The sequence below is a fragment of the Pseudomonas sp. MYb2 genome, from assembly GCF_002979955.1.
Classification (GTDB): domain Bacteria; phylum Pseudomonadota; class Gammaproteobacteria; order Pseudomonadales; family Pseudomonadaceae; genus Aquipseudomonas.
The window spans coordinates 1-57,671 of the sequence record NZ_PCQC01000006.1; the positions used below are offsets into that span (position 1 = coordinate 1).

Sequence of the window (57,671 nt, forward strand, 5' to 3'; positions counted from 1 at the left end):
TCGCCGGTGGCGCCGAAGGTCAGCACGCCGGGTTTGTGCAGGAGTTCTTCGAGCTTCAGGTCGGGGCGGGCGCTGACGAGTTCGAGGTCGAAACGGAACGGTTCATTGAGGGCTTCGCGACCGGTGAAGCTGAGGACTTGCAGATCGGCGTTGGCGCCTTCGAGCGTGAGGGTAATGTGTGTTGCGTTGGCGTCCAGCATGCCTTGAATTCCGTCCGTTGAATAAGCAGGGGGCGGATGTTGCAGGATTAAGCCGCCTCGTTCAAGGCGCAAAAGCCGTATGCGTGGGCAACAGGTGGTATAGGGAAAACCCCTAGATGGCGCGTTTCACCCAATAAAACCGGGCATTTGATAAAGTCTGAAGCCAGCCTGTGACGATCATTCCTACAAACGAAGATTGAAGAATCGCCAGTCAGATTCAGACTAAAGTCGCCTGTAGCACGTCAAAGCCATCTGCCATCATTGCCGTTCACCCCCGCGTGGTTCTCTTCCTCCCGGCTTATTAATGAGCTGGGACGGGAGCTATTTTTCGTTTGTTGCGCGCTTGCGCAAACGCTGCAGTGTTGGAGTTTTTCATGCGTCCCCCATTTTCCCTCATCACCCCGCGCCAGTCGTTTGGCTTCGGAGCCTTTGTGCTGTGCGCAGGTTTTACCGCACAGGTTCAGGCCAGCGGATTCCTTGAAGACACTACGGCGAAAATCGAATCGCGCACGGTGTATTTCAACCGCGATTTCCGTGATGGGCACACCTCAAGCGATCAGGGCGCTTCCAAGCGTGAAGAGTCGGCACAGGGCTTTATTCTCAACCTGCAATCGGGCTACACCGAAGGCACGGTCGGCTTTGGCATTGATGCACTGGGCATGCTGGGTTTTCAGCTCGATTCCAGCCCGGATCGCAGCAACAGCGGCTTGTTGCCATCGAGCGGCGAGAACCCGCGCGGCTCGAAAGGTCAGTACGCGAAAATGGGCCTGACCGCCAAGGTCAAGGTCTCGGACACAGTGCTGAAGTACGGCGCGCTGTTGCCGGATCTGCCATTGCTGAAATACAACGACGGTCGTTTGCTGCCGACCATGTTCAATGGCGCGATGCTCACTTCTAAAGAGGTAAAAGACCTGACCTTCATGGCCGCGCGCCTGGACAAGTACACCGCACGCGACTCCACCGATTCGCAAGACATTCGCGTGCACTGCAAGAACAAGCGCTACGCGTGCAATACCACCGCCGATCATTTCGACATGTATGGTTTTGACTACAAGATCAATGATCGCCTGACCGGCCAATATCACTACGCCGAACTGGAAGACATCTATCGTCAGCACTTCGTCGGTCTGGTAGCCAATCAGCCAATGGGTGGCGGTGTGTTGAAGGCCGACTTGCGCTTGCTGAAGAGCGCCGACAGTGGCGATGCGAAAGCCGGCTCCATCGATAACCGTGCCTTGAGCGGCATGTTGTCCTATGCGCACAGCGGCCACACGTTCAGCGCCGGTTGGCAGCGCATGAACGGCGACAACTCGATGCCGTACCTCGATGGCAGCAATCCGTATCTGGTCAACTATGTGCAGGTCAACGACTTCGCCGCCGCGCAGGAACGTTCCTGGCAATTGCGTTATGACTATGACTTCAAGGCCATCGGCATCAATGGTCTTAGCTTCCTGACCCGTTATGTGAACGGTGATCACATAACGGTGCTGGGCAGTGATCAGGAAGGGAAGGAGTGGGAACGCGACAGCGAGTTGAAGTATGTGATTCAGACGGGCACGTTCAAGGATGTGAGTGTGCGCTTGAGGAATGCTACGTATCGCACCAATTACGAGAAGTTTGCCCGGGATGTGGATGAGACTCGGGTGATTGTGAGTTACAACTTTTCGGTGTTGTAGGTCCTGGATGTGTAGTGCTTGATCGGGCGCTATCGCGAGCAGGCTCACTCCTACAATGGATCAATGTTGAACGCGATATCCGCGTCCGCTGAAGATCCCCTGTAGGAGTGAGCCTGCTCGCGATGAGGCCCTTGAAATTGCTGCTATAACCAATGCCAGAACCGGCTCCAGAATCCGCGATTCAAATCCTCTTTGCACCCGGCATATTGCCGCGCATACACATCCGAGCGGTTCTGCACTTTGCGCGCCGTCGGCATCAGCCACGCTTTGCTGGCGTAAGTCTTGTTGCGGAAGCCGCCCCAGCCTTCGTGGTAGTTGAGGTACTGGTTATAGGCATCGTACTTGTAGACGCCGTTGATCGAATAGGTCTTGTCCATGTACCAGCCGACAAAGTCGATGGCGTCGTCGAAGTCTTCGCGATCGGCGCCGCTGCGACCGGTGCTTTTCTGATAGTCGGCCCAGACTTCATCCTTGGCTTGCGCATAGCCCGATGCGGTGGACACACGGCCCCACGGGATCACCCAGAGCAAGTATTTGCGCGGAGTCTTGGCGTCGTAGCGGTAGCCGGATTCCTGATACATGATCGCGAAGGGCACCTGAATCGGCACGCCCCAGCGTTTTTGCGTGACTTGCGCCGCGTCGTACCAGTCGCTTTTCTCGCGGAAAATCTCGCAGATATCTTCTGGCGAGCGGGGCGGCGAGGTGCCGCACCCGGTCAGTAGCGTTGCCAGTGTCAGTAGTCGCAGCGTCTGCCCGTATTTCAAAAGCCGTTATCCCGTCGTGCGCAAAAAGGCCGACAGTCTACGGCCTAGCTCAATTGGTGACGATAGGGCAGATCCGGACCAGTCTTGCTGCAGGTCAGCGCAGCGGCTTGCACGGCGAACTTGAGCATGGCGTCGATCTGCTCGCGGGCGAGTTGTTGCACGCCTTCGACCGAATCCAGGCCATGCTCGGTCAGCCAGGTAATCAGCGCGGCCTGGAAGGTATCGCCAGCGCCAACGGTGTCGGCGATTTTCACCGACACCGCCGGCACAGACCAGCTGCCATGGTGGCGGCTGAACACGCTGGCGCCGTCGCCGCCACGGGTGAGGAAGACGATCTGGCAGCGCTGTTCGAGCCAGCCTTCGATCACGCGCTGCGGGTCCTGTTCGGGGTAGAGCAGGCTCAGGTCTTCGTCGCTGACCTTGATCAGATCGGCCAGTGGTACCAGCGTCGCGATGCGTTCGCGCCACAGGTCGATATTCGGCTCGGGATTGAGGCGTACGTTCGGGTCGAGAGTGATCAGGCGTTTGCCGCTTTCGCGCTGTACCAATGTCAGCAAGGTGTCGCCGATCGGCTGCACCACCAGCGAGAACGAGCCGATGTGCAAGCCACGCACCTCCGGACCAAGCGGCGGCAGATGCGCGCGACTCAGTTGCCGATCGGCACAGCCTTCGCCACGAAAGCTGTAGTGCGGCGAGCCATTGGCACCGACGGCGACCATTGCCAGCGTAGTCGGCGCGGCGAAGTCCACCAGATAGTCCGGGCACACACCTTCGTCCTGCAGCACTTGCTGCAAGCGGCGGCCGAGGTAGTCGGTGGACAGTCCGCCAAACAAGGCCGAGTCCACGCCCAGACGGCGCAAACCCACGGCGACGTTGAACGGCGAGCCGCCGGCAATCGCCTTGAAATTCACTTTCGACGCCAGACCGCTGGCGTCGTCTTCACTGAAAAAATCAAACAGGGCTTCGCCACACACCAAATACATAATTGTTTGCTCTTTATAGGGTCGCGACATGCTGTTGATAGCGTTCATAGGCCTGCTGAAACGCCGCAACGTTGGCGGCAATCGGCAGGGTTTCGCTGCTTGGATCGAGTTTCACGCAGCGTTGGCACAGCTCGGCGAGGCTGTCTTCGTGGCCATTGGACCAGGATTTGCACCACGCCGCTTGAATCGCCGCGCCGAGGGCGGCGGCTTCGCTTTGTTCGGTGCAGATCACCGGAGTATTCATGATGTCGGCGACGATCTGTCGCCATACCGCGCTTTTCGAACCGCCACCGATCAGGCAAATGCTGCGGCTTTGTAAACCATTGTGGCGGAGCAAATCCAGTCCGTAACGTAGACCAAAGGTTGTGCCCTCGACGGCGGCGCGGCACAGATTGGCCTGGGTCAGGTTGTCCAGCGTCAAGCCGTGCAGACTGCCGGTGGCGTGGGGCAGCGCGGGTACGCGTTCGCCGTTGAGAAACGGCAGCATGCTCACGCCGTCGGCGCCGATGGGTGCCTGGGCGACGAGTTCGTTGAACTGCTGCAGATCAAGGTCGAACAACTCGCGAATCGCGCCGGTGGCGTTGGTCAGGTTCATCGTGCAGATCAGCGGCAACCAGCCGCCGCTGGACGAGCAGAAGGTCGCAACCGAAGCGTCCGGGCTGACTTTCGGTGCGTCGGAATAGGCGTACACCGTGCCGGAAGAGCCCAGGCTCATGGTGATCGCGCCGGGCTGAATATTGCCGGTGCCGATGGCGCCCATCATGTTGTCGCCGCCACCACTCGATACCTGTGCGTTGGGGTTGATGCCAAGGTGTGCGGCAATCGCCGGGAGGGTCGCGCCGACGGCTTGATGCGCGTCAATCAGCTCCGGCAATGCCGCTTGCAGGCGTCCGCTGGCGTCGATGTCGCGCAGCAGTTGCAAGTCCCATTGGCGGGTGCGCACATTAAAATAGCCAGTGCCGGAGGCGTCGCCGTATTCGCTGCAGGCGCGGCCGGTGAGCCAGAAGTTGAGGTAGTCGTGGGGCAGCAGAATGCGCGCGATGCGTGAGAACACCACGGGATGCTGTTCTTTGGTCCAGAGCAGTTTCGACACCGTGTAGCCCGGGGCGATGACCACGCCGAGGCGTTCCAATGAGCCTTTTTCGCCGCCCAGATGAGTGAGCAGACGGTCATTTTCGGCGCTGGTTTCGGTGTCGCACCAGAGCTTGGCCGGGCGCAGGACTTCACCTTGATCATCGAGCAGGACCAGACCGTGTTGCTGGCCGGAGACGCCGATGCCGAGGATCGACTGGCCGTCGACATTTGCCGCCAGCAACGCCTGGCGGGTGGCGAGGGCGAAGGCTTCGAGCCATTGCTGGGTGTCTTGCTCGCGGCGGCCATTCGCGCCGCTGATCATCGTGTGTGCGGCGGCGCCTTGACCTAGCACCTGGCCGCTGGCGGCGTCGAGGATGATGGCTTTGGTGCCTTGGGTGCCGCAGTCGATGCCTAGGAACAGTTGTTGTGTTGTCATGTGTGGACCACTCGGGTGTGGTGAAGATCAAGAGCTTACCCCCTCACCCCAGCCCTCTCCCCCAAGGGGCGAGGGGGAAAGGGAGCCGATCGGGGGCTGTTCAAAAGCTGAGTTCGACTCCGGTTCTCTCAACCGGGGCTGTTCAAAATTTGAGTTCGACTGCGGATCTCTCAATCAGGGGTTGTTCAAATCCTGAGTTCGACTCCGGACATTCAGGTCGATGTAACTTGTACAAACCCCTCGGTCAGTTCCCTCTCCCTCTGGGCGGTCCGACGTTTCGGGAGGGCTAGGGTGAGGGGCTTTTCAATCCAGAATCCGCTGCAAAGTCCGCGTCACACCGTCCTCGCGCAAACTGTTGCAGCACCACTCAAACGCCGCCACAAACTCCGCCGAACGCGGTATCGCCGTGCCAAAAATCTCTTCGACCGCCAACAACCGCTGAGTCATTAAAGCATCGTCCGCCACCAACGCCTGACAAAACGCCGCGCGCGGATCAGGAATCGAATAGGTGTCGCCATTCTCATCCACCCCCTTCAAATACAACGCCCACGCCGCCACCACCAACGCCGCACGTTTAGTCTCCTGCCCATCAGCAATCAAGCGATTGATCGTCGGGATGGTGAACTTGGGAAACTTCGAGGAGCCGTCCGAACACACCCGTTCCAGTTGATCGGCAATCGCCTGATTGGAGAAACGCGCCACCAGCGTGTTTTTGTAATCCGTCAGATCAATGCCGGGCACCGGCGCCAGTTGCGGGGTCACGTCCAGATCCATATAGGCGCGCATGTAACGCACGAACAGCGGGTCGTTCATGGTCTCGTGAACAAACCGATAGCCTTTCAAAAAGCCCAGATAGGTCAGCGCCAGATGGCTGCCGTTGAGCAGTTTGATTTTCATCTCTTCGTACGGCGAAACATCGTCGGTGAACTGCACGCCGACCTTTTCCCAGGCCGGCCGACCGTTGACGAATTTGTCCTCCAGCACCCACTGCACAAATGGTTCGCAGACCACCGGCCAGGCATCGTCGACCCCGTGTTTGTCGGCCAGTTGCAGGCGATGGGCAGTGCTGGTCATCGGCGTGATGCGATCGACCATGGCGTTGGGGAAACTGACGTTGGCGTCGATCCAGCTGCACAGATCGCTATTGCGCAGAGAGGCAAACGCCAGCAGCGCCTTGCGCGTCACGGCGCCGTTGTGCGGCAGGTTATCGCAAGACATCACGGTAAATGCCGGGATGCCCGCTGCCCGGCGTTTTTCCAGGGCTGCACACAAAAAGCCGAACACGGTTTTCGGTGCCTGCGGATTGGCCAGATCATGTTGAATTTGCGGCAGGTGCGCCATGAACTCGCCGTTGCTGTCGTCGATGCAATAACCGCCTTCGGTGATGGTCAGCGAGACGATGCGGATCTGTGGGGCGGCGAGTTTGTCGATCAACGCCTGAGCGCTGTCTTCGGCGAGCAACATGTCACGAATCGCGCCGATCACGCGGACTTCGGTGTCGTCGCTGTCGCCGAGTTCGAACAGGGTGAACAGGTAATCCTGTTCCTTGAGATCATCGCGGGCGCGGCGGTCTTCGGCACGCAGACCGACCCCGCAGATCGCCCAGTCCAGCGCTTCGCCGGTGTTCATCAGCGCGTCGGTGTAATACGCCTGATGCGCGCGGTGGAAACCGCCGACGCCAATGTGGGCGATGCCCTGGCGCGTGTCGCTGAGGCTGTAGGCCGGCAGTTGCACTTCGGCGGCCAGACGATGGAGGTTCTGTTGGTTGAGTTTCATCGGGAGCTCTCGAAATCAGGCCGCAGCGCGCAGCGGACGGGTCAGCGCGACACCTTCGGCATCGAATAAATGGCAGTGCGTCGGATCGAGGTGCAGGCTCAGTTGCTCGCCGTAACGGCTGGCCAGATCCCCGCGCACGCGCATGGTCAGGGCTTCGCCGGCATTCGTGGCGACGTGGCAGAAAGTGTCGCTGCCGAGGCGCTCGCTGACGTCGGAGGTGACTTGCAACGTGCAGTCGCCCGCTTGCGCCAGTTCCAGGTGTTCCGGGCGGATGCCCAGGGTCACGGCGCTGCCGACGCTCAGGTTGGTGGTATTGAAGGGCAGGGTGATGCGCGTGCCGGCGTCCAGCGAAACCTCACAGCTCTGGGCGTCGAGGAGGGCGATCTTGCCCTTGAGGAAACCCATTTTCGGTGTGCCGAGAAAACCGGCGACGAACAGGTTCGCGGGGCTGTGATACAGGTCCAGTGGCGAGCCGACTTGCTCGATCTTGCCGCCATTGAGCACCACGACCTTGTCGGCCATGGTCATCGCTTCAACCTGATCGTGGGTCACGTAGATCATCGTCGCTTGCAGGTCTTTATGCAGGCGCAGCAGTTCCAGACGCATCTGCACGCGAAGCGCAGCGTCGAGGTTGGACAGCGGTTCGTCGAACAGGAATATTTTCGGATTGCGCACAATGGCGCGGCCAATCGCGACGCGCTGACGCTGGCCACCGGAGAGCTGTTTCGGCTTGCGCTCAAGCATCGGGCCGAGTTCAAGAATGCGCGCGGCCTCGCCGACTTTCTTCTCGACTTCGGCTTTCGGTACGCCGGCCAGATCGAGGGCGAACGACATGTTCTTTTTCACGGTCATGTGCGGATACAGCGCGTAGGTCTGGAACACCATCGCCAGATCGCGCTTGGCCGGGCTGACTTCGGTGATGTCGCGGCCATCGAGTTCGATGGTGCCGCCGCTGACTTCTTCGAGGCCGGCGATCAGCCGCAGCAGGGTGGATTTGCCACAACCGGACGGGCCGACGAAGACCACGAACTCCTTGTCGTTCACCTCAAGGTCAATGCCTTTGATGATGGAGAAACCTTCGAAGCCTTTTTGCAGATTCTTGATTTTCAGGTTGGCCATGAGGATGGGCCTCCGAATTGTTGTTTTTTTAAGATCAAAAGATCGCAGCCTGCGGCAGCTCCTACAGGAGATTTATGCCGATACGACATTCCGTGTAGGAGCTGCCGAAGGCTGCGATCTTTTGCTTTTCAATCTTCATTTCACGGCGCCGAACGACAGGCCGCGCACCAGTTGTTTCTGGCTGATCCAGCCGAAGATCAGAATCGGCGCACACGCCAGGGTCGAGACTGCCGACAACTTGGCCCAAAACAAACCTTCCGGGCTCGAATACGAGGCGATCAGAGCGGTCAGTGGCGCCGCTTTCGACGAGGTCAGGTTCAGCGACCAGAACGCCTCGTTCCAGCACAGAATCAGCGACAGCAGCACAGTCGAGGCGAGGCCACCCTTGGCGATCGGCAACAGCACGCGGACCATTTCCTGCCACAACGTCGCGCCGTCGAGGCGGGCGGCTTCGAGGATGTCTTTGGGGATGTCCTTGAAGTAGGTGTAAACCATCCAGACCACGATCGGCAGGTTGATCAGCGTGTAGATCACGATCAGCGCGATGCGCGTGTCGAGCAGGCCGAAACTTTTGGCCAGCAGGTAGATCGGCATCAGCACGCCCACCGGTGGCAGCATTTTTGTGGAGAGCATCCACAGCAGCGTGCCTTTGGTGCGCTGGGTTTCGTAGAACGCCATCGAGTACGCCGCCGGCACTGCGATCAATAGGCACAGCGCCGTGGCGCTGAAGGAAATCACTACCGAGTTCCAGGCGAAGCTGAAGTAATCGCTGCGCTCATTGATGTGCAGGTAGTTCTCCAGCGTCGGCGTGAAGATGAACTGCGGCGGCGTGGCGAACGCGTCGATCTCGGTTTTGAAACTGGTCATCACCATCCAGAAGATCGGGAAGAAAATCACGATCGCGATGGCCCAGGCCAGGGTGCCGAGCAGCAGGCTTTGCAGCCGGCGGGATTGTTGGAGAGTCATGGCAGGCCTCAGGCTTTGTCAGTCAGGTTTTTGCCGATCATCCGCACCAGAATGATCGCGGCGATGTTGGCGATGACCACGGCAATCAGACCGCCCGCCGAGGCCATGCCGACGTCGAACTGCACCAGCGCCTGGTTGTAGATCAGGTAGGCGAGGTTGGTCGAGGCGTAGCCGGGGCCACCGTTGGTGGTGGTGAAAATCTCGGCGAACACCGACAGCAGGAAGATCGTTTCGATCATCACCACCACGGCAATCGGCCGTGCCAGATGCGGCAGGGTCAGGTGCCAGAAGATCGCGATCGGCCCGGCACCGTCGAGGCGCGCCGCTTCTTTCTGTTCCTGGTCGAGGGACTGCATCGCTGTCATCAGAATCAGGATCGCGAAGGGCAGCCACTGCCACGAGACAATGATGATGATCGACAGCAGCGGGTAGTGGGCGAGCCAGTCCACCGGTTGCGCGCCGAACAACTTCCAGATGTAGGCGAGGATCCCGGAGACCGGATGGAAAATCAGGTTCTTCCAGATCAGCGCACCGACCGTGGGCATGATGAAGAACGGCGAGATCAACATGACCCGCACGATGCCGCGCCCGAGAAATTCGCTGGCTTCAAGCAATGCACTGATCAACACGCCGAGGACCACGCTGATCAGCAGTACGCTACCGACCAGCAGCAGTGTATTGGTGGCACCCGGCATGAAGCCCGAGTCGGTCAGAAAGTAGCTGAAGTTTTCCAGCCCGACGAATTCGTTTTCCCCGGGATACAGCAGGTTGTAGCGGATCAGCGAAAAGTAGATGGTCATGCCCAGCGGCACGATCATCCACAGCAGCAACAGGGCCACCGAAGGGCTGACCAGAAACCAGCCGGGGTTGCGTACGCGGACCTTGCGCGCAGGTTGCGACAGGTCGAGGTGGGCTTTGGCAGTTGAAGTATTCATGGTGATCACAACCGAGTCATACAGACCTATGGAGATCTAATGTAGGAGTGAGCCAGCTCGCGATGGCGGTGTGTCAGTCACCGTCTGTTTCAGATTGAAAACCGCCATCGCGAGCAGGCTCACTCCTACAAAAGGCAGGAGCGAGCTTTGCGGGTTACTTGGGATACCCGGCGCGCTTCATCTCGCGTTCAGTGGATTGCTGAGCGGCGGCGAGGGCTTGATCCACCGTGGTCTGGCCAATCAGCGCTGCCGAAAACAGCTTGCCGACCTGGGTGCCCACGGCCTGGAATTCAGGAATGGTCACCAGTTGAATGCCAATGTACGGCACCGGTTTGAGCGTCGGTTTGCCCGGATCGGCAGCCTTCAGCGATTCCAGCGTGACCTTGGCGAACGGTGCTGCGCTCATGTAGGCGTCGCTGTAGGTTGAGGCGCGGGTGCCCGGTGGTACGTTGGCGATACCGTCAGTCTTCGCCACCAGCTCGCCGTACTCTTTGGAGGTCGCCCAGGCGCTGAACTCTTTGGCGGCATCCTTGGCTTTGGAGCTGGTCGGAATCGCCAGCGCCCACGAGTACAGCCATGCCGAACCTTTGTCGGTGACCTGATGCGGGGCGAAGGTGAAGCCGACGTGATCAGCAACCTTGCTCTGGGTCTTGTCGGTGACGAACGAACCGGCGACGCTGGCATCGACCCACATCGCGCATTTGCCGCTGTTGAACAAGGCGAGGTTTTCGTTGAAACCGTTGCTCGAAGCACCCGGCGGGCCAGATTTCTTCATGGTGTCGACGTAGAAGTTCAGTGCGTTCTTCCACTCGGGGCCATTGAATTCCGGCTGCCATTTTTCATCGAACCAGCGCGCGCCGTAGGCGTTGGCGACCGTGGTGATCAGCGCCATGTTTTCGCCCCAGCCGGCCTTGCCGCGCAGGCAGATGCCGTACTGTTCTTTATCCTTTTTCGTAAGCTTTTCGGCGAACCCGGCAATCTGTTCCCAGGTCGGACGCTCGGGCATGGTCAGGCCCGCATCCTTGAACAGGTCGGTGCGGTAATAGGTGATCGAGCTTTCCGCGTAGAACGGCAGGGCATACAGCGAGCCCTTGACCGAAAGGCCTTCGCGCACCGATGGGAACACATCGTCGAGGGCATAACTGGCCGGCAGATCCTTCATTGGTTCGAGCCAGCCTTTGGCGCCCCACAGTGCCGCTTCGTACATGCCGATGGTCAACACGTCGAACTGCCCGCCCTGGGTGGCGATGTCGGTGGTCAGGCGTTGGCGCAGAACGTTTTCTTCCAGTACCACCCAATTGAGCTTGATGTCCGGATGCTCGGTCTCGAAAGTTTTCGAGAGCTTTTGCATGCGGATCATGTCGCTGTTGTTGACGGTGGCAATGGTCAGGGTCTGGGCGCCAAGGCTGACGCTGCTGAGGGTCATGCAGGTGAGGGCAAGCAGAGCTTTTGCAGTGGGTTGCATCGTGCACTCCTTTTCTGCGCCCGGTGGGTAGCAGAAGGACAGTTATTGTTTTTGTGTCTTCCGACGACAGGAAGAATGTGCACTGATTACAGCCTTCAATCGCAGGGCTGACAAATCATCCCTAGCACTTTTATCGATACTTTTTTGCACTGGTGTTTGGCAGTGTAAACGCAGGGAAGGGGTTTTCAGCGGTCAGACGCTATCGAATGCGTACAGGTTTCTGATGCCGACGCAGCCCTCTGTAGGAGTGAGCCTGCTCGCGATAGCGGTGTGAGAGTTTGCAGATATGTTGGCTGACACTCCGCTATCGCGAGCAGGCTCACTCCTACAGGGGACCGGGTTGTCAGGTGTGGTTTTGTTCGGTCAGGCGCTGCACTGCGAGCCGACGGTAATGCGATGGCGTCATGCCTTTGAGCTGCAGGAAGCGCCGGTTGAAATTGGAAATGTTGTTGAAGCCCGATTCGAAACACACCTCGGTCACCGGTTTGTCGCCATCGGCCAGCAGCTCGCAGGATTTACTGATACGCAGGCGATTGACGAACTCGATGAAGTTGCGCCCCGTCGCCTGCTTGAATACGCGGCTGAAATAAGTCGGCGTCATTGCGAGATGCTCAGCGACTTCCTCCAGTGCTATATCGCGGGCGTAATGGCTGAATATGTAATCGACCGCGCGGTTGGTCCGGTCGATGTTGTGCTCGTCGGCGAGTTGCGCAGTGGTTGCGCCGGACAAAAGCTGAAAGTCATCGCTGGCTGCGAGCAGCTCCATCAGGATGAAAAAATGCCCCAGCCGGGTGATGCCTGTGGAGTCGGCAATACGCTGCATCAGCGTCATCGCCTGGCGAATGGTGCGTTTGCAGCGAAACTCGATACCGTATTGCGCGCGCTCGAGCAATGGCGCCAGGGATTTCAGCTCGGCAAACACCTGATGGCCACTCTCGAACAGCTCGTCGGTGAAATTGACCAGCATGTCGCGTTTCTCGACGACTTCATCTTCGGCGACCTGGCTGATCCAGTTGTGCGGCAGATTGGGGCCGGTAAGAAACAGCGTTTCCGGGTAGAAGTTGCCTATGTAGTCGCCGATGAACACTTTGCCCGAGCTCGCCACGATCAGATGCAACTCGTATTCCTTATGGAAATGCCAGCGCACCAGCGGGCATGGGAAGCCGTGCTGGCGGTAGATGATGGACAACCCGTTATGGTCATCCATCAACTCGTAAGAGGGGTCGGTTACGCGGGCTGTTCGGCTCATGTCAGGACGCTTTTATTATTATCGCCTGGCGATCATGCCCCTTTCAGCCCGATTGATACAACGTGCGTCCGTAAACTGCTTTCATGCTGTTGGCGACCCAGCAGTTGCGGACAATCTCGGATTCATCGAAAAAGTCGGTGCTGATGATGCTGCAACGGGTGACCCAGCCGCGGCTTGAGTGAAACCAGTCATTGAGTTGTTTCTTGATGTCGCTCGGCCCGCCTAGTAACGAGTAGCAGGTGGCTGGCAGTGACCAGATGAATGTTTCATGGGGCGTACCCTCCAGAGACTTTTCGATATGAAGGCCGAGTGCCGTCGTGTCGGTAAAAACTCTCTTGTTCCACTTGTGCGGGATCTGCGGCCAGAAATAGTTTCTGTCCTGCTCGGGTGAGTAGGGCGCTGCCATGACGATGCGGCGCTTGCTACTGCTGCGTTTGAGTTCACCTATCGTAGTAATTGAGTCCATATGGGGAATCAGTCGTGAACCGAGGCGATTGAGCATAAAGTCACTCAGGCGCTGCCGATCAAAAGACTTGTTACCATCACCCAGTTGATGAAAGTCCAGGACAATGAATTCGTCGGGATTCCGATCGAGGAAAGCCGCAACCGCCTCGACCAACTCATCGAGCACGCGGTGTGACTGAAAACCGTTGTGGTGAAAGTAATACAGCGGGCGCTGCGGCCCGGCAGTGCACCCGAGGCGAATATCGAATGCGCGGGCGCCGTTGTCCAGTTGCCAGGCGAATGAATCGTTCTGGCACGTCGTCCAGTGACCGAGCACGACCTCGTAGTTGGGCGCTTTTTTATCCATGCCGCTGTTGTGGGTGCCGGGCCAGACGATATCGGTCAGCTTGAGCTGATCGATATCCAGTACTTGGCTCATCCAGGTCTGCTTGTCGAGTGTTGCGGTGGCGCTGCTCATCGTGACAACTCCTTGTCGTCATACATCGCCCCATCCTTGGGCGATTGTTGAAATATCCGATGCCGAGGGTGACATCGTCCAGTTTCACCGATTGTCGGGAAAGCTCGAATACAGCATACAAACACCGAAGAACATTACCAGTCGCGGAAATATCCGCTAAAAAATAGCCAATGAATGGCACTCGACAGTATCAGTTACCCGCGTCGCGCTTTACTCAGATTCGTGCTGATGCAGAACGCAACCAGTCGGGTTTCTTCGAAGAAATCGACGTTGACGACATTGCAGTTCTGGAGCCAGTCACTATTGGCGGGGTCAAACCAGCGATCCAGTTCGGTATGAATGTCGACCGGGCCACCCAGCGCCGCATAACTGGTCGCTGACAGCGACCATGGTGCGTATCGAAAAGGCGGAGAGGACATTGTTGTGGCGATGAATTTTTGCAGGTCGCTGGCACTCGGAGTTTGCGTTCCGATCCATTGATGGTGGAGCTTCGGGTTAAAGTATTTATGGTCAAGTTCATGATGCTGTGGCGCATGAATCAGGATTCGCTGCGTGCGGCTTATGCTTTTCAGTTGTTGCAGATTCAGGCCGCTATTGCTGGCAGGGATGATCCTGTTACCCAGCAGTTTAATGAGCATGTGGTTGAACCATGCAAAGTCAAAGGGCCGGTCGCCATCTTTCATTTCATGAAAGTCGAGGACAATGAATTCGTCGGGATACTCTGAGAGAAAGCGCTCTATGTCGGTTATCAGGTGAACAAGCGAGCGTGAAGACAGAAAGCCGTTATGCTGGAAACGAAATTTGTTAAGTTTCATGCCGCTGTTCTGGTAAGTGAGCCGTAAATCCAGGGCTCTGGCGCCATTGAGCAGTTGGTCATAAAAGGACTTGTGCTGGCAAGCCACCCAGTGTGCGCCCGGGATCAGGGCGTATGAGGCCTTCCAGTCGCAACCGGCGTTGTGAGTACCAGGCAGGCTCAACTTATAGAGCGGTAAAACATCAATGGCGGTATTGGCACTCATCCAGTTAGTGAGTGCGTAGTTGCTGGTTGTTGCGCTGTTCATGATGGCGTCCCTGTAGTAATAATTAATCAAGTGACTTGCTCGCTGTCTGGGCAAGTCACTTGTTTTTAATTTAATTCGAGGGCTTTGATCAATGAATTAGTTGATGCTGGATATATGTATTGTTAAGTGTCTTGCTGTCAGTTGTTATCTGTTTGATTGCGGTTTTTGGCTTCAATCCATTGCGCCATGTATTGAGTACTTTTGTGATGGTGGTGGCGCAACATGCTGCCAGTGAAGTTTGACTTTCTTGACTGCGCCATGTTTCGCAAACAGTCCTTCAACTTGTCGATGAGTAACGGGCCATGTACCGACTTCCGATAACGCTCGTCCAACATCGACTGACCTGCCTGGCGGGCTGCTTCCCAGCGCTGTTCGTCGCGGTAAAGTTGCACGGCATGGTTGGCGAAATCCTCTGCGGTGCAGGTGATTGCGCCGGGCCACGGCATGCCGCCGTGCATGGCTTCCGCACCGATCGGTGTGGTCACGGACGGTGTTGCGCACAGCATGGCATCGACAATCTTGCCCTTGATGCCGGCACCAAACCGCAGTGGCGCCAGGCACACCCGCGCAGCTGACATGACTTGCAAGGCATCTTCGGCCCAGTTCATTACGTGGAAACCTTGCGCCGCATTGTGCAGCGCCGTGGCCTTGGGCGGGGTGTAGGCGCCATAGATGTGCAACTGCGCTTGCGGCAGTTGCGCGCGGATCAACGGCCAGATCGTGGTTTTCATCCAGAGCACCGCATCCCAATTGGGCGCGTGACGGAAATTGCCGATGCTGAGGAAGTGCGCGCGCTCGGCGAAAGTGCGCGGTTCGGCTGTCGGCAAGTCGATCATCAGTGGACACCAGTGCAGCAGCGCGACCGGCAGGCCAAATTCCTCGACCAGCAATTGGATCTCGACTTGCGAAATCATCAGGTTGAGGTCGCAACGATACAGCGCGGCGATTTCCCGCTTGGCCAGGTCGCTGTCGGCCATCAACTCGAACTCTTCGCGCAACGCCGGTACGAACAACGAGGTGAAATCCTGATTGTCGGGATCTTCCCTCAAGCGCTCCTTGAGGCGCTGCTGCCTTGCGTGTCGCAGGCTTTGCAGGTCGGAGGTTTCCAGCACGCGCAGGGCTTGCGGGCAGTGTTTCTCGACCCGCCAGCCGAACTGTTCTTCCATCATGAATTGATCGAACAGCACGATGTCTGGCGCTAATTGGCTGAGGAAAGCATCGAAGCTGCTGTTGTTGAGTTCGATCGGTACTTCACGAATGCCCAAAGCACTCAGGTCAGCCTTGTGTTCACCGGGGCCTGCCGGGCTGCTGAAGGTGATTTCCCAGCCTTGCTCAAGGAACGTTTCGAGAATTTGCATGACATGCCCACTGGCTGCCGAAGAGCGTGGTTCGGGCCAGACGTAGCCGATGACCAGGACTTTGGTGGCGGGGGATGTGTTCATGAGCAGATGTTCCTTGAAAACGGGCAGGGCAAAACGGGCGCGCAATTAGACCACAAGCCGAAGATCGATCAGTCGATCCGGACTCGCTCAATGGGTAATGACCTGGAGCAGTTGCTGCCGCGAAGCGGATGTTTTGGCAAAGATCAGTGAGGCAAAATGCCGTTCACCTTGTCGCGCAGTTGATCGATGGAAAACGGTTTGCCAATGACGTGCATGTCCGCAGGTACATCAATGGTTTCGGCATAGCCGCTGGCGAACAGGATGGGCAGGGCTGGGTGCAGCGTTCGCGCCTTGGTGGCCAGTTCACGGCCATCCATGCCGGGCAGGCCGACATCGGTCATCATCAGGTGGATTTTTTCTCCCTGATTGCGCAACCATTCCAATGCCTGCTCGCTACCATCAGCCTCCAGCACCTTGAACTCCAGCTCCTCAAGCACATCGACGATGAGCATGCGCACGATGTCGTCGTCTTCTACGACAAGGATGGTGAACGGCGGGGTGGACATATTGAAGGCTCTCAAGAAATTAACGCTGGGTTTCGGCCGGTCGAATGTGCCGGGCTCTTGCATGAGTAAGTAGCGCATGGCCACAAGTTCCCGAACTGACACAAAAAAGCTTAGCTGCAGTTGAGGCGGGCAAGGATAACTGTTGGCACATACCGCCGTGCAGGGGAAAGTGGGAAAATCCTGCTAAATCTGTAGGAAAAATGGATCCATGCTGCCATTTTGGGGCAAACTCCCTGCTTTTCACCCGATCGACAAGGCTGCCCCATGTCCTCTTCGTCCTCAGTTGATGAACAGCGGTTTCGTAAACTCCTGAGTCGCAACATCAGTCTGCCCCTCGGCGTAGGCATACTCAGTGCTGTGTTCTTTGTGTCGCTGATTACCTATTTGCTGTCGGTGATCCAGTGGGTCGAGCACACCGACCGGGTGATCAATAACGCCAATGAAGCAGTGAAACTCACGGTCGACCTGGAAACCGGCATGCGCGGCTTTCTGCTCAGCGGTGACGAGCACTTTCTCGATCCGTACGAGACCGCCAAGCCGCGCATAACCGTCGCGCTCAATACCTTGCTTGAGCTGACCGCCGACAACCCCGTGCAAACCGATCGTCTGCGCCGTCTCAAGGCCTTGCAGACCGAGTGGGCGAACTATGCGCAGTCGATGATCGACCTGCAGCGCTCCAGCGGGGATTACAAGGCCGCCGTGAAGGCCGGGCGGGGCAAGCGCCTGACGGATGAAATCCGTAAACAGTTCGAAGATGTCATCGAAACCGAGCAAGTCCTGCGTACTACGCGTAACGAGGAAGTGCGCCGCACGACGATCTGGAGCATCAGCCTGTACCTGCTGTTCATTGCCGGTATCAGTGGCTTGCTCGCCTATATCGGGCGGCGTGATCTGGTCAACCTGTCGCAAAGCTACGGCGCGACGCTCGCCGCACAGGATGCCAGCGCCTATCGCCTGGAGCAGCAGGCGTGGCTGCGCAACGGTCAGACGCAACTGGCCGAACAAGTGCTGGGGCAACTGACGCTGAATTTGTTGGGGCGCAACATTCTGCAATTCTGCGCGCAGTACCTCGGTACCGCTGTGGCGGCGTTATACGTCCGCGAAGAACACGGTGGCCTGAAACGAGTGGCCACTTACGGGTTCTCCCGCGAGCAGGAAGAACAGGATCAGTCGATTTACAGCGGCGAAGGTATCGTTGGCCAGGTCGCGCAGCAGGCGCGTCTGATTCGCCTCGATTCGGTCCCGGCCGATTACTTCAAAGTCAGCTCCGGCCTCGGCGAAGGTCTGCCGCACAGTGTGCTGGTCGTTCCAACCAGCGATGACGACCGGGTCAACGGTGTGATCGAACTGGGTTTCCTGCGCCCGCTCACCGATCGCGATATCGAGTTGCTGGAACTGATTGCCGGTAATATCGGTACGTCGATCGAAGCCGCCCGTTACCGCCAGCGTTTGCAAGAGGTGCTTGCCGAAACCCAGCAGCTCAACGAAGAGTTGCAGGTGCAGCAGGAAGAACTGAAAACCGCCAACGAAGAACTGGAAGAACAGTCGCGGATTCTCAAGGAGTCCCAGGCGCATCTGGAAACCCAGCAAGTCGAGCTGGAACAGACCAACGAACAACTCGCGGAGCAGGCGCAAACCCTGGCCGAACAGCGCGATGCCATGGACCTGAAGAACACCGAACTCAATCAGGTTCAGGTGCAACTTGAAGAGCGCGCCGAAGAGTTGCAGCGTTCGAGCAAGTACAAATCCGAATTCCTCGCCAATATGTCCCACGAACTGCGCACGCCGCTGAACAGTTCGTTGATTCTGGCCAAGCTGCTGGCGGAAAACCCGCAAGACAATCTCAGCGCCGAACAGGTCAAGTTTGCCGAGTCGATCTACTCCGCCGGTAACGATCTGCTCAATCTGATCAACGATATTCTGGATATCTCCAAGGTCGAGGCAGGCAAGCTTGAAGTGATCGCGGAGAACACCAGCGTCGCGCGTCTGGCCGAAGGTTTGCGTGGTGTGTTCGAACCGATGGCGGCAGACAAGCGCCTGACCTTCAGTGTCGATTTGCTGCCGGGAACACCGGCAACACTGTTCACTGACCGCCAACGCCTTGAGCAGGTGATCAAAAACCTGTTGTCCAACGCTGTGAAGTTCACTGAGCAAGGTACTGTCAGCCTGACCATCAGTGGCCAGCCGAATGACTGCGTGGCTTTCGTCGTGCGCGACTCCGGGATTGGTATCGCCGCCGATCAACAGGAAAGCATCTTCGAAGCGTTCCGTCAGGCCGATGGCACGACCAATCGCAAATACGGCGGTACCGGCCTGGGCCTGTCGATTTCGCGTGATCTGGCGACGCTGCTGGGTGGCACGATCAGCGTCACCAGCACACCGGGGCAGGGCAGTGTGTTCACGTTGCTGATGCCTCAGCAGTACAACGAGTCCGGCGAGGTCTCGACTGCGCCGTTGACGTTTACTCCGCCGCCACAGGCTGCGGCCGTTGTACCTGCGGCGATGGTTTCTCCACTGGCGCCGGTGCACATCCCGCGTTTCGCCGATGATCGCGACAAGGCACCGTTCGCCACGCGTTGCATCCTCGTGGTGGAAGATGAGCCGAACTTTGCGCACATCCTCTACGATCTGGCGCACGAACTCGGCTATCAATGCCTGGTCGCCCATGGCGCAGACGAAGGGTACGATCTCGCCCGTGAATTCGTTCCGGACGCGATCCTGCTCGACATGCGCCTGCCGGACCATTCCGGCCTCACCGTGTTGCAACGGCTCAAAGAGCATGCCGAAACCCGCCACATTCCGGTGCACGTCATTTCGGTTGAAGATCGGGTCGAAGCGGCCATGCACATGGGTGCAATCGGTTACGCGGTCAAACCTACGACTCGCGAGGAGCTCAAAGACGTGTTCGCTCGTCTTGAAGCCAAACTGACCCAAAAGGTCAAACGCGTGTTGCTGGTGGAAGACGACGACTTGCAGCGCGAAAGCATCGCGCGCCTGATCGGCGACGAAGACATCGAAATTACCGCCGTCGGCCTCGCCCAGGAAGCTCTGGAAAAACTGCGCACGACGATCTACGACTGCATGATCATCGACCTGAAGCTGCCTGACATGCTTGGTAATGATCTGCTCAAGCGCATGTCCACCGAGGACATCTGCTCGTTCCCGCCGGTCATCGTTTACACCGGACGCAACCTGACCCGCGACGAAGAGGCCGATCTACGCAAGTATTCGCGCTCGATCATCATCAAGGGCGCGCGCTCGCCAGAGCGTTTGCTGGATGAGGTCACACTCTTTTTGCACAAAGTCGAATCGCAGTTGTCCCATGAACGGCAGAAGATGCTCAAGACCGCGCGCAGCCGCGACAAGGTCTTCGAGGGTCGCAAAGTGCTGTTGGTGGACGACGATGTGCGCAACATTTTCGCCCTCACCAGCGCGCTGGAGACCAAAGGCGCAGTCGTGGTGATCGGCCGGAACGGTCGTGAGGCGATTGAGAGACTTAACGAAGTCGAGGACATCGATCTGGTGTTGATGGACGTGATGATGCCGGAAATGGATGGCTTCGAAGCCACCGTTGAAATCCGCAAGGATCCGCGCTGGCGCAAGCTGCCAATCATCGCGGTGACGGCCAAGGCCATGAAGGATGATCAGGAGCGCTGCCTGCAAGCGGGCGCCAACGATTACCTGGCCAAGCCCATCGATCTGGATCGCCTGTTCTCGCTGATTCGCGTGTGGTTACCGAAGATGGAACGCATTTAGTGGAACGCAGTACGCCAGCTGAACGAAACAGTGAAATCGAGCTGCGCTTGTTGATCGAGGCGATTTACCTCAAGTACAGCTACGATTTTCGCGATTATTCCGGTGCTTCGATCAAGCGCCGGGTGCAGCACGCACTCGGCCAGTTCGAATGTGCGACCATTTCGGCCCTGCAGGAAAAGGTTCTGCACGATCCGACAGCGTTCATGCAGTTGCTGCAATTGCTGACGATTCCGGTCAGCGAGATGTTTCGCGACCCGTCGCACTTCCTCGCGATCCGCAGGGAAGTGGTGCCGTTGCTGCGCACTTATCCGTCGATCAAGATCTGGATCGCCGGGTGCAGCACGGGCGAGGAGGTCTATTCGATGGCGATTCTGCTGCGCGAAGAAGGCCTGCTTGATCGCACGATCATCTATGCCACGGACATCAATCCGCGCTCGCTGGACAAGGCCAAGCAAGGGATCTTCTCGATGGAGAATGTTCGCGCGTATACGGCCAACTATCAGCAGGCCGGTGGTCAGCGCTCGTTTGCCGACTACTACACGGCAGCGTACGGTTACGCGATTTTCGACAAGAGCCTGTGCGAAAACGTGACCTTCGCCGATCACAGTCTGGCGACGGACAGCGTGTTCTCCGAAACCCAATTGATTTCCTGCCGCAACGTGCTGATTTACTTCAACAAGAAGCTACAGGATCGCGCGTTCGGGCTGTTCCATGAATCGCTTTGCCATCGCGGCTTTCTGGTGCTGGGCAGCAAAGAGACGCTGGATTTTTCCAGCTACGCAAACCAGTTCGAAGCGCTGGTGAAACAAGAACGGATCTACCGCAAAACATGAACGAGGCCGTGGATTTACCTCGCGTCGAGGCGATTGTGGTCGGTGCTTCCGCCGGTGGCGTTGAGGCGCTGTTGAGTCTGCTCGTGCCGCTGCGCCGAGGCTATGCATTGCCGATCATCGTTGTTCTGCATCTGCCTGAAGAGCGCCGCAGCCAATTGGCCGAGGTCTTCGCCCGGCGCGTGGAGCTGCCGGTGCACGAAGCTGCCGACAAGCAGGACATCGTTGCCGGCAATGTGTATTTCGCCACGCCGGGTTATCACCTCTCGGTGGAGCAGGATCGCAGCCTTTCGCTGAGTCTTGAGGACCGCGTGCATTATTCCCGGCCTTCGATTGACTACCTGTTTGAATCGGCCGCCGACGCTTACGGTGCATCACTGGCCGCTGTCCTGCTGACCGGCGCCAATCACGATGGCGCGCGCGGGCTGGCCGAGGTCAAGCGCTGCGGTGGCTTGACCATCGTCCAGGATCCCGAAGAGGCGCAAGTCGCCACCATGCCCCTGGCTGCATTGAAGGTTCAGCAGCCGGATCATGTCCTACCCATTCACGGCATCGGCCGTCTGCTTGTCGAGCTGGAACGAATCGCATGCTGAGTAATATCCAAGCCAAACTGCTGATCGTCGACGATCTGCCGGAGAACCTGCTGGCACTCGAAGCGCTGATCAAGCGTGAAGACCGTACCGTCTACAAAGCCTTGTCGGCGGATGAAGCGCTGTCGTTGCTGCTGCAGCACGAGTTCGCCATGGCCATCCTCGACGTGCAGATGCCGGGCATGAACGGCTTCGAACTCGCCGAGTTGATGCGCGGCACCGAGAAAACCAAGAACATCCCGATCATTTTCGTCAGCGCCGCCGGTCGTGAACTGAACTACGCGTTCAAGGGCTACGAAAGTGGGGCGGTGGACTTTCTGCACAAACCGCTGGATATCCATGCGGTGAAGAGCAAGGTCAACGTTTTCGTCGACCTGTACCGCCAGAGCAAGGCGATGAAGCAGCAGGTCGAAGCGCTGGAGCAGGCCCGCCGCGAGCAGGAAGCGCTTTTGCAGCAACTGCAAAGCACCCAGCTGGAACTGGAGCAGGCGGTGCGTATGCGCGATGACTTCATGTCGATCGTTGCCCATGAAGTGCGTACGCCGCTCAACGGTCTGATTCTCGAAACCCAGTTGCGCAAGATGCACCTGGCTCGGGACAACGCAGCGGCATTCACCCTCGACAAGATGCACGCCATGGTCGACCGTGATGAACGGCAGATCAAAAGCCTGATTCGCCTGATCGAAGACATGCTCGATGTGTCGCGCATTCGCACTGGCAAACTGTCGATCCGGCCGAGTCGTTTCGATCTGGTGCAATTGGTCAGCAACCTGCTGCAAAACTTCGCGGCACAGATCGAAGCTGCGGAAACCGACGTGTCGTTCACCGCGCCAGCACCGGTGGAAGGCCATTGGGACGAGTTCCGCATCGAGCAGGTGGTGACCAACCTGCTGACCAACGCTCTGCGCTACGGCGGTCGGAGCCCGATCCAGGTTCGGGTTTACCGCGAAGGCGATGAGGCGCGGGTCGAGGTGCAGGACCGTGGCATCGGCATCAGCCAAGAGAATCAGAAGCGTATTTTTCAACAGTTCGAACGGGTTTCCGCCAAGACGGTAGTGGCCGGGCTCGGGCTGGGTCTGTTCATTTCCGAGCAGATCGTCGCCGCCCATGGCGGCTCCATCGTCGTCGAGAGTGAAATCAACGAAGGCGCCCTGTTTCGCGTTTGTCTGCCGATCCAGGAAAACGGCAAATCCGACGCAACCTCTGAGTGACCGCACGGTCGTATCAGCAGCTATTGACCGAACAAAGGCTTCCCATGAGCGTAGATGCGCAAGATGTAGTACTCGTCGTCGAGGACGAACCGGTTATCTTGATGGTCCTGACCGATTATTTGTCAGGGCAGGGCTATCGTGTGTTGCAGGCGGACAGCGGCGAGCAGGCTTTCGAAATCCTTGCAAGCAAGCCGCATCTGGATGTGTTGATCACCGACTTCCGTTTGCCCGGCGGCATCTCTGGCGTGCAGATCGCCGAACCGGCGGTCAAGTTGCGACCTGACCTCAAGGTGATTTTCATCAGCGGTTATCCGCAGGAAATCCGCGAGACCGGCAGCCCGATCACGCGCAAGGCGCCGATCCTCGAAAAGCCCTTCGATCTGGATGTATTGCAGGAAAAAATCCAGGAACTGCTGGCCTGATATCTGTGTAGGAGCTGCCGCAGGCTGCGATCTTTTGATGTTGATCGTTAAAAACAAGATCAAAAGATCGCAGCCTGCGGCAGCTCCTACAGTCTCAGCATTATCAGCTTTTGATCATTTCGCGGACCTTCGCGGTCAGCAGATCGAAGGTGAAGGGCTTGGTGATCATCTGCATTCCCGGGTCGAGAAAACCGCCGCGTACTGCCGCATGCTCGGCGTAGCCGGTGATGAATAACACCTTCAGGCCAGGCCGGTACTGCCGACCTACTTCGGCCAGTTGCCGGCCGTTCATGCCCGGCAGGCCAACGTCGCTGATCAGCAGGTCGATCCGTTGCGCCGAGTTGAGGATCGGCACAGCGCCGTCGGCATCACTGGCTTCGACAAACGCATAGCCCAACTCACTGAGCACGCCGCTGACCAGTACGCGCACGGCCGGATCGTCTTCGACAATCAATACGGTTTCGCCATCCATTGCATGAGGAGTCTGCCCGCTGTCGGTAACCGGTTGCTCGTCTTCTTCGCCGCGAAAGCGCGGCAAGTAGAGTTTGACTGTGGTGCCTTGATCGATTTCGCTGTCGATGGACACATGCCCGCGCGACTGCTTGCTGAAACCGTAGATCATCGACAGGCCCAGCCCGGTGCCCTGACCGATCGGTTTGGTGGTGAAAAAGGGATCGAATGCGCGGTTTATCACACTTTGCGGCATACCGCTGCCGTTGTCGGTGACGCTGAGCATCACGTAATCGCCCGGTTCAAGGTTGCTGCAGGCCTCGGTGAATTCGCTATCCAGCACCTGATTGCTGGTTTCCACCACCAGTTTTCCACCCTCGGGCATCGCGTCGCGGGCGTTGATCACCAAGTTGAGCAGGGCGCTTTCCAGTTGATTGGGATCCGCTTCGGCGACCCACAATTTGTCGTGCAGGCGCATGTCCAGATGAATGCTTTCGTTGAGACTGCGCTGCAGCAGTTCCCCCATCGACAGCACCAGGGTATTCATTTGCACCGCTTTGGAGTCGAGTGACTGCCGACGGGAAAACGCCAGTAGTCGATGGGTCAGGCTGGCGGCGCGGTTGGCTGAGGTCACGCCGAGGTCGATCAGGCTGTCGAGATCGTCCGTACGCCCGCGCGCCAAGCGCCGGCGCAACAACTCCAGGCTGCCGATAATCCCGGTGAGCATGTTGTTGAAGTCGTGTGCGATGCCCCCCGTGAGCTGGCCGACCGCTTCCATTTTCTGCGACTGACGCAATGCTTCTTCGTTATGCCGCAATTGCGCGGTGCGTTCTTCGACTTGGTGTTCAAGGGTTTCCAGCGTCGATTGCAGACGTCGCTCGCTTTCACTCAAATCGATCAGTCGGTCGCGGGCTTCGTATTGTCGTCGTCGGCCACGCAGGGCGGCGGACACCAGACTGATCAGTGTCGCTGGATGAAACGGGCGTTCAAGAAAGGTGACGTTGCCGAGCAGATTGCTCAGTTTCGAGGAGGGGCCTTGCTCTTGTCCGCCGTGATGAGTGAGCAGCACGATCGGCAGATCCGACCACGCCGGCTGCAGCTCCAGATGCAGGAACAGCGCTTCGAGTTCCGGGCCGCGCAAGGCTTCGGCAGCGATCAACAGCAAGCCTGCGCCGAGTTCCAGTTCGGTACAGAGCGTGCCCAGCCCGGGCGTGACCAGGCCGCCATAACCTGCCTCGTTGAGGATCATCAGGGCAATCTGACTGTCGCGACCCACGGGGGCCAGAATCAGCGCCCGTTCGGCCAGCGGCACCGACACCGTCACAAGGTTTCTTCCTGAAGCAGCGGGTTGCTTGCGCCGAGGTAGGTCGGTACACCGCGCAACACACCCTGAAAGGCCTCAAGTGGTTCGCCGATGGTCATGCCTTGCGCCGAAATGCGGTATTCACGAATCGTCGATTCATGGCTGCCGGTGCGTTTCTTGATGATGGAAATGGCCCGGCGCACCTTGCCCAGTGCTTCGAAATAACGCAACAGAATCACCGTGTCGGCCAGATATGTGATGTCGACCGGTGCCTGCATGTCGCCGACCAGGCCATGCTGGGCGACGGTCATGAATGTCGCAGCACCTTTGCGGTTAAGGTACAGCAGCAACTCGTGCATGTGCAGCACCAAGGCGTTTTCTTCCGGCATCGCTGCCTGATAACCATTGATACTGTCGATGACCACGGTTTTGATCTGGCCCTCATCGACGCAACGTCGCACCCGATGGGAAAACTCGCCTGGCGACAACTCGGCCGCATCGACCTGATCGATCAGCAGATTACCGGTGTCTTGCAGGGCCTTGAGATCAATGCCGATGTTCTTCATGCGCTCGAACAGCAAGCCCAGTTCTTCATCGAAAATAAACAGTGCAGCTTTTTCGCCGCGTTGTACGGCGGCAGCGGCAAACACCATCGAGATAAGTGATTTACCGGTACCGGCGGGACCGAGAATCAGTGTGCTTGAGCCGGTTTCGATGCCGCCACCGAGCAGAGCATCCAATTCCTTGATGCCGCTGGTCAATTGCAGGCGTGGGTAGTCGCCGCGATGTTCTGCCGCCACCAATCGCGGGAACACATGCAAGCCGTCGCCCATGATGGTGAAATCATGGAAGCCGCCGCGATACTTCTGGCCTCGGTACTTCACCACTCGCACGCGCCGTCGCTCGGCGCCGTAGTTGGGCGTCAGCTCTTCGAGGCGGATGACCCCGTGAGCGACGCTGTGCACGGTCTTGTCGAGTGATTCGGTGGTGAGGTCGTCAAGCAGCAGAACCGTGGCGTTGTAGCGCACGAAATAATGCTTGATCGCCAGAATCTGTCGGCGATAGCGCAAAGAACTTTGTGCCAGCAAGCGAATCTCCGAGAGGCTGTCGAGCACTACGCGGGTTGGCTTGACACGCTCGACGGCCTCGAAAATCTGCTTGGTCGCCTCGCCCAACTCCAGATCGGAAGAGTAGAGCAAGCTTTGCTGGTGCTCGGCATTGAGCAGGCTTTCCGGCGGCGTCAGCTCGAAGATCACGATATTTTCGTCCAGCTCCCAGCCATGCGATGCGGCGCCTTGGCGCAATTCACGCTCGGTTTCCGACAGCGTGATGTACAGAGTGCGTTCGCCCGCAACGGAGCCCGCCCTCAGGAAGTGCAAAGCGGCAGTGGTTTTGCCTGTACCGGGTTCACCCTCAAGCAAAAAAACATGCCCGCGAGACAATCCACCGGCCAGGATATCGTCCAGACCATTGATGCCGGTGGCAGCTTTTGCACTGATAAACTCGTTGGATGTAGACAAAAAATGCCCTCTCATGACTACGGGAATCGAGGTCGCTGACAAAAAATCGTGCGGCCTGAATTACTTGACCCGCTGCCATGATGGCAGTTCCGCACTTTCTTTCGGAATGTGCCAAGAGAACAGTTGCTTGTCGGTCAGAGTCCTTGCTGTAACGCCGGGTCATCCGGGTTCAGTTGTTCGAGTTGCGCCAGCAGAACCTGAACATTTTGCAGCTGTCCGCTTTCCTTCCAGTAATTGATCAGTAATACCCGCGCCTTGCGGTCGGCCGGGTGGCGCTGGACGATTTCCTGCAGTTGCTTCTGCGCCGCTTCCAGCTCCTGCGCGCTGTGCAGGGTGGTGGCGAGGTCGTAACGATAGTCCTTGTTGTCGGGCTCGAGTTCGACTGCTTTGGACAAACCGAGCAAGGCGTATTCACGCTGGTTGTGGTGCAGCAGCCAAAGCCCCAGGGCATGTTGCAGATACGCCGAGTCAGGCTGGGCCTTGAGTTGTTGCGCAAGTAACTGTCGGGCGGCATCGCTCTGGCCCTGACGGTCGAGTACATCAATCTGCATGACCAGCGCCGGCAAATTGCCAGGCTCGACACGCAAGGTATTGTCCAGTGCTTCCTGCGCCTGCTTGAGTTCGGCGTTATGTATATGGAGGCGCGCCAGTTGCAGATAAATGGCAGCGCTCGGCGACTGTTCCTTCAATGCTTGCTCCCAACCGTCGATGGCCTGTTGCAACGGCGCAAAGTACAAGCCGAGCTCATCCGGTGACAAGCCGAGCAGGGCGTTGATCGCGGCAAAACGCACGCTTTGGTCCTCATCATCGAGCAATGGCCCGAGCAACAGGCTGCGTTGCCCGCCCGGCACCAGTCCAATCAGACTTCTGATCGCTGCCAAACGCACTTCGGGTGCTTCATTCTGCAGGTCTGCGTCTGCCAGTTTCAACGCTTGCGGGCTCGGGTAATTGGGCAGTTCGGCATGCAGCCAGAGGCGGCGTTTGACCGACAGGTCCGGGCGCCCCAATTGCTGATACAGCTGACGTGCCGCGCCCGGCTGGCCGGCACGGGCGGCCGCCAATGCTTCGCTATAGCCATGTTTGATCGCGTCGGGCACCACCGGTGCAGTGCTGCGCAGGGACAACCAGCCGACGAAGATGACCAGTGCGAGGCCAAGGCCGATGAGCAGATAGCGGCGGGACTGAGGCATGCGGGGTTCCGGAAGCGTGGATACTTGAGCAGAGCGGCAAGCTTCGGTCAGCTCGGGCTGCGAGTCAAACCCCGTGCATGCGAATCGCCCTACAAGTCGCGTCGACTCAGTTAACCGTCAGGCTCTCGATGCAGTGTCTACGCTTGCAGGAGTCGCTTCGATGAGTGTGCCCATGCAAGCCCTGCTCAATTATTTCAATGCTGTGATCCATCCCGGTCGAGCCGTGTTGCTGTTTGCTCTGCGCACCATTGCGGCAGGGCTGCTGACGTTGTATCTGGCGTTTCTGTTCGACCTCGACCAGCCCAAGTGGTCGATCATGGCCGTGGTCATCGTCAGCCAGCCTTTGGCGGGAATGGCCCTGGCACGCAGTTTTGGCCAGGTGATCGGTACCACGCTCGGGGCCGCCGTAGCGGTATTGCTCATGGCGATCTTTCCGCAGGCACCATTACCCTTCATTACTACGTTGGCGTTATGGCTGGCAGTGTGTACGGCGGGTGGCACGTTGCTGCGCTACACCAGTTCCCAGGCGTTCGTTCTCAGCGGTTACACCGCAGTGGTGGTAGCGTTGCTGGCGATCCCGGATCAGGACGGCACGTTTCTGCTGGCTGTTACCCGGGTTACCGAAACCTTGCTCGCCGTGGCGTGTGTCTGCTTGGTGAGCCTGCTCACGGCCCGGCCGGAAGCGGTCGCCAGCGGCTACTTCGCCAAGGTCGATCAGGTGATCAAACTGGTCGCCAGCCACGCGGCTGCGGTCATCCGCACCGAAGAAAGCGAAGCCGATTTCCAGCGCCGGCAAATGCAATTGCTCGGTGAAATCAGCGCATTGGAGGGATTACGCCGGCATCTGTATTTCGACGCGCCGCGTTTGCGCAGTGCCAACAATCTGGTGCTGCTATTAGGTAATCAATTGATGCTGCTGACCTCAAGATTGACGGCGCTGCGTCATCAACGGCAATTGTTGACCGAGCGTTGGGAAGGGGATTTGCCACTCGACGTCCAGCGCCTGCGTGCAGAGGAGCTGGCACTTCTCGACCAGTTGGCGCAGCAGGGCCGCGCGTTACCGGCCGAAGCACGACACCAGTTCGTCACGTTGCAGCAGCAATTCGAACAGCTTGCCTACAAGTCCGAACAATTGACTGAAGAGATGAGCGCGACCCTGCGCTCCCTGGCGTGGGCTCTGCGCTGGGAACAGGCGCGTCTTTTGCGGCAACTGGAGCAGATCCTCGAATTGAGCGAGGCCATCCAGGAGGGACGCGAGGCCAGTTGCATGTATCGCGGCCAGGCCAGCCCGCTGCATCTGGATTTCACCCTGGCCTCGATGAACGCCGTCCGTGCCTTTACAGCGCTGCTGGTGGCCGGGCTGATCTGGATCGAAACCGCATGGGACGGCGCTCGGGGCGGGATGATTCTGGTGGGGATCCTGTGCTCGCTGATGGCAACGTTTCCGCGACCGCTGATGGCCGCACAGAGTTATGCACGCGGGCTGGGGCTGGCGCTTTTGGTGTCGCCGCTCTACCAGTTCGCGCTGGTCCCGGCAGTCAGTGATTTCGAACCCCTGGCCTTGTTACTGGCGCCATTGTTGTATGTCATCGCAGTGGGACTCGCGAGCCCTGCAACAGCGGGGATCGGCATGGGGCTGGGGCTCTCGAGTTTCCTGATGATCGGCCCGCAGAATATCGGTACCGGGCAGAACACTGCGATTCAATGGTTTGAATTTGCCGGTGCCTATGTCAGTGCGGCAATGCTTGCCTTGATCGTTTACGCGTGGATTTTCCCGTTTCGCCCGGTGCTGCGCATTCGCCGCTTGTACAACGAGGCGCGGGAGCAGGTGTATCAGTTGAGCAAGGCGCCGGCCACCGACGAACAACAGTTTGCCTTCGAGAGCCGGATGACCGATCGACTGACGAGCATGCTTGGGCTGCTGCCTGCTGCAAATGACCGGGCGATGCAGCAGTTGTATGAAATCAGTCTGGCCTGTGTCGCACTGGGGGTGGCCACGCACCAACTGCGGCAACAGGCACAGAACAATACTTTGCTCACGCAAACCTTCAGTCAGCAGTTGTCTTCGGCATTGCGCCAGACCGCGCGGTTTGTCGCCGGACGTGCGGACGCGCAACTGACGCCGTTGCTGGGCACGCTGCACACCCTTGGCGAGCAACTGGACGCGTTGCACGTCGCCAGTCACGCGCATTTATGGTCGGTATTTCGCATGCGCGTGGCATTGCTGATCGTCGAGGCTTTTCTGCAGCGTCATGGTGAACATTTGCAACGAAACATCGAGGAAGGAGCGCCAGCCATTGCCCATTGATTTCGAAATTGGCGGCGTTTACTTGCCGCCCATTGCTCAGGCGCTGTTGCTGGCCATGCCGATTTTCATGCTGCTCGACTGGCTCTTGCGGCGCATGGGCGTACTGCGGCGGGTCTGGCATGAAGCCCTGTTCGAAGGCGCCTTGTATGCCTGCGTTTGTGCCACGCTGATTCTGTTGATGGGAGCCTGACATCTTGAAATTGTTACTCGCGCGGTTGACGACAGTGGCAGTGGTGATTCTGGCCATCGTGCTCGGCTGGTTTGCCTGGGAGCATTACACCCGCGCACCATGGACCCGGGATGCACGGGTGAGAGCGGACGTGGTGACGTTGTCGGCAGACGTCTCGGGGCGCATTGTCAGATTGGCGGTGCAGGACAACCAGCACGTCGACAAAGGCCAGTTGTTGATGGAGATCGATCCTGCGCGCTACACCCTGGCAGTGGAGCATGCGCGGCGTTCGGTGGAAGTGGCAAAGGCTACATTGGGGCAGTCGCAAGCAGCGATCATCTCCAGTGAAGCCTTGCTCAAACAGCGCCAGAGTGAAGAGCGCCGGCGGCGTACGCTGAAGCAGGGTTTCGCCATCTCGGGCGAGGAATGGGAGAAATCCAGCACTGACGTGGCCGTGGCCCAGGCCGATCTGTTGCGCAACCAGGCCAATCTCGGCCTGGCTGAGGCCAATGTGCAGTTGGCTATTGCTGCGCAGACTCAGGCCGAACTCGATTTGCAGCGCACCCGCGTCGAGTCTCCGGTCAGCGGCTACATCACCAATCTGCTGACCCGAGAGGGCGATTACGCGGTAGCGGGCGGCGCGCTGTTGGCGCTGGTCGACAGCGAATCGTTCTATGTCAGTGGGTATTTCGAAGAAACCAAGTTGCCGCGGATCGAAGAGGGGGATCGGGTACGAATCCAGTTGATGAGCGGTGAAGCGTTTGGTGGCACGGTGCAAAGCATTGCCTTCGCCATTGCCGACCGGGAAAACGCCCCGGGCAGCCGATTGTTGGCCAACATCAACCCTAGCTATACCTGGGTGAAACTGGCGCAACGGGTGCCGGTGCGGATCGCCATCGACGCCGACTATGCCGGCAAGAATCGCCTGCGCGCCGGCACCACCGCCACGGTCACCGTCGAACACCCCTGACAATGCTGCGCCCTGACACCCCCCCCTGCGGCAGCTCCTACAGGGAGAAGGTTCGAGTATTAGGCAGGCACAAAAAAGCCCCGCGACCGAATGATACGCGGGGCAAAGAATCTGGTTGGTTGCGGCCAACCAAAGGAGCTCTTTAACAATCGATTACTTGCTGGCGACGGTCTCCGGCTGCCAGCCGCCACCTAGAGCCTTGTAGATCGCGACGATGCCGCGATACAGATCGACTTCAGCCTGGGCTTGAGTGTCTTCAGCGTTCAGACGCTCACGCTGCGCATCGAGCAGCACAAGGAAGTCCGTGGTGCCTTCGCGATAGCGGATTTCAGCCAGATCAGCGGCCTTGCGGCTCGATTCACTCTGACGAATCAGCGAGATCAGGCGTTGCTGACGTTTGCCGTAATCACTGAAAGCGTTTTCCGACTCCTCGAGGGCCAGCAGCACTTGCTGCTCGTAGGTCGCCAGCGCGCCTTCGGCTTCAGCATCGGCGCCGCGCAAACGGGCGCGCACGCTGCCAAGGTCGAACGCCGCCCACGTGATGCTCGGACCGAGTGCCCAGGCGTTGGCCGCCGAGGAACCGATCTGTGAACCACGCCCGGCCGTCCAGCCGAGGAAGCCACTAAGGCTGACCCGAGGAAACAGGTCGGCTTTCGCCACGCCGATGCGCGCCGTGGCCGAAGCCAGGTTGCGTTCCGCACTGAGAATGTCCGGGCGACGTTGCAGCAGTTCACCCGGGTCACCGATCGGCAAGGCCTTGGCTATCGCTGGCAAGTCTTTTGGACTCAGGTCGACGGTCAGCTTGTCCGGGCGCTCGCCCAGCAGGGTAGCGATGCGGTTCTTCTGCCGAACCTGCTCCGCCTGCAATTGCGGCACGCTGGCTTCGACCGAAGCCAGGCGTGCATCGGCACGCTCGACATCGAGTTGATCGCCAACACCGGCGTCACGCAGGCTGATGGTGATCTTACGCGACTCCTGCTGGTTGTTCAGGTTGGCCACGGCGATCTTTTCCCGCAATTGCGCACCACGCAGTTGGCCGTAAGCGTCCACCAGTTCGGCAATCATGGTGACTTGCAATTGATACAGATCGGCTTCAGCGGCTTGCTGGTCGGCGTCGCTGGCTTCCAGATTACGCTGGATGCGCCCGAACAGGTCGAGTTCCCAGGCCATGTCCAGACCGAGGTCATAGCGTTCACTATTGACCCGGTTGGTGGTCTGGCCAGGGATTTGGCCCTTGGCCAAGTCACTGCTGGCGCGGCTGGTGATGGTTGGCATTGCGTCATTGCTGGCGTCGTCGCGGATCGCCCGGGCGGCTTTCCAGCGGGCGAATGCCACGCGCAGTTCACGGTTGCCTTGCAGCGATTGCGTCACCAACTGGTTGAGGGTCGGATCGTCGAATTGCTGCCACCAGATGCCTTCGAATTTCGTACGGTCGAAGTTCTTTTGCCCGGCGGCGCCATCGGTAGCGGCCGTGATATTGGCCGCCTCCGTGGTTGGGGTCTTGTAGTCGGGGCCGACGGCGCAGGCACTGAGGGCCAGCACCAGCAGGCTCGGCAGGAAGACTTTCAGACTCATTGTTGCGCCTCCAGTGGCTTTTGAAGATTGAGCGCCTTGGCTGCTTTGCGCTGCTCACCGCGTTCGACGAAATTACGGATCAGTACGTAGAACACGGGCGTCAACAACAGGCCGAAGAAGGTCACCCCGAGCATCCCGGAGAACACCGCCACACCCATGGCGTGACGCATCTCGGCACCGGCACCGCTGGAGAACACCAGTGGCACCACACCCATGATGAACGCGAAGGAGGTCATCAGGATCGGCCGCAGACGCAGACGGCATGCTTCCAGTACTGCAGCGAGCGGGCCGAGACCTTCTTCCTGTTTGTCCTTGGCAAACTCGACGATCAGAATCGCGTTCTTACAGGCAAGTCCCACCAGTACGATCAAACCGATCTGGGTGAAGATATTGTTGTCACCGCCCGAGATGATCACGCCGGTAATGGCCGAGAGCAGGGTCATCGGTACGATCAGGATCACCGCCAGTGGCAGGCTCCAGCTTTCGTATTGAGCCGCGAGTACCAGGAACGCCAGCAGTACGCAGAGCGGGAACACGAACAGCGCAGTGTTGCCGGACAGAATCTGCTGGTAGGTCAGGTCGGTCCATTCATAGGTCATGCCGTTCGGAAGTTCTTCCTTGAGCAGTTTTTCGATGGCTTTTTCGGCCTGGCCAGAGCTGTAACCCGGGGCTGCGGCACCGTTGATTTCAGCGGTGATGAAGCCGTTGTAGTGCATCACGCGATCCGGGCCCGAGGTGTCGCTGACCTTGATAAAGGTCGCCAACGGGATCATTTCGCCTTTGTTGTTACGGACTTTCAGCTGACCGATCTGATCGGATTCGAGGCGGAACTGCTGTTCGGCCTGAACGTTGACCTGATAGGTGCGGCCAAAACGGTTGAAGTCGTTGGCATACAGCGAACCCAGGTAGATCTGCAGGGTGTCGAAGATGTCGCTGACGGCCACGCCGTGTGTCTTGGCTTTTTCACGGTCGATCGCGGCATCGACCTGCGGCACGTTCACGGTATAACTGGTGAACAGGCCAGCCAGTTCCGGCACGCTGTGGCTCTTGTTGATGATGTTCATGGTTTCTTTGTACAGCTCGTCGTAGCCCAGGTTGCCCCGGTCTTCGATTTGCAGGCGGAAACCACCGATGGTGCCCAGACCTTGTACCGGCGGTGGCGGGAAAATCGCCATGTACGCTTCTTGAATGTTGGCGAACTGGCCGTTCAAGGCCCCGGCGATTGCACCGGCGGACATGCTCGGGTCTTTACGCTCGTCGAACGGTTTCAGGGTCACGAACACGATGCCGGCGTTCGGGCTGTTGGTGAAACCGTTGATCGACAGCCCCGGGAACGCTACGGCGCTTTCCACGCCTGGCTGTTTCAGCGCCAGATCAGACATGCGCTTGATCACATCTTCGGTGCGATCCAGGCTCGAAGCGTCCGGCAATTGCGCGAAGGCCACCAGGTATTGCTTGTCCTGGCCCGGCACGAAACCGGTCGGGGTGCTGGAGAAACCGAAGAAGGTCAGCACCATCAGGCCTGCGTACAGGAGGAGGGCGATGCCGCTGCTGCGGATAACCCGCCCCACAGTGCCGACGTAGCCATGGCTGGCACGGTCAAAGAAGCGGTTGAACGGACGGAACAACCAGCCACCGAAGATCTTGTCGAGTGCTTTGGAAAAGCGGTCTTTCGGCGCGTCGTGGCTTTTCAGCAAGACTGCGGCCAACGCTGGCGACAAGGTCAGCGAGTTGAATGCCGAGATCACCGTCGAGATCGCGATGGTCAGTGCGAACTGCTTGTAGAACTGCCCGGTGAGACCGGAGATGAATGCCGCCGGAATGAACACCGCACACAGCACCAGTGCCGTGGCAACGATCGGACCGGTCACTTCACGCATGGCGCGCTTGGTGGCTTCCACCGGGTTCAATCCGAGTTCGATGTTCCGTTCAACGTTCTCCACCACCACGATGGCGTCGTCGACCACGATACCGATGGCCAGTACCAGGCCGAACAAGGACAGCGCGTTAAGCGAGAAGCCAAACAAATGCATCACCGCAAACGTACCGATCAACGATACCGGCACCGCCACCAACGGAATGATCGAGGCGCGCCAGGTTTGCAGGAACAGGATCACTACCAGTACCACGAGGATCAGTGCTTCAAAGAGGGTGTGAACCACCGCCTCAATCGAACCGCGCACGAAGATCGTCGGGTCATAGACGATGCTGTAATCCATGCCTTGCGGGAAGCCTTTCTTCAACTCGTCCATTTTCGCCCGAACGTCGTTCGAGATGTCGATGGCATTGGAGCCTGGACGCTGAAAGATCGGGATGGCTACGGCCGGCTGATTATCCAGCAACGAACGCAGCGCATATTGGCTGGAACCCAGCTCAACGCGAGCGATGTCTTTGAGGCGCGTGATTTCACCGTCGTCGCCTGCACGAATGATGATGTTCTCGAACTCTTCCTCTGAGACCAGACGGCCTTGAGTGTTCACCGATAGCTGAAAGCTCTGGGCATTCGGGGCAGGGGGCGCGCCCAATTGACCGGCTGCAACCTGACGGTTCTGCTCACGAATCGCGGTGACCACATCGGTCGCGGTCAGGTTACGCGAAGCAGTCTTGTTCGGGTCGAGCCAGACACGCAGCGAATAGTCGCCCATACCGAACAGTTGCACGTCACCGACGCCGTTCAGACGCGCCAGCTCATCCTTGATGTTGAGGATCGCGTAGTTCGACAGGTAGAGCATGTCGTAGCGTTTGTCCGGCGAGGTCAAGTGCACAACCATGGTCAGGTCGGGCGACGCCTTGTCGACGGTGATACCGATGCGCGTCACTTCTTCGGGAAGTTTCGGCTCGGTACGGGTCACCCGGTTTTGCACCTGCACCTGCGCGTTGTCCAGGTCTGTGCCCAGGGCGAAGGTGATGGTCAGGGTGATCTTGCCGTCGGCGGTCGACTGCGAGGACATGTACAGCATGTTCTCGACGCCGGTAATCGCTTGCTCCAGCGGAGCGGCCACGGTTTCACCGATGACTTTAGGGTTGGCACCCGGGAAGTTCGCACGTACCACCACGGTCGGTGGCACGACTTCGGGATATTCACTGATCGGCAACTGGAACAGCGAGATCGCACCGGCGATCAGGATCAGCAGCGACAGCACCGCTGCGAAGATCGGCCGTGAAATGAAGAATTGGGAAAAATTCATCGGAGTTGTCGTCCCTTAACCGCGTGGGGTCGTGGCGGCCAGCTTCACAACCGCACCGGACGCACCCTTGGCAGGGGCGACTTTGGGCAGGTTGCTGGCTTCCAGCGCTTGACGTTGTTGAGCGAGTGCCGCGATGGTCTGTTCGCTGGCCATCGGTACCACTTCAGGGGTGACCGGCGAGCCAGGGCGAACCCGTTGCAGACCCTTGACGATGATCGTGTCGTCCTTGTTCAGGCCGGTACGGACGATGCGCAGGTCTTCGATTTTCGGACCCAGTTCGACGGCGCGGTACGCGGTTTTGTTGTCCGCATCCATCACCAGCACGAACTTTTTGCCGAGGTCGGTACCGACCGCTTCGTCGTTGATCAGCATCGCGTTGTAAGTGCCGCTGCCGACCAGTTTCAGTCGTGCGTACAGGCCCGGGGTGTAGGTGCCGTCGCTGTTGTCGAACACCGCGCGACCACGGATGGTGCCGGTTTTCGGGTTGACCTGGTTGTCGACGAAGTTCATCTGACCCAGGTGCGGATTGCCGTCCTCGTTGGACAGGCCCATGTACACCGGAGTCGTGGCGCCACGCTGACCGTTACGGGCCAGTTGGGTGTATTTGAGGAAGACGCGCTCGTCAGCGTCGAAGTAGGCGTAAACGCGATCGGTTGAAACCACGCTGGTCAGCGGCGTAGTGTCTGCGGTCACCAGGTTACCGGCGGTGATTTCGGCACGGCTGACACGGCCACTGATCGGTGCGGTCACGCGGGTGAAGCTGAGGTTCAGTTTGGCCAGATCCAGCTGCGCCTGCAGGGCACCGACAGCAGCTCGGGCTTCTTGAGCCGCACTGGTACGCGAGTCGGCGAGCTCTGCAGAAATCGCGTTGCTGGCACGCAGGCGTTCGCCACGACCAGCTTCGTTTTCACTGCGGGTGGCGTTGGCGCGGGATTGGGCTACGAGGGCTTCGAGGCGGCGCACCTCAGCCTGGAACGGACGCGGGTCGATCTGGAACAGCAGGTCGCCTTTCTTGACCAGCGCGCCTTCAGTGAAAGCGACTTGATCGATTTGGCCGGAGACCCGTGGACGGATTTCAACGGTTTCCGGCGCCTCAAGGCGCCCGGTGAATTCGTCCCACTCGTTGACCGGTTGCTCGATTACCTTGGCCACGCTGACTTTGGCAGCAGGCGCGGTGGCGGCAGTCTCCGGAGTCTTGCCGCAGGCGCTCATCACCAGTACGGCCAACAAGGCCAACGGGAAGCGCAAATGTTTGAGTGACTGTTCCATGGATGCATCCGCCAATGTATTGAAGATGGGCGGATGATGATCGGCGGGGTGTGATGGCACGAATCGAATGAAGCAAAGGTAACTATCATTCGGAATGATATAAGACCCGAACGAGCCCTCTAGTATGCGTCTTTCGTTAGGGGGCTATCAATATCCGTGATGAAAGTTTCATGATGCGTTGCGTAGCAAATCACGGTGCAAATCCGCAGGCCAGAAACAAAGAGACGGCCATGAAGGCCGTCTCGATCAGCTAGATGCCGATGTGTATCAGTTGATGCCTTTGCGGTTCGGACCGAAACGGTTCGGGCCCGGCTGGCTGTCTTGCGCCAGGAACACCAGGTTGACGATTGGCAGCAGCAACCACCAGCCGCTACGATCGGTGTCGTGCATACGACGTACACCAACGGCAATGCTCGGCACTAGCAGCGCCAGATTATAAAGACCTTGCAGAACCCCGCCGGTTTTGAAAAAACCGTCAATGAATCCCATAACGAACGCAACACCCATGCTGATCAGGAAGAACAACCAGTATTCACGGCGCGTAGCACGACCGTTGAATACCGCGTAATTCTTCAATGCTTCAAGGTAAGGATTGCCCGTCGAAATGGCGGGGCCTTGTGCATAGGACTGTTGGGTTGCCTGAGGCGCCCCGCACTGTGGGCAAGCCACGGCCAAAGTGCTTATTTCCTTGGCGCAACCGCGGCAGAAAACCATGCTCATATTTTTTCCCTAAAATTATTCAATCGATAGACACAGCAAAACCAACGCGGTAAGGCCAGACAAAATGATGCCGGCGATCGCAAGGTTTCTTCCTGAGTGTTTTTGGTTGATGCAAATGATGCCGCAGGCGAGGCCGGCGATGCTGATAAAACCAACACCGAGGATCGTTTCAGCGTCCCATTCGGAATCATCAAAGAGCGTGAGTGCGCAGATAATTCCGAGGATCATCGAAACGATGGCTAGCCAAGGTACTTCGGCTTGCGTTTGCGGCACGAAGGCCTGTTGGCTGGCCCCGCACTGGGGGCAAGAGAGCGCCGTTTCGTGAAGCTCCTTGGCGCAAGCACGACAATAGACCATTGCCATCGTTTTCCTTAACTGAGTGCGAAATCCCGACCTTCCGTAGGCCGAGGCGGCGCTAAGTTAATCTTTATTACCAAATTTGTCATCAGGCACTGTGCCACTAATGGCATTTTTGCCCTTGTAGAAGCTGTGGTGGGTGGTTCAACACTCCTTTGAGAGCCTCAAGACCTATAAGTCCCGAGCAAGCGCCTGACATGCACATTTCGCTAGGGGGCTATAAATCTGTTTGGTGACAAATCTGCGTAGCGGTGCGTGCAAAGGTCATGACCGCAGATGAAATGATTGCATTTGAATAGTGGCTCTATGATGTTATTTTTCGCGACCCATTTCCTGTTTCATTCGCTCAAGGAGAAAGAGCACTCATGGTTGAGCATCAGTTGATCCTGTTCGGACCGCCCGGCACCAGTAAAAGCCATCGGGCCCGGACGACAAAGGCCGAGGCTCTGGGCGTGGACGATGCGCAGATCGTTCCAGTCGCCTTTCATCCGGATTACAGCTACGGCGAATTCGTTGCGCGATTGATGCCCAGAACTCGGGAAAATCAGATCGAGTATCGCGTCCACGCCGGGCCTTTCCTGCGTGCGTTGGCGCTTGCCTATAGTCATCTGCCTCAGGCAAGTAACGGTCAGGCATCGCAGAACGTATTGCTGCTTGTCGATGAGATCAACCGCGGTAATTGCGCAGAAATTTTTGGCGATGTGTTCCAGTTGCTTGATCGTGATGATGAGGGCTGGTCGAGCTATGCGATCAGTGTTTCCGATCTGGTGATCGATGCGCTTGAGGCCGAGCTTGCACTGCTCGGCCACAACAGTCCTTTTCCCGATTTGAACAAGCGACTGGCGGATACGCTGAAGCAGCGTCAGTTATGCTTGCCGCCGAACCTGATCATGATCGGCACGATGAACACCAGCGACGAATCCGTGTATTTCATGGACTCGGCGTTCAAGCGTCGCTGGCATTTTGAATTCTGTGCTGAAGAGTTCAGCAATGACGTGCCGGCCAGCCAGAAAAAGGCTCTCATGCCGTCAGCACATCATTTGACTTGGGAGACATTCGTCACCGCGCTGAACCAGTTCATTCGAGACCGCTGCACAGCCCCAAGGCTCGATGACAAGCTGGTGGGGCCTTGGTTTATCAAAGGCAGGCGCGAGCCGGATAGAACTCTGGCCGATGTCTACCCAAAAGAACTGAACAAGCTCATTGCCGCGACCGGCATGATTGGCGACCCCGCCAGCGGTGTTCGGCAAAGCAGAGCGTTCGACGATGACTTGAAGACGCTGGCTGACAAAATGTCCGAAGCCAATCGCAAGCGCTTGCTGAAGGAGGGTGGCCATGATCCAAAAGCTGAACTCAAGTTCACAAGAATCCGTTCCAGTTCCGGCCATGCAAATCAGTACTACTGTTCAAAGACCTCTCCAAAGAAGTTCAAGTCGGACACCAAAGGTCTGATTATCGAAGACTATTTAGAGCAGCTTGCCAGGTTCAAACTGCACTCTGAAGTTCACCGCATTGAGCGCGCCGATATCGTGGGCAAGTTGTTCCTCTATTTGTGGGACAACGTCTTTGATCGTGACCGGTCCCCGTTGTGTACGCTGCTCGCAATCGAACAGCGTGAGCTGCGCACCTTCGGGCAGTTTGCCACGCGGGTCGACGAGTTCATTAAATGCTTGTGCCCACCCCCTGATATCCACGAACTACTAAGCGCCGCGTTCGTTGAGGCTGCCCTGGATCTGGAAGATGATGCATTGCCTGCATCCGACGAGGCCTGACGATGCTGCTCGACGACATTGAACGAGTCGAAAGCGACGGCGAGGTGGGACTGTTTCGCGAAAAGGATGGGCGCTATCTGTTGAAGGTGCCCCATGGCATGAGCGAAGTGAACAGCGCTGAGGCGTTGTCGCTGCTTTACCGTTGTTTCGTAGTGTTTCGCCGAACCCAGCGCGAGCATGAGGTGCTGACAGCCCATGATGGTGTCGAAGCCGATGACAAGGGCAATGAGCGGGCTGACGACGGAATGGCGTTCCACGACGCGCTGGCGCTGGACGAGTTGTTCGATCGTGCCGATCCACGCAGCCTGCTTTCAATGTGTGAGCGGCGCGGTCGCAGTGTCGATAACCCATATCGCCGTTTTGATCGACATCTGCATCGTGCGCTGTTTGATCAACGAGGCGCGGCTTACTTTGAGTCGATCCAGCAAGACCGGCGGTTCGGTCAGTTTGGCAAGGCGGATATCGTCGGCCTTTACTGCTTTCTGGCGCTGGATTTTTATCGGGGTTTTCTCAAAGTCGATCCCCGATGTGCCTGGGGCAGTTTCGTTGTTGAAGGCGAAGCGCTGGCGCAAGATTTCCGCCACCGTTACCTCAGCGCCGAAGACTCGCTCTATTGCGGTGATGCGCTGTCACGCCAGCGCAGCCTGAGCCATCTGCGCCACTTGCTGCAAAGTATCGACCGCTGCGCGGCACCTCGTGACGCTCACTATTATCAGTTGCACGATGCGCTGGAGCGATACCTGCATGCAGGTACACAAAGCAACCAGGACACCGGGCTGATATGGGGCGTTGGAAAATTCTGGGCAGTCTGGGAATCAGTCTGTTTGTGTCATGGGTTGAGCGAAGGTGAAGGCAGGCTCGAAGCTTTCCAGACTTGCGATGATCAGCATCTGCCACTTGGAATAGCCGATGCCACGACGCTAGCCCGCTGGCAAAAGCAGCGCTACAGGATTTTCGCTCGCAACCACATCAAACGGCGCCCCGATCTGGTCAAGCAGGAGGGTGAAGTCTGGACGGTGGTGGATTTCAAATACTACGAGCAGGCTACTTTAAAACGGCCCAAGTGGAGCAAGAATGCTGAGCTCGCCAAGGAAGAGCGGGACTTTCTGAATCTGGAGGCCTACGGGCTGCTACTGCATAACCATCTGGCCAGAGAGGGGTTGAGCGAGCACGAAGTCTGGCTGGAGATGTGGTTGCCGGGCGAGCTAGAGTCATGGTTCGAGTTTCGCGGCGAACCGGCCTGGGACCCGCCGCTGCGTGTGCGTACGCTGGCGACCACCGAGCTGATCAAGGCATACGCTGATCAATACCAGCGCTCGACACGGTCCTGATCCCATCACCGCCGGGCGCCAGCTACTTCTTCGGCATGGTGGAGCGCTTTACCGGGCCCTTGCTGCTCAAGGTACGCCGCGCGGCATGGACCGCACGCTCGGAAAGTGCTTCCATGCGTGGCGATTGCAGTTCCCAGGCATGCCAATAAAGCTCGATATCGGTGAAATGCCCCGGGGCCACATCCACCAGATCCCGACTTTTCAGCGAATCGCTGACCTGCATATACGGCACCATTCCATAACCCAGCCCTCGGCGGATAGCTTTCAGGCGTGCCTCTGGAAGTGACAATTAGTGAGTGGGATAAGCGTCTGCGTGCAGGCCGAAGCGTGACTGCACGAAATCAGACTGCAATGTGTCCTTGCGAGAATAGGCAAATACTGGTGCCTTGCGCGCAGCAGAGCGATTCAGGCCCTTGGCAAACCAGCGTTGTTGAAAGTCTGGTGATGCCACCAGTTGATAACGCATCGAGCCCAGCAATTCTGCAAAGCGTCCACGCATCGGTTCTGAACGCGTGCCGATACAGCCGATCACTTGGCCACTTTCCAGCAGTGCGTAGGTGTGATCCTGATCTGTCGTACTGGATTCGAAGAGACAGATGGGTGACAAACTGCACAACTTTAGAGAAGGCGGGTTATATCGACAGGTTTGTCCAAGGGTTTTTCAGTGAAACGCCTTGGCGGCTGTTGATACTGCAAGAAAGTGCCAGTAAGCAGGCCGTCGGAGGTGATCTTGTATACGGTGTGGCGAGAGTTGTCGGGATGAAGCCCTACGTGGATAGTTACATTGACCTACTGAGTGGCAGTGACAAAAGGGCAGCACTAGATGCGGATCATGTCATACGCCGTCGTATGCAAGAGAAGTACCTGGTATCGAGAAGTCAGGATATTTGCTCCTTGTATCAATTTCTGCTGGAAGGTGAGACACCAAAGTGACTCTGTAGGCCTATACCTTCTGACGGACGCTAAAACGTTGAAGGGGAGCCTGCGATGATCAAACAGGATAGCTACGCGCATCAAGCGACAGCTACCCGGGACCGAACCACAGGATCTCGACCCTTGTTTCAAAGACTATCCGGATCCCCAAAAAACATCTGAATCCGCGACCGCAACCATCTCTCCCCCGGATCATTATCCTGCGACCCACGCCACGCCATGTGCAGCTCAAACGTACGCGTCGGCAACGGCGGATCCTCCGCTCGCACACCGCCAGCCGCTGTCAGCGCATCCGCCGTGTAATCCGGCACGGTCGCAACGATATCGGTGCCTGCCAAAAGCGTACTTAACCCGTTGAACTGCGGCACGGCCAGCACCACATGCCGTTTGCGACCCAGTTTCTCCAGCTCTTCATCAATAAACCCACTGAGGTCGCCGGCAAACGAGACCAGCGCATGTGGCCGCGCGCAATAGTCATCCAGGCTCAGGGGCCCCGGCACGGTATCGGCGCGCAGCAGTTTAGGCGCGCTGCGACGCAAGACCTTGCGCTTGGCGTTGGCCGGCAGGTCGGTGGTGTAGCTGACACCAATGGATATCTCGCCGGAGGCCAGCAGGCCCGGCATCAATATGTAATTGACGCGACGGATCACCAATACGATCCCCGGCGATTCAGCACGCAGACGTTTGAGCAGCATCGGCAGCAGGGCGAATTCGACGTCATCGGACAAACCGATCCGAAATACCGAAGTGCTGGTGGCCGGGTCGAATTCGGCCGCGCGGCTGACGGCGGTCGAAATCGAATCGAGGGCCGGCGAGAGCAGGGCGAAGATTTCCACCGCGCGGGCAGACGGTTCCATGCTGCGCCCGGTGCGTACAAATAGCGGGTCATCGAACAGGCTACGCAGGCGCGAGAGCGCCGCACTGATCGCAGGTTGACCGAGAAACAGCTTTTCCGCCGCCCGGGTCACGCTGCGTTCGTGCATCAATGTTTCGAATACGATCAACAGGTTCAGGTCGACACGACGCAGGTCATTACGATTCATCTGGAGTCCTGGCAGAGTCATCAAGCTTGACGAGAGCGGCCATATGAGAACAATGGCCGGCATGAATATTACGGTGAAAGGCTGGTACTCTGCACCGGAAAATTCAGCTTTACTGAGACGGTGGCAGCAGTTTTTCATGGGTTTTGCCAATGCCGCCCATACTGCGGAATCAATGACAGGCATGTCGACTATTAATAGCCACTGATAGTCTTGGGTCGAAAGCCCAGATAGAGTTCATGGCATTAGAGGTTACTTTGACGAGGTTTGCGATGTCCCGCACGATCCGTTTTCACAAGTTTGGTCCCGCCGAGGTGCTCAAATGCGAAGAGCATGCGGCCGCTCAGCCAGGTCCTGGCGAAGTGCAGGTGCGTGTCGAAGCGATCGGCATCAGCTGGTATGACACGCTCTGGCGTCAGAACCTGGCCTCGTCTCAGGCTCGCCTGCCTTCGGGCCTTGGCCATGAGATGGCCGGTGTCGTCACCGCAGTCGGTGCCAATGTCGAGGACCTGTCCGTAGGTGACAAGGTCGCCAGTTTTCCGGCTGAAAGCCCGAACGACTACCCTGTCTACGGCGAGCAGATCGTATTGCCACGCACTGCGCTGACCCGCTATCCGGACGTGCTCAGCCCGATCGAAGCCAGCGTGCATTACACGCCGCTGCTGATTGCCTACTTTGCCTACGCCGATCTCGCACGGGTCAAGCCGGGGCAGTTTGCTCTGGTCACTGACGCCAGCCATTGCGCCGGTCCGTCCTTTGTCCAGTTGGGCAAGGCCATGGGTGTACGGGTGATTGCCGCGACGAAGTCAGCGCAAGAACGTGAATATTTGCTGTCCCTGGGCGCCGAGAAAGTCATCGTCACCGAGGAAGAAGATCTGCTGATGCGCGTCAACAAGATCACTGACAACCGCGGTGTTGACGTGGTTTTCGACGGTCTGGGTGGCCCGCAGATGTCGCTGCTCGGCGACGTCCTGGCACCGCGCGGCAGTCTTGTCCTGTATGGCCTGCAAGGTGGTAACCAGACGCCATTCCCGGCGTGTGCAGCGTTCCAGAAGAACATTCAGTTCTTCGTCCACTGCATCGGCAACTTCACCGGCAAGCCGGAACTGGGCATCACTCAGGATCATGTCGCGCTGCAACGTGCCCTGCGTGACATCAACCAGCTGACAGCCGATCGAGTGCTGGAGCCGTTGAAGACCCGGGTGTTCCCGTTCAACGAGTTCGTCGAAGCTCATCGCTACATGGACGAATGCCCATGCCGCGAGCGGGTCGCACTGCAAATCGAACCTGCCTGACCCTGCTGAACAGAGTCCGTGACCCCACGGACTCTTCTGTGTTTATCCCTCCCCAAATGAAAGCCTGCCTGGTTTCGCCTGTGCGGCCGTTCAGCAACTGAACTGGTTTTTGCTTTCGATCTGTATCTTCTAATCGTCATATAAGCCCTGATAATTGAATGATTACTTTCATCTCAAGGAATGAGCCATGTCTGTGCATTCTATTTGTCCTGTGCAATATCAAACGGCTACTTCTGTGCGCTCCGATAATTTCTGTTTAATTGTTGTAGGGCGTTTCCGAAGCAGCGTCTTTTTTTCTTGTACTCAATTGTCGTGGGACGTTGTCGGAAGTTTCCTAGGGTATTTTTTATGCAAAAAATATCCTTCTATAACAATGTGTTAATGGCGCTGGTTGTGCGCTGATCAGTCTTTGATTGCTCATGTGTTTCAAATAACTACGATCGCGTAAGTGTTAGCATTCAAGCGTCTATTACTTATTGATGAATTGTTGTGCGACTGACCTTTCAGTGCGCGCGGCATGAAACTATTGATACCGGGTAAATACCGATGACTACGATCCATGATCAGGCAATGAATTACGTCTACCAGCAAGTTCTGCAACGGTTATTGAGTTTCTTCTCCCGTGCAGAGCGGACGGCTTTGCAGCTGTTGATCCAGCGCCTGCTGGTGGCGGCCGGCGGCATGGAACACATCGGATCCTTCAAGGTGCTGGTGATCCAGTCAGGCTCACGGGACAGTTGCTACACGTTGGCATTGCTGCGAGCCGCGCAACTGAGCCTTGCAGGTCGGGCGCCGGCGACCTTTCAATTGCGCGTTGCCTCTTTGCGCTTGAATGGCAACAGCCATGGCGCACTGCAGAACATGCACCGCAGCTACGGCGCGCTGTTTCTCTACGACGATCCTCGGGTCGAGTTATTGATGGTGGATCATCGACAGGTTGCTCCCTTCGATTTCCAGTCGGTGGTCAGTGAAGCCAGTCGCGAGGCTAATCGCGTCAATCTGCTGATGTCGGGGCATCGCCGAACGTCGAACGAAATCCTCGAATTATGGGATGACGCCTACCTGGCTACAGCGGAGTTCTACAGCCAGATCGCTCGCTGGAACAACGGTGTCGACGCGATGATCGGCGCTGAGCCTCCTCGTCGGCAGACACTGTTTCTGGAAGGACTCAATCGGGCGGCACTCAAAGCCGGGATTGGCGGATTACCGGCGAATCATCGCGGTTTTGAGGCGTTATTTCCGATGCTTGACGGGCTGGGTAGCGACTACTACCGGCATTTTTACACGGAGGGCGAGCAATTGCCGTGGCGTCCGGAAGGGCAGTTCGAGGCGTGTCGTCGCTCCAGCTTCATCGACATCAACGACATGATTGTCGGCAAACTCGAAGAGCGCTGGCCTTTGCTCAGTGACTTCCTCGGATTTCAGGCCGACGACCTGACGCTGCATCAAGGTGATCACGAGTTCGTTGAGCCATTGGTGGCCGCGCACCTGCATGGATTGCACGCGAGTGTCATCGAAGACCAGACCTATGAGAGCGGTGTTGCCGTCTATCTGCAAGACACTCTCGCAACATTGCGCCGCAATCAGGTGCCCGAGCCGGTTTGTGAACATTTGCTGGCAACCTACGGCAACCTGCTCGATCTTGAACAGCGGCGAATACACGCTGCCAGTCACTTGCAGGAAACCTTCAATCTCAGTGAAAACCAGCTGACGTGTCTGCTGTTTGCGCCCTTTATCGACAGTGGCGCGGGGCTCGAAATATTTCTGCGCAAATGTCATCCGGGCATGCTCGTGGCATTGCCGGATTTACACCGTGCCATGCAAGGCTTGCATGCCCCGGAACAAGTGATGAAGTGGATGACCGAGGTCAGCGGGCTACCGGTGAAATTGATTGCCCGTTTGTACGCCATGAGCGCAATCCAGATTCCTGAGTCGCCAGAGCAGCAGAGCTCGCAGAAACCGGCGACAGCCGTCACGCAAACGGCCGCAAATGAGCGGTCGGCGGAAGGTTGAACGTGATTTCTGCGAGAGTGGCAGTGCAATGGCTCGCGGATCCGCAGCCATGAAATCCCGGCGGGAAAATGATTTCGCGTATCAGGCGGTTTATCGATATCTGACCGTGTTGATCAACGCCTCCGTCAGTGGCTGTGCGCTGCGTTTACCTTCATTAAGGCAGTTGGCGGAGCGTTTGAATGTCTCGATCTCGACCATTCAGTACGCCTATTCGTTGCTGGAGAAAGAAGGGCGGGTCTATTCGGTTGCCAAGTCCGGCTATTACGCCCAGGCGTCCGCGCTGATGGCACCAGCTGCCAACGGTAGCGACGTGCTTGAAGCGGTGTATGGCAATGCGCGCCTCCCAGGAATGTGCGTACTGAGTGCAGATGAGCCGGCTTCATTGCAGTCTCTGGACAGTCCGTTGTTGATGCTCGAACGCGAGTTGCTGCGCCAGTACCCTCGCCAGCCACAATCATTGGCGCAGCCCTGTGGTGAACTGGAGCTGCGCACGGTTCTGGCCGCGCGATATACCGTTTCCCCGGTTAACTGCTGGCACGCGGATGACGTGTACATAGGCGCCGACCTGCGTTCGGTACTGGAAATTCTGATCTGCGTACTGCAGTTGCGAGACGTGACGGTGCTAGTGGAGTCACCCTGCGACTGGGTGATCCTGCGACTGTTGGAAGCCGCGCAGGTGAGGGTGATCGAATTGCCGTTGCAGGCTGACGGTCAGCTTGATCCGCAGCAACTGGTGATGCTGCTTCAGTCCGAACGAGTCGGGTTGATCCTGTTGTCTTCGTCATTGAGTTTGCCGCACGGCAGTCTCGGGCCGGACGCCAATCGGCAGTTGATTGCCCAACTGCTCGCCAACCATGGCACCTGGGTGCTGGAGAACGACTGCAGCAGCGAATTGGCCGACGAGCCATATGCCCAGCGCCTGCGCGACTGGCTGGATCCTGATCGGTTGCTGGTGTTTAGCGCTTTCGACAAACTTATCGGGGTCGAAGCGCCCTACGGTTTTGTCTTGTCACGGCAGTGGCGCACCGAGTTGCAACGGCATTTCCTGCTGCGCTCGTTTCGATTGTCGGCGACTCGCCAGAAAGCCCTCGCACGATTGTTTGCGAGTGGCCGCATCGACCAGCATTTGCAGGTGCTGCGACGTTTGCTCAAGGAGCGTCGAACGCAATTGATCCACTTGCTGCGTGAGCGTCTGGGCGATGCGCTGCAGATTGTCGAACCGCAAGGTGGCGCAACCCTATGGCTACGTTCGATACGTCGGGTCGACATGAACGAAGTGTTCCAGCGCTTGCTCAGACAGCAGATCGTTATCGCCCCCGGTGAACTGTTCAGTCTCAACGGCCATTACCCACATCACCTGCGCTTGAGCCCGATCAGTCACAGTGATCACGATCTGCCTGATGTGGTAGGACGGGTCGCCGATGCACTGCGACTGGCCTCGGCGACTGACGTTAAAAAACATCTGAGTTGATCCGGATACATCCCATCGCACTGCGGTCAAACTGCCAGTAAACTGCGCTGTATTTCCTGAACCACTCGATCTCAGAGGTTTTGCATGACACTCAGTCCTTTTGCGGGCAAACCGGCACCGGCAGAATTGTTGGTCGATATCCCGCGACTGGTAACGGCCTACTACACGGGCCAACCTGATGCATCGGTTTCCACTCAGCGAGTGGCGTTCGGTACTTCCGGACACCGCGGCAGTTCCTTCGATTTGAGTTTTAATGAATGGCACGTTCTGGCGATCAGCCAGGCCATCTGCCTGTACCGCGAAGCCCAGGGCATTACCGGCCCGTTGTTCGTCGGCATCGATACCCACGCCTTGTCGACCCCGGCCGGCGCCAGTGCGCTGGAAGTTCTGGCAGCCAACGGTGTGACCGTGATGATCGCCGAGGGTGACGAATACACCCCGACGCCCGCTATCTCGCACGCAATTCTTTGCTACAACCGTGGCCGTACCTCGGGCCTGGCTGACGGCATCGTCATTACGCCGTCGCACAACCCGCCGCAAAGCGGTGGCTACAAATACAACCCAACCAACGGTGGTCCGGCCGATACTCACATCACCAAGTGGATCGAAGCCAAGGCCAACGAACTGCTGGCCAACAAGCTGGCCGGGGTCAAGCGCATCAGCTACGAGCAGGCGCTCAAGGCTGGCACGACCCATCGCCACGATTACCTGAATACCTACGTTGCCGACCTGATCAACGTCATCGATTTCGATGCCATCCGTGACGCCAAATTGCGTCTGGGCGTTGATCCGCTGGGCGGAGCAGGGGTGCGCTACTGGTCGGCCATTGCCGAGCACTATCGTCTAGACCTGGACGTGGTCAACAAGGAAGTCGATTCGACTTTCCGTTTCATGACCGTCGACTGGGACGGCCAGATTCGCATGGACCCATCGTCCAGCCACGCCATGCAGGGCTTGATCGGCTTGAAAGAACGTTTCGACGTGGCGTTCGCCTGCGACCCGGATCACGACCGCCACGGTATCGTCACGCCGTCCGGTGGTTTGCTGGCGCCGAACAACTATCTGGCCGTGTCGATTGATTACCTGTTCCAGAATCGCCCGCAATGGCGTGCCGACGCTGCCGTCGGTAAAACCGTGGTCAGCAGCGGTCTGATCGATCGCGTTGCCAAACGTCTGGGACGTCGCTTGTATGAAGTGCCGGTCGGTTTCAAATGGTTTGCCGAGGGTTTGTTCGACGGCTCGCTGGGTTTTGGCGGGGAAGAGAGCGCCGGCGCTTCGTTCCTGCGCAAGGACGGTGGTGTCTGGAGCACTGACAAGGACGGTCTGATTCCGGCCTTGCTCGCGGCTGAAATGACTGCCCGCACTGGCCGTGACCCAAGCCAGGCTTATCGCGCGCTGACCGATGAGCTGGGCGAGCCGTTCTCGGTGCGTGTCGATGCCAAGGCTAATCCTGAACAAAAAGCCTTGCTGAGCAAACTGTCGCCGGCACAGGTCACTTCCACTGAACTGGCAGGCGAGAAGATCCAGAGCATCCTCAGCCACGCACCGGGTAACGATCAGGCGATTGGTGGCTTGAAAGTGATGACCGAAAACGGCTGGTTCGCAGCGCGTCCATCCGGCACCGAAGACATCTACAAGATCTACGCCGAAAGCTTCGTCAGCGACGACCACCTCAAGCAACTGGTGGCCGAAGCGCAGACGTTGGTGGATGGCGCTATTTCGACCAAATGATCCGAGCCTGCAGATAACCCAGTAGAGAGGGGATAAATCTCCCCAAAATACGGAGTTTGCAAAGCGAAGATAAAAAAGGGGCAACCGTTATGGTTGCCCCTTTTTTGTGGCTCGCGTTCAAACGATCAAGCCAGATCCACCAAAACGATTTCACTGTCTTCAATCGCCGTGACGGTCAGCACCTGCTCATGCGCAACCGCGACACCGTCTCGAGCTTGCGCACGCAAGCCGTTGACTTCAATCACGCCGGTTGCTGGCACCAGATAGGCGCGGCGTCCTTCATCCAGTCGATACTCTGCGGTTTCCCCAGCCTTGATATTCGCAGCCACCAAACGTGCATCGGCCCGAATGCGCAGGCTCTGGTCATCGCCGTCCTTGCCGCTGGCCAATGTCACGAAGCCTTCACGCTCGCCCTTTGGAAACGGTTTTGCACCCCACGAAGGCGGCGCGCCGGTTTCGGTGGGCAGAATCCAGATCTGGAAGATCTTGGTGTCATGCGCTTCCAGGTTGTACTCGCTGTGCGCAATGCCGGTACCGGCACTCATTACCTGCACGTCGCCCGCTTCAGTACGGCCTTTGTTGCCAAGATTGTCCTGGTGAGTAATCGCACCTTCACGGACGTAAGTGATGATTTCCATGTCGCGGTGCGGATGCTGCGGAAAACCGGTACCTGCGGCGATGATGTCGTCGTTCCACACGCGCAGATTGCCCCAGCTCATGCGCTGCGGGTCGTAATACTCGGCGAACGAAAAATGGTGATGAGCATCCAGCCAGCCGTGATGGGCGCCGCCCAGCGAGCTGAAAGGTCTGAGTTCAAGCATGATCGTCTCCTCAAAAGGTTCGTCATGGGGCGCGATGGATGCACCCGACGCGAGACCGTTGGTTTATGACGGCGATCATCTATCAGTTAATCATCGATAAAAAGCGTAAAAAGTGCGGCATTATTATCTAAGTTATTGATGAGAACATCACTCGAAATCGTCTGGTCTCACCTTCAATTGATCGCCTAAACCAATGACCTGTAAGCATTTCGCTAGAACTCAACGGCAAATACAGACACCATAGACGCAACAGCCTCACACACTGGAGCCCGTCAGCGTGGCGCAACACACTCCCGATCTTCCCTCCGAGCTTCGCCCTTTGGCCGAGATGCCATGGTTCAAACGCTTGGCCGCGCGCTTTTTTGGCCACGGATTGACGCGATTGCGCGCCCAGCATCGTGCTTCATGGTTGCATGGCCAGGCAGATGGCTTTCGCAGCGGGCACACCGCTGGCGTCGAATATGGCTTTAGAGAAGGCAAGCTCGAAGGTCTGGAGGAGGGTCGGCAAGTCCTGCTGATCCGCGACAGCCGCAGCACCGAGCATCGTCCGCCGAGTGTCGACAATCACCTGTTCGACGATTGGCGGCTGCCGCTGACGGCCGAGCTGAAAAAGCGCATGAAGGCCGATGTCGCGCGTTTGTTGCCTGAGCATGCGCAACCGAGCGTTGCGCAATGGAAAATGATATTCAGCGATACGCCGTCGACCTCGGTGGTGGCTGGCGCCGGTGCCGGCAAATCCACCACGCTGGTGTTGCGCATCCTGCTGCTGACCCATTACCTCGGCTTCGAGCTGGACTCGATGACGGTGGTGACCTTCACTCGCGAGTCGCGCAAGGATTTCGTCAATAAGTTGATCGAGCTGTTCGCACTCTGGGGTCAGGCACTCACACTGAAACAGGCGCGCGAGCTGGTGCGAACCTTTCACTCGCGGATCTTGCCGATGATTCGCAGCCTGCCCGGATTCGAGCGCTTGCAGGCATTCGAGAACCTTAGCCTGCGGCCACAGGGCGGCGACGAGGAGGTTGATAGCAATCCGTTCGACCTGCGCATCAACGATGCACAACGCCAACAATTGAACGCCTGCTATCACCGGTTATTCAACGAGGACGAGCGTTTCCGCCAGTTGATTCAACCGCTGTCGCGCGCAGGATTGCAGCTCAAGGAACTGGAGCGCGATCATCCTGACGTACAGAAACGCATGGCGGTGACCGAATTGGCAGCCAAGCGCGACGAGGAACTGTGCGATGCCATCGAGGACCTGTGGTTGCGCGCCGGCGCCTGGCCGATCAAAGGCATTGAGCCGAACCGGCAGACCTTTGATATCAATGGGTCGACGTTCCATTGCCACGGGTATATTCCGACACTCGATGCTTGGGTAGTGCTTGGCTTTGATCCCCGGGAGAATCCTCAGGCTTGCCGCCCCAACGCCAAGCTGTCAGTTCGGGCGGAGTGGGCAGTAAAGCGCACCCTGTTTCAAGCTTTCTGTCGTAAGCCATTGATCTGGATAGATAGTTACGAATCATCAAAGCGTGTTTTAGCGACCCTGGCAGGCGATGCCAGCGCGGGGCCCGGGTTCGACTACAAGGTCAAAGGCGAGTTGGCATCGGCGCCTTTGCTCGATTGTTTTGTCGCCGCCGCAGGCTTTATCGAGAATCTAGGGCTGGATGTTCCGGACGCTGTCGGGCGCATGAGTTTTGCCAAGGACGACCCGGACCGGTTTTTCTTTGAAGCCCTGAGCCTGTTCTGGCGGGCGTTTGAAGATCATTTGCTGGACCAGAAACCGCCGGTGATGACGTACAACCGCATGTTTGCGCTGTTCAGCGAGCATTCGCCAGAGAATCTCAAGCTGTTGAGTGATGAGCTGCTGCGGCCGATGTCGCACCTGATGGTCGATGAATTTCAGGATGTGTCGCCACAGATCGTCTCGTGGATCCGCGCCAGCCTGACTGAAATCCGCAGTCGTGGACCGGCGATGCACGTTGGTCGGGGAGCGCAGCGCTCGTCGTTGTTATGCGTGGGGGACGACTGGCAGTCCATCTACGGATGGCGGGGCAGTTCGCCGAGTTACTTCATGGAGTTCAACAAGGAATTCCCGTCGCCGAGTACCACGCGGGTGATGCTCAGTGAGAATTATCGCAGTCATCAACACATCATCGACGCGGCCGAGCACATTGTCCGGGCAGCGCCGGCGATTCCCGGCAAGAAGGCCAAGGCCAGCGGCGAGCCGAAGCATTTGCAGCCGGTCAACGTTCTGCAACGTGATGATCAGGACTTGGGGCGGCGCCTGGCCGAACACTACCGCCAAGGTCATTCAATCTTGATGTTGTATCGAAAAAGCAGCGATAAGTCATTGATTGAAGAGCATATTCAAGCAGTAGTTAATGTTGATTCGAGTTTGCCGTACGACGCTCGCAGGCTGAAGCAATTGACTTATCACAGTGCCAAGGGCCTGCAAGCCGATGCAGTGTTTCTGCTAGGTGATTGCCAGCATCTGACCAGTTCGCCTTACAAGAATCAGGTATACCGCATGGCCGGGCTGGGCAAAAATGGCGACAGCGAACCGTATGACACGGCGCAAAAGGACGAAATCCTGCGCCTGGCTTATGTCGGTATTACCCGCGCTGTCAGTCATTGTTATTGGTATGTCGAGCCGCAGGATACTCAGGCCGTTAACATGCCACGGGCGTCCGACCGGGTAAGCAAAGGCAAAGCGTTCTTCGCCGATCACCGACTGGAAAAGTCTATCGCCTGACCATAAAAAAGCCCGCAAGAATGCGGGCTTTTCGTTTTTAATCAGATGCTTATGCGTAGCTCCTGAGGGACTCTGGAGGTACAAAGGCTTCCAACTCATCCTCCACCGCTTCAATAATTCGCTCGACATCAGCGGCATTCATCACCGTAGCGCACGGTATGCCGGCGATGGCGATCATCGTTTCACCACTGACTCGATCGAACAAACGGGCAATCATGCTGCCCGGCGCATCCATTGTTGCCTCGAAACCCATGGGATGAAAATGCCAGCGCATCAGCTGGCAAGCGTTGGGGAACGTGACTTTGCTTGACCCTTTATTCATGTGTTGCCCGCCTTCTTCATCGAGCGCTTCCGTTTGCTCATGTTAGGTGGGAAGAGCCTTCATTGGCTCAACCGGTGACTGACATTAAAAGTAGCATCTCGATGTGAAATTCCTGTGAGAGTTTTCAGTTCATTTGGCGATTGCTTTGATTTTTTTGATGTATGTCACGCTCGTTGAGCGTCATGGTCAAATGGCCACTATCTATGGGCCATTGCTGCCAGTGTCGAATTTGGGCAAGCTCGACTCTTTTGCGATGAGCATTTTATGCACGCCGAAGACGACGGCCCCGACCAGAGCGAAGCCACGTCCGCCACGGTCATGCGCTACCACTTGAGCTGGAAGCATCGGGATCTGGACAGCGTGATGGCGCTGTATCACGCGGATATTCAATACAACGATTTTTTTCAGAACCGTGTTCTCGGCCTTGAAGAGTTGCGCGAGTACGTGCGCGTCAGCATGCCGCGAGAATCCGACGAACTGCTCGAACATTGCGATCGAATTCGCGTGGATGGCAACACCGCGTTCATTCAATACGAAGTGACTCTGCGTGGCGGTGAGGGGCTGGTGTCATTTCGTTCCAGCGAAGCGATCACGGTCAAGGACGGGCTGATCTGGCGCGTCAACGAATATGCTTCTCTGGTGCGCACACAAAGCAATGGCAGCACCGCGGCGAGCCAGCGGCCGGCAGTCAGTCGCCTGGGTTTGTCGCCACGCCAACTGAGTTTCATGGCTGAAGACCTGCAGCAATACTTCGAAAAACAACAAGCCTATCTCGATCCCGAACTCGACCTGCAGCGGGTAGCGAAGGAGTGCGGGTACAGTCGCAATCAGATTTCCTACCTGCTCAATCAGGTGTTGGGGCAAAGTTTCTACCGTTACGTCAATCAGGCGCGCCTGCAGCATTTGCTGCGTTCGCTGGACAATGCCGCGCCACCCGTGCGCATCGATGAGCTGGCGTTCGCCGCTGGGTTCAATTCGTTATCGGCGTTCTACAGCTGTTTCCGCCAGCACACCGGGCAGTCACCGAAGGCTTACGCCAAACAAATTTCTTTGCGGACACGCGCGCAAGACATCGGCTGAACTCACGCACTAGGATCGACGCCATCGAAGGTTTTCAGTGGCGGAGTCTTGCATGCCGGCGTGGCGCACTATCAGTTTGTGGATGGATCAACTCGATGAGCCGCTGATTGCGCGGCCTGAGCTTGAGCGGGACCTGGACGTCGACGTGGCGATCATCGGCGCTGGCTACACCGGATTGTGGACTGCGTATTACCTGAAGAAACTGGCCCCCGGTCTGAACATTGCCATCGTCGAGGCGCAAACCGCCGGCTTCGGTGCTTCCGGCCGCAATGGCGGCTGGCTGATGGGGAATCTGCTCGGCGAGGATCGGCTGCTGGCCGGTTTGTCGCCAGAGCAGCGCCGAGCCTCGTTCGACCTGCTGCACAGCATTCCCGATGAAGTCGAGGTTGTCCTTGAGCGTGAAGGCATCGCCTGCGACTACCGCAAGGGCGGCGTTCTTTACTGTGCTGCGCGCTATCCGGAACAGGAAGCTACCCTGCGCGACTACTTGAGCAAACTGCACGCCCAAGGCTTGACCGACAACGATTACCGCTGGCTCAGCCCCGAGCAACTGGCGCAGCAGATCCGTGTGGCCAAGCCTTATGGCGGCATCTATGCGCCGCACGTGGCGACCATCCACCCGGCCAAACTGGTGCGCGGTCTGGCGCGGGCCGTGCAGAACATGGGTGTGAAAATCTACGAAAACAGCCCGGTCACGCATTGGCAGTCGGGCAGCCTGCGTACTGCGAAGGCCAGCGTGCGCAGTCACTGGATCGTGCCGGCAGTCGAAGGTTATTCGGTGACCTTGCCGCCGTTGGGTCGCTATCAGTTACCGGTGCAGAGCCTGATCGTCGCCACCGAGCCGTTGTCTGCCGCCACTTGGGATGAAATCGGGCTCAATCGCGGGCAAGCGTTCAGCGAGTTCAGCCGCCAGGTCACGTATGGCCAGCGCAGTGCCGACAATCGCCTGATCTTCGGCGCCCGTGGCGGCTACCAGTTTGCCGGCAAGCTGCGGCACAACTTTGACCTGACCCGCGATGAAGTCGAACTGCGCCGTTATCTGTTCGGCGAGCTGTTCCCGCAACTGAAAAACGTGCAGATCAGCCACGCCTGGGGCGGCAACCTCGGCATGTCCCGACACTTCAAACCGCACATGCTCTGCGACCGCGCCAACGGCATTGCATTGTCCGGCGGATATGGCGGCGAGGGCGTTGGCGCCAGCAATCTCGGCGGCCGTACCTTGGCGGATCTGATTCTTGAGCGTGACAGCGAACTGACTCAACAGCCATGGGTGCTGCCCGACGGCGCGATTCATGCGTTGCGCGCGTGGGAGCCGGAGCCATGCCGCTGGCTCGGTTACAACGCAATCATCAAAAGTTTTGTCCACGAAGACCAGACCCTGGCCAACCCGGCGACCGCGCCATGGCGGCGCAAACTGGCCAGTCAGGTGGCGGGCTTTATGGAAGGTTTCATGCACTAAACGTCGTTTATCGAACAGACAGGTCAGACCATGAGTATTACGCAATTCAAGAACACCGCGACATTGCCACTCGACGAATCCAATCCGGTGGCGGTGCCGCTGGGCGAGCCGGTCGCGATTGCCTCGACCACCAGTGTCGAGCGCGACGACGGCGTCGAAACCGGCGTCTGGGAATGCACCCCCGGACGCTGGCGCCGGCAGATCACCGCACAGGAATTCTGCCATTTCATTTCCGGGCGCTGCACGTTCACCCCGGACGGCGGGGGTGAAACCCTGCACATACAAGGTGGCGACGCACTGATGTTGCCGGCCAACTCGCTCGGCATCTGGGATATCCAGGAGACCGTGCGCAAAACCTACGTGCTGATTTTCTGATCGCTTGATCCCTTTGATTGCCTGCCAACAAAAAAACCTACACAGGAATCGCCCCATGATCCGAAAGACCCTTGCTCTGGCACCGCTGATGCTTGCCGTTTCCCTCGCTCAGGCGGCGGAAACGGTCAAGGTGTACAACTGGTCCGACTACATCGCGCCAGACACCACGAAGAATTTTCAGAAAGAAACCGGCGTCGGCGTCACGTATGACGTCTACGACAGCAACGAAACCCTCGACGGCAAGTTGATGACCGGCAAATCCGGCTACGACGTGGTCTTTCCGTCCAACCATTTCATGGCGCGGCAAATTCAAGGGGGAGCGCTGAAGAAACTCGACAAAAGCCAGTTGCCGAACTGGAAGAATCTCAATCCAGTGCTGCTCAAGGCCTTGCAGGTCAACGATCCGAACAACGAGCATGGCTTCCCGTATCTATGGGGCAGCACCGGCATTGGCTACAACATCGCGAAAGTCAAAGCGGTGCTGGGCGACAACGCTCCGGTGGATTCCTGGGACTTGATCTTCAAGCCCGAATACATGGAGAAGTTGCAGAAGTGCGGCGTGGCGATTCTCGACAACGGCCCGGAATTGCTCCCGGCAGCGCTCAACTATCTGGGCTTGCCGCCCCACAGCAAAAATCCCGAGGACTATAAGAAGGCCGAAGCCTTATTGATGAAAGTGCGGCCTTACGTCAGCTATTTCCATTCCTCGAAGTACACCAGCGACCTGGCCAACGGCGATATCTGCGTGGCGGTCGGCTTCTCCGGCGACATCCTGCAAGCGGAAAACCGCGCCAAGGAAGCCAAGAACGGTGTCGACATCGGCTACAACATTCCCAAGGAAGGCGCGGCAATCTGGTTCGACATGGTCGCCATG

General features: G+C 57.9%; 46 protein-coding genes and 1 pseudogene (1 of these 47 running past the window's edge). 20 read left to right on the forward strand and 27 right to left on the reverse strand.

Going from position 1 to position 57,671, the window contains the following annotated elements:
• A pseudogene (locus CQ009_RS11410) lies at positions 1–200 on the reverse strand (type VI secretion system tip protein VgrG); the annotation flags it as partial.
• A 374-nt stretch (positions 201–574) separates the two neighbouring features.
• Here CQ009_RS11410 and CQ009_RS11415 point away from each other — a divergent pair.
• Positions 575–1,876, forward strand: coding sequence for an OprD family porin (locus tag CQ009_RS11415; RefSeq protein WP_105706190.1), 1,302 nt, complete (start codon positions 575–577; stop codon positions 1,874–1,876).
• A gap of 143 nt (positions 1,877–2,019) precedes the next feature.
• On the opposite strand, the gene CQ009_RS11420 is transcribed toward CQ009_RS11415, so the two are convergent.
• From CQ009_RS11420 to CQ009_RS11480, 13 genes are all read right to left on the reverse strand, one after another.
• A complete protein-coding gene (locus CQ009_RS11420; RefSeq protein WP_105706192.1) occupies positions 2,020–2,640 on the reverse strand; it encodes a hypothetical protein in 621 nt (206 codons plus the stop codon).
• Positions 2,641–2,684: 44 nt separating this feature from the next.
• Complete coding sequence (locus CQ009_RS11425) at positions 2,685–3,623, reverse strand: carbohydrate kinase (RefSeq protein WP_105706195.1); 939 nt, start codon at positions 3,621–3,623, stop codon at positions 2,685–2,687.
• A gap of 13 nt (positions 3,624–3,636) precedes the next feature.
• Positions 3,637–5,133 carry a xylulokinase gene (gene xylB, locus CQ009_RS11430; protein ID WP_105706197.1) on the reverse strand — a complete coding sequence of 499 codons (1,497 nt, stop codon included), beginning with the start codon at positions 5,131–5,133 and terminating at the stop codon, positions 3,637–3,639.
• 303 nt (positions 5,134–5,436) lie between these two features.
• Positions 5,437–6,909, reverse strand: a complete 1,473-nt coding sequence (locus tag CQ009_RS11435) for a mannitol dehydrogenase family protein (RefSeq protein ID WP_105706199.1) — start codon at positions 6,907–6,909, stop codon at positions 5,437–5,439.
• Positions 6,910–6,924: 15 nt separating this feature from the next.
• The gene (locus CQ009_RS11440; protein ID WP_105706201.1) at positions 6,925–8,028 is read right to left on the reverse strand and encodes an ABC transporter ATP-binding protein; all 1,104 of its coding nucleotides are present in this window, start codon (positions 8,026–8,028) and stop codon (positions 6,925–6,927) included.
• A gap of 135 nt (positions 8,029–8,163) precedes the next feature.
• A complete protein-coding gene (locus tag CQ009_RS11445) occupies positions 8,164–8,994 on the reverse strand; it encodes a carbohydrate ABC transporter permease (protein WP_034154211.1) in 831 nt (276 codons plus the stop codon).
• Positions 8,995–9,002: 8 nt separating this feature from the next.
• Positions 9,003–9,929, reverse strand: a complete 927-nt coding sequence (locus CQ009_RS11450; RefSeq protein WP_105706829.1) for a carbohydrate ABC transporter permease — start codon at positions 9,927–9,929, stop codon at positions 9,003–9,005.
• Positions 9,930–10,083: 154 nt separating this feature from the next.
• On the reverse strand, positions 10,084–11,394 hold the full coding sequence (locus CQ009_RS11455) for a sugar ABC transporter substrate-binding protein (RefSeq protein ID WP_064389858.1): 1,311 nt from the start codon (positions 11,392–11,394) through the stop codon (positions 10,084–10,086).
• A 343-nt stretch (positions 11,395–11,737) separates the two neighbouring features.
• Entirely contained in the window at positions 11,738–12,643 is a 906-nt protein-coding gene (locus tag CQ009_RS11460) for an AraC family transcriptional regulator (RefSeq protein ID WP_064389859.1), read from the reverse strand.
• A gap of 43 nt (positions 12,644–12,686) precedes the next feature.
• The gene (locus CQ009_RS11465; RefSeq protein WP_105706204.1) at positions 12,687–13,565 is read right to left on the reverse strand and encodes a phospholipase; all 879 of its coding nucleotides are present in this window, start codon (positions 13,563–13,565) and stop codon (positions 12,687–12,689) included.
• Positions 13,566–13,759: 194 nt separating this feature from the next.
• On the reverse strand, positions 13,760–14,626 hold the full coding sequence (locus CQ009_RS11470) for a phospholipase (protein ID WP_105706206.1): 867 nt from the start codon (positions 14,624–14,626) through the stop codon (positions 13,760–13,762).
• A gap of 137 nt (positions 14,627–14,763) precedes the next feature.
• Positions 14,764–16,068, reverse strand: coding sequence for a glycosyltransferase (locus CQ009_RS11475; protein ID WP_105706208.1), 1,305 nt, complete (start codon positions 16,066–16,068; stop codon positions 14,764–14,766).
• 143 nt (positions 16,069–16,211) lie between these two features.
• Positions 16,212–16,574: a response regulator gene (locus CQ009_RS11480; RefSeq protein ID WP_064389863.1), complete on the reverse strand. Its 363-nt coding sequence runs from the start codon at positions 16,572–16,574 to the stop codon at positions 16,212–16,214.
• Between the two features lie 264 nt (positions 16,575–16,838).
• On the opposite strand from CQ009_RS11480, the gene CQ009_RS11485 reads away from it, so the two are divergent.
• Genes CQ009_RS11485 through CQ009_RS11505 form a run of 5 tightly spaced genes read left to right on the forward strand, consistent with a single transcriptional unit; the run spans position 16,839 to position 23,383 of the window.
• Positions 16,839–20,330 carry a response regulator gene (locus CQ009_RS11485; RefSeq protein WP_105706210.1) on the forward strand — a complete coding sequence of 1,164 codons (3,492 nt, stop codon included), beginning with the start codon at positions 16,839–16,841 and terminating at the stop codon, positions 20,328–20,330.
• The gene (locus CQ009_RS11490; RefSeq protein WP_064389865.1) at positions 20,330–21,163 is read left to right on the forward strand and encodes a protein-glutamate O-methyltransferase CheR; all 834 of its coding nucleotides are present in this window, start codon (positions 20,330–20,332) and stop codon (positions 21,161–21,163) included. The genes CQ009_RS11485 and CQ009_RS11490 overlap by 1 nt, the downstream gene beginning before the upstream one ends.
• Positions 21,160–21,753 (forward strand): chemotaxis protein CheB, encoded by a 594-nt coding sequence (locus CQ009_RS11495; protein WP_064389866.1) that lies wholly within the window; start codon positions 21,160–21,162, stop codon positions 21,751–21,753. The genes CQ009_RS11490 and CQ009_RS11495 overlap by 4 nt, the downstream gene beginning before the upstream one ends.
• Entirely contained in the window at positions 21,747–22,961 is a 1,215-nt protein-coding gene (locus CQ009_RS11500) for a hybrid sensor histidine kinase/response regulator (protein WP_105706213.1), read from the forward strand. Before CQ009_RS11495 ends, CQ009_RS11500 begins: the two co-directional genes overlap by 7 nt.
• A 44-nt stretch (positions 22,962–23,005) precedes the next feature.
• A complete protein-coding gene (locus CQ009_RS11505) occupies positions 23,006–23,383 on the forward strand; it encodes a response regulator (protein WP_064389868.1) in 378 nt (125 codons plus the stop codon).
• 103 nt (positions 23,384–23,486) lie between these two features.
• Here the strand turns inward: CQ009_RS11505 and CQ009_RS11515 are convergent, their stop codons facing one another.
• From CQ009_RS11515 to CQ009_RS11525, 3 genes are all read right to left on the reverse strand, one after another.
• Positions 23,487–25,157 (reverse strand): ATP-binding protein, encoded by a 1,671-nt coding sequence (locus tag CQ009_RS11515; protein ID WP_105706217.1) that lies wholly within the window; start codon positions 25,155–25,157, stop codon positions 23,487–23,489.
• Positions 25,154–26,656 carry an ATPase domain-containing protein gene (locus tag CQ009_RS11520; RefSeq protein ID WP_064389870.1) on the reverse strand — a complete coding sequence of 501 codons (1,503 nt, stop codon included), beginning with the start codon at positions 26,654–26,656 and terminating at the stop codon, positions 25,154–25,156. Before CQ009_RS11520 ends, CQ009_RS11515 begins: the two co-directional genes overlap by 4 nt.
• A 134-nt stretch (positions 26,657–26,790) precedes the next feature.
• On the reverse strand, positions 26,791–27,846 hold the full coding sequence (locus tag CQ009_RS11525; RefSeq protein WP_064389871.1) for a tetratricopeptide repeat protein: 1,056 nt from the start codon (positions 27,844–27,846) through the stop codon (positions 26,791–26,793).
• A 172-nt stretch (positions 27,847–28,018) separates the two neighbouring features.
• Between CQ009_RS11525 and CQ009_RS11530 the strand changes: the two genes are divergently transcribed.
• The 3 genes from CQ009_RS11530 to CQ009_RS11540 are packed head-to-tail and all read left to right on the forward strand — an operon-like array spanning position 28,019 to position 31,293.
• Entirely contained in the window at positions 28,019–30,154 is a 2,136-nt protein-coding gene (locus CQ009_RS11530; protein ID WP_105706832.1) for an FUSC family protein, read from the forward strand.
• A complete protein-coding gene (locus tag CQ009_RS11535; protein ID WP_064389872.1) occupies positions 30,144–30,344 on the forward strand; it encodes a DUF1656 domain-containing protein in 201 nt (66 codons plus the stop codon). The genes CQ009_RS11530 and CQ009_RS11535 overlap by 11 nt, the downstream gene beginning before the upstream one ends.
• Before the next feature lie 4 nt (positions 30,345–30,348).
• Positions 30,349–31,293 carry an HlyD family secretion protein gene (locus CQ009_RS11540; protein WP_105706221.1) on the forward strand — a complete coding sequence of 315 codons (945 nt, stop codon included), beginning with the start codon at positions 30,349–30,351 and terminating at the stop codon, positions 31,291–31,293.
• A gap of 153 nt (positions 31,294–31,446) precedes the next feature.
• Here CQ009_RS11540 and CQ009_RS11545 read toward each other — a convergent pair whose 3' ends face one another.
• The 5 genes from CQ009_RS11545 to CQ009_RS11565 all read right to left on the reverse strand — a co-directional run bounded on the left by CQ009_RS11545 (position 31,447) and on the right by CQ009_RS11565 (position 38,408).
• The gene (locus tag CQ009_RS11545) at positions 31,447–32,868 is read right to left on the reverse strand and encodes an efflux transporter outer membrane subunit (protein WP_064389874.1); all 1,422 of its coding nucleotides are present in this window, start codon (positions 32,866–32,868) and stop codon (positions 31,447–31,449) included.
• Positions 32,865–36,056 (reverse strand): efflux RND transporter permease subunit, encoded by a 3,192-nt coding sequence (locus CQ009_RS11550; RefSeq protein WP_064389875.1) that lies wholly within the window; start codon positions 36,054–36,056, stop codon positions 32,865–32,867. Before CQ009_RS11550 ends, CQ009_RS11545 begins: the two co-directional genes overlap by 4 nt.
• Positions 36,057–36,071: 15 nt before the next feature.
• Entirely contained in the window at positions 36,072–37,325 is a 1,254-nt protein-coding gene (mexE, locus tag CQ009_RS11555) for a multidrug efflux RND transporter periplasmic adaptor subunit MexE (protein WP_105706224.1), read from the reverse strand.
• A 267-nt stretch (positions 37,326–37,592) separates the two neighbouring features.
• The gene (locus CQ009_RS11560; RefSeq protein WP_064389877.1) at positions 37,593–38,045 is read right to left on the reverse strand and encodes a DUF805 domain-containing protein; all 453 of its coding nucleotides are present in this window, start codon (positions 38,043–38,045) and stop codon (positions 37,593–37,595) included.
• 15 nt (positions 38,046–38,060) lie between these two features.
• Positions 38,061–38,408: a DUF4190 domain-containing protein gene (locus CQ009_RS11565; RefSeq protein WP_105706228.1), complete on the reverse strand. Its 348-nt coding sequence runs from the start codon at positions 38,406–38,408 to the stop codon at positions 38,061–38,063.
• A 359-nt stretch (positions 38,409–38,767) separates the two neighbouring features.
• On the opposite strand from CQ009_RS11565, the gene CQ009_RS11570 reads away from it, so the two are divergent.
• A complete protein-coding gene (locus tag CQ009_RS11570; RefSeq protein ID WP_105706232.1) occupies positions 38,768–40,174 on the forward strand; it encodes an McrB family protein in 1,407 nt (468 codons plus the stop codon).
• A 2-nt stretch (positions 40,175–40,176) separates the two neighbouring features.
• Positions 40,177–41,505, forward strand: a complete 1,329-nt coding sequence (locus CQ009_RS11575; protein WP_105706235.1) for a hypothetical protein — start codon at positions 40,177–40,179, stop codon at positions 41,503–41,505.
• A 22-nt stretch (positions 41,506–41,527) separates the two neighbouring features.
• Here the strand turns inward: CQ009_RS11575 and CQ009_RS30185 are convergent, their stop codons facing one another.
• The 3 genes from CQ009_RS30185 to CQ009_RS11590 form a co-directional block, all read right to left on the reverse strand.
• Positions 41,528–41,728: a hypothetical protein gene (locus tag CQ009_RS30185; protein WP_241088758.1), complete on the reverse strand. Its 201-nt coding sequence runs from the start codon at positions 41,726–41,728 to the stop codon at positions 41,528–41,530.
• 66 nt (positions 41,729–41,794) lie between these two features.
• Complete coding sequence (locus CQ009_RS30190; protein WP_256585408.1) at positions 41,795–42,037, reverse strand: hypothetical protein; 243 nt, start codon at positions 42,035–42,037, stop codon at positions 41,795–41,797.
• Positions 42,038–42,566: 529 nt separating this feature from the next.
• Positions 42,567–43,481, reverse strand: a complete 915-nt coding sequence (locus CQ009_RS11590) for a LysR family transcriptional regulator (RefSeq protein ID WP_034154182.1) — start codon at positions 43,479–43,481, stop codon at positions 42,567–42,569.
• A 269-nt stretch (positions 43,482–43,750) separates the two neighbouring features.
• Here CQ009_RS11590 and CQ009_RS11595 point away from each other — a divergent pair, with 269 nt between their 5' ends.
• From CQ009_RS11595 to pgm, 4 genes are all read left to right on the forward strand, one after another.
• Positions 43,751–44,773, forward strand: a complete 1,023-nt coding sequence (locus tag CQ009_RS11595) for a zinc-dependent alcohol dehydrogenase family protein (protein ID WP_064389887.1) — start codon at positions 43,751–43,753, stop codon at positions 44,771–44,773.
• 546 nt (positions 44,774–45,319) lie between these two features.
• Positions 45,320–46,786: a hypothetical protein gene (locus tag CQ009_RS11600; RefSeq protein ID WP_105706241.1), complete on the forward strand. Its 1,467-nt coding sequence runs from the start codon at positions 45,320–45,322 to the stop codon at positions 46,784–46,786.
• Between the two features lie 49 nt (positions 46,787–46,835).
• Positions 46,836–48,257, forward strand: coding sequence for a PLP-dependent aminotransferase family protein (locus CQ009_RS11605; protein WP_105706245.1), 1,422 nt, complete (start codon positions 46,836–46,838; stop codon positions 48,255–48,257).
• 84 nt (positions 48,258–48,341) lie between these two features.
• A complete protein-coding gene (gene pgm, locus CQ009_RS11610) occupies positions 48,342–49,988 on the forward strand; it encodes a phosphoglucomutase (alpha-D-glucose-1,6-bisphosphate-dependent) (protein WP_064389890.1) in 1,647 nt (548 codons plus the stop codon).
• 125 nt (positions 49,989–50,113) lie between these two features.
• Here the strand turns inward: pgm and CQ009_RS11615 are convergent, their stop codons facing one another.
• Positions 50,114–50,809 (reverse strand): pirin family protein, encoded by a 696-nt coding sequence (locus CQ009_RS11615; protein WP_064389891.1) that lies wholly within the window; start codon positions 50,807–50,809, stop codon positions 50,114–50,116.
• Between the two features lie 277 nt (positions 50,810–51,086).
• Between CQ009_RS11615 and CQ009_RS11620 the strand changes: the two genes are divergently transcribed.
• The gene (locus tag CQ009_RS11620) at positions 51,087–53,561 is read left to right on the forward strand and encodes a UvrD-helicase domain-containing protein (protein ID WP_105706247.1); all 2,475 of its coding nucleotides are present in this window, start codon (positions 51,087–51,089) and stop codon (positions 53,559–53,561) included.
• A gap of 49 nt (positions 53,562–53,610) precedes the next feature.
• Here CQ009_RS11620 and CQ009_RS11625 read toward each other — a convergent pair whose 3' ends face one another.
• Positions 53,611–53,883 carry a DUF1652 domain-containing protein gene (locus tag CQ009_RS11625; protein ID WP_064389893.1) on the reverse strand — a complete coding sequence of 91 codons (273 nt, stop codon included), beginning with the start codon at positions 53,881–53,883 and terminating at the stop codon, positions 53,611–53,613.
• Between the two features lie 264 nt (positions 53,884–54,147).
• Here CQ009_RS11625 and CQ009_RS11630 point away from each other — a divergent pair, with 264 nt between their 5' ends.
• The 4 genes in view from CQ009_RS11630 to CQ009_RS11645 are tightly spaced (at most 55 nt apart) and all read left to right on the forward strand, a layout consistent with a single transcriptional unit that may run on beyond the window.
• A complete protein-coding gene (locus CQ009_RS11630; RefSeq protein ID WP_105706250.1) occupies positions 54,148–54,963 on the forward strand; it encodes an AraC family transcriptional regulator in 816 nt (271 codons plus the stop codon).
• A 52-nt stretch (positions 54,964–55,015) separates the two neighbouring features.
• Positions 55,016–56,422: an FAD-binding oxidoreductase gene (locus CQ009_RS11635; RefSeq protein WP_105706252.1), complete on the forward strand. Its 1,407-nt coding sequence runs from the start codon at positions 55,016–55,018 to the stop codon at positions 56,420–56,422.
• 30 nt (positions 56,423–56,452) lie between these two features.
• Positions 56,453–56,797, forward strand: a complete 345-nt coding sequence (locus CQ009_RS11640) for a cupin domain-containing protein (protein WP_064389896.1) — start codon at positions 56,453–56,455, stop codon at positions 56,795–56,797.
• 55 nt (positions 56,798–56,852) lie between these two features.
• Positions 56,853–57,671: the 5' portion of a polyamine ABC transporter substrate-binding protein gene (locus CQ009_RS11645; RefSeq protein WP_105706254.1), read on the forward strand. 267 nt of this gene lie beyond the right edge of the window; 819 of the gene's 1,086 nt are visible here — the first part of the coding sequence; its start codon is at positions 56,853–56,855; its stop codon lies beyond the right edge, outside the window.

Excerpts from the sequence above, each read along its gene's own strand:
- CQ009_RS11425 (WP_105706195.1), bottom strand. The coding sequence starts at position 3,623 with ATGTATTTGGTGTGTGGCGAAGCCCTGTTTGATTTTTTCAGTGAAGAC.
- CQ009_RS11640 (WP_064389896.1), top strand. The coding sequence starts at position 56,453 with ATGAGTATTACGCAATTCAAGAACACCGCGACATTGCCACTCGACGAA.
- CQ009_RS11630 (WP_105706250.1), top strand. The coding sequence starts at position 54,148 with ATGCACGCCGAAGACGACGGCCCCGACCAGAGCGAAGCCACGTCCGCC.
- CQ009_RS11570 (WP_105706232.1), top strand. The coding sequence starts at position 38,768 with ATGGTTGAGCATCAGTTGATCCTGTTCGGACCGCCCGGCACCAGTAAA.
- CQ009_RS11545 (WP_064389874.1), bottom strand. The coding sequence starts at position 32,868 with ATGAGTCTGAAAGTCTTCCTGCCGAGCCTGCTGGTGCTGGCCCTCAGT.
- CQ009_RS11505 (WP_064389868.1), top strand. The coding sequence starts at position 23,006 with ATGAGCGTAGATGCGCAAGATGTAGTACTCGTCGTCGAGGACGAACCG.
- CQ009_RS11500 (WP_105706213.1), top strand. The coding sequence starts at position 21,747 with ATGCTGAGTAATATCCAAGCCAAACTGCTGATCGTCGACGATCTGCCG.
- CQ009_RS11550 (WP_064389875.1), bottom strand. The coding sequence starts at position 36,056 with ATGAATTTTTCCCAATTCTTCATTTCACGGCCGATCTTCGCAGCGGTG.
- CQ009_RS11595 (WP_064389887.1), top strand. The coding sequence starts at position 43,751 with ATGTCCCGCACGATCCGTTTTCACAAGTTTGGTCCCGCCGAGGTGCTC.
- CQ009_RS11560 (WP_064389877.1), bottom strand. The coding sequence starts at position 38,045 with ATGAGCATGGTTTTCTGCCGCGGTTGCGCCAAGGAAATAAGCACTTTG.
- CQ009_RS11435 (WP_105706199.1), bottom strand. The coding sequence starts at position 6,909 with ATGAAACTCAACCAACAGAACCTCCATCGTCTGGCCGCCGAAGTGCAA.
- CQ009_RS11460 (WP_064389859.1), bottom strand. The coding sequence starts at position 12,643 with ATGAGCCGAACAGCCCGCGTAACCGACCCCTCTTACGAGTTGATGGAT.
- CQ009_RS11480 (WP_064389863.1), bottom strand. The coding sequence starts at position 16,574 with ATGTCCACCCCGCCGTTCACCATCCTTGTCGTAGAAGACGACGACATC.
- CQ009_RS11575 (WP_105706235.1), top strand. The coding sequence starts at position 40,177 with ATGCTGCTCGACGACATTGAACGAGTCGAAAGCGACGGCGAGGTGGGA.
- CQ009_RS11495 (WP_064389866.1), top strand. The coding sequence starts at position 21,160 with ATGAACGAGGCCGTGGATTTACCTCGCGTCGAGGCGATTGTGGTCGGT.
- CQ009_RS11590 (WP_034154182.1), bottom strand. The coding sequence starts at position 43,481 with ATGAATCGTAATGACCTGCGTCGTGTCGACCTGAACCTGTTGATCGTA.
- CQ009_RS11470 (WP_105706206.1), bottom strand. The coding sequence starts at position 14,626 with ATGAACAGCGCAACAACCAGCAACTACGCACTCACTAACTGGATGAGT.
- CQ009_RS11635 (WP_105706252.1), top strand. The coding sequence starts at position 55,016 with ATGCCGGCGTGGCGCACTATCAGTTTGTGGATGGATCAACTCGATGAG.
- CQ009_RS30185 (WP_241088758.1), bottom strand. The coding sequence starts at position 41,728 with ATGCAGGTCAGCGATTCGCTGAAAAGTCGGGATCTGGTGGATGTGGCC.
- CQ009_RS11450 (WP_105706829.1), bottom strand. The coding sequence starts at position 9,929 with ATGAATACTTCAACTGCCAAAGCCCACCTCGACCTGTCGCAACCTGCG.
- mexE (WP_105706224.1), bottom strand. The coding sequence starts at position 37,325 with ATGGAACAGTCACTCAAACATTTGCGCTTCCCGTTGGCCTTGTTGGCC.
- pgm (WP_064389890.1), top strand. The coding sequence starts at position 48,342 with ATGACACTCAGTCCTTTTGCGGGCAAACCGGCACCGGCAGAATTGTTG.
- CQ009_RS11600 (WP_105706241.1), top strand. The coding sequence starts at position 45,320 with ATGACTACGATCCATGATCAGGCAATGAATTACGTCTACCAGCAAGTT.
- CQ009_RS11415 (WP_105706190.1), top strand. The coding sequence starts at position 575 with ATGCGTCCCCCATTTTCCCTCATCACCCCGCGCCAGTCGTTTGGCTTC.
- CQ009_RS11440 (WP_105706201.1), bottom strand. The coding sequence starts at position 8,028 with ATGGCCAACCTGAAAATCAAGAATCTGCAAAAAGGCTTCGAAGGTTTC.
- CQ009_RS11455 (WP_064389858.1), bottom strand. The coding sequence starts at position 11,394 with ATGCAACCCACTGCAAAAGCTCTGCTTGCCCTCACCTGCATGACCCTC.
- CQ009_RS11475 (WP_105706208.1), bottom strand. The coding sequence starts at position 16,068 with ATGAACACATCCCCCGCCACCAAAGTCCTGGTCATCGGCTACGTCTGG.
- CQ009_RS11530 (WP_105706832.1), top strand. The coding sequence starts at position 28,019 with ATGCAAGCCCTGCTCAATTATTTCAATGCTGTGATCCATCCCGGTCGA.
- CQ009_RS11625 (WP_064389893.1), bottom strand. The coding sequence starts at position 53,883 with ATGAATAAAGGGTCAAGCAAAGTCACGTTCCCCAACGCTTGCCAGCTG.
- CQ009_RS11605 (WP_105706245.1), top strand. The coding sequence starts at position 46,836 with ATGAAATCCCGGCGGGAAAATGATTTCGCGTATCAGGCGGTTTATCGA.
- CQ009_RS11615 (WP_064389891.1), bottom strand. The coding sequence starts at position 50,809 with ATGCTTGAACTCAGACCTTTCAGCTCGCTGGGCGGCGCCCATCACGGC.
- xylB (WP_105706197.1), bottom strand. The coding sequence starts at position 5,133 with ATGACAACACAACAACTGTTCCTAGGCATCGACTGCGGCACCCAAGGC.
- CQ009_RS11565 (WP_105706228.1), bottom strand. The coding sequence starts at position 38,408 with ATGGCAATGGTCTATTGTCGTGCTTGCGCCAAGGAGCTTCACGAAACG.
- CQ009_RS11465 (WP_105706204.1), bottom strand. The coding sequence starts at position 13,565 with ATGAGCAGCGCCACCGCAACACTCGACAAGCAGACCTGGATGAGCCAA.
- CQ009_RS11485 (WP_105706210.1), top strand. The coding sequence starts at position 16,839 with ATGTCCTCTTCGTCCTCAGTTGATGAACAGCGGTTTCGTAAACTCCTG.
- CQ009_RS11445 (WP_034154211.1), bottom strand. The coding sequence starts at position 8,994 with ATGACTCTCCAACAATCCCGCCGGCTGCAAAGCCTGCTGCTCGGCACC.
- CQ009_RS11525 (WP_064389871.1), bottom strand. The coding sequence starts at position 27,846 with ATGCCTCAGTCCCGCCGCTATCTGCTCATCGGCCTTGGCCTCGCACTG.